At 52.5% G+C, this 57,671-nt stretch carries 54 protein-coding genes (2 of these 54 running past the window's edge); 34 read left to right on the forward strand and 20 right to left on the reverse strand.

Annotated elements, in window-relative coordinates:
• Positions 1 to 166: the 5' portion of a hypothetical protein gene (locus EYB31_RS26050; RefSeq protein WP_131016358.1), read on the reverse strand. Its footprint begins 347 nt before the window's first position; only the first 166 of its 513 coding nucleotides appear in the window; it begins with the start codon at positions 164 to 166; its stop codon lies off the left edge, out of view.
• Between the two features lie 199 nt (positions 167 to 365).
• On the opposite strand from EYB31_RS26050, the gene EYB31_RS26055 reads away from it, so the two are divergent.
• Positions 366 to 1,337: a Gfo/Idh/MocA family protein gene (locus EYB31_RS26055; protein WP_131016359.1), complete on the forward strand. Its 972-nt coding sequence runs from the start codon at positions 366 to 368 to the stop codon at positions 1,335 to 1,337.
• A gap of 359 nt (positions 1,338 to 1,696) precedes the next feature.
• Here the strand turns inward: EYB31_RS26055 and EYB31_RS26060 are convergent, their stop codons facing one another.
• Positions 1,697 to 5,098 (reverse strand): cadherin-like beta sandwich domain-containing protein, encoded by a 3,402-nt coding sequence (locus EYB31_RS26060; RefSeq protein ID WP_131016360.1) that lies wholly within the window; start codon positions 5,096 to 5,098, stop codon positions 1,697 to 1,699.
• Positions 5,099 to 5,295: 197 nt separating this feature from the next.
• Complete coding sequence (locus EYB31_RS26065) at positions 5,296 to 5,889, reverse strand: TetR/AcrR family transcriptional regulator (RefSeq protein WP_131016361.1); 594 nt, start codon at positions 5,887 to 5,889, stop codon at positions 5,296 to 5,298.
• A gap of 245 nt (positions 5,890 to 6,134) precedes the next feature.
• Between EYB31_RS26065 and EYB31_RS26070 the strand changes: the two genes are divergently transcribed.
• Positions 6,135 to 7,289: a helix-turn-helix domain-containing protein gene (locus EYB31_RS26070; protein ID WP_131016443.1), complete on the forward strand. Its 1,155-nt coding sequence runs from the start codon at positions 6,135 to 6,137 to the stop codon at positions 7,287 to 7,289.
• A gap of 220 nt (positions 7,290 to 7,509) precedes the next feature.
• Entirely contained in the window at positions 7,510 to 8,577 is a 1,068-nt protein-coding gene (locus EYB31_RS26075) for a GntR family transcriptional regulator (RefSeq protein ID WP_131016362.1), read from the forward strand.
• 256 nt (positions 8,578 to 8,833) lie between these two features.
• Here the strand turns inward: EYB31_RS26075 and EYB31_RS26080 are convergent, their stop codons facing one another.
• The 5 genes from EYB31_RS26080 to EYB31_RS26095 all read right to left on the reverse strand — a co-directional run bounded on the left by EYB31_RS26080 (position 8,834) and on the right by EYB31_RS26095 (position 13,255).
• Positions 8,834 to 9,619, reverse strand: coding sequence for a DeoR/GlpR family DNA-binding transcription regulator (locus EYB31_RS26080; protein WP_165452624.1), 786 nt, complete (start codon positions 9,617 to 9,619; stop codon positions 8,834 to 8,836).
• Between the two features lie 140 nt (positions 9,620 to 9,759).
• A complete protein-coding gene (locus tag EYB31_RS26085; protein ID WP_240762881.1) occupies positions 9,760 to 10,812 on the reverse strand; it encodes a galactitol-1-phosphate 5-dehydrogenase in 1,053 nt (350 codons plus the stop codon).
• Between the two features lie 144 nt (positions 10,813 to 10,956).
• Positions 10,957 to 11,121, reverse strand: a complete 165-nt coding sequence (locus EYB31_RS40365; protein WP_165452625.1) for a hypothetical protein — start codon at positions 11,119 to 11,121, stop codon at positions 10,957 to 10,959.
• 13 nt (positions 11,122 to 11,134) lie between these two features.
• The gene (locus EYB31_RS26090; protein WP_131016364.1) at positions 11,135 to 11,863 is read right to left on the reverse strand and encodes a glycerophosphodiester phosphodiesterase; all 729 of its coding nucleotides are present in this window, start codon (positions 11,861 to 11,863) and stop codon (positions 11,135 to 11,137) included.
• A gap of 30 nt (positions 11,864 to 11,893) precedes the next feature.
• On the reverse strand, positions 11,894 to 13,255 hold the full coding sequence (locus EYB31_RS26095; RefSeq protein WP_131016365.1) for an ABC transporter substrate-binding protein: 1,362 nt from the start codon (positions 13,253 to 13,255) through the stop codon (positions 11,894 to 11,896).
• A gap of 274 nt (positions 13,256 to 13,529) precedes the next feature.
• Between EYB31_RS26095 and EYB31_RS26100 the strand changes: the two genes are divergently transcribed.
• The 11 genes from EYB31_RS26100 to EYB31_RS26145 all read left to right on the forward strand — a co-directional run bounded on the left by EYB31_RS26100 (position 13,530) and on the right by EYB31_RS26145 (position 27,121).
• The gene (locus tag EYB31_RS26100; RefSeq protein WP_131016366.1) at positions 13,530 to 14,432 is read left to right on the forward strand and encodes a dihydrodipicolinate synthase family protein; all 903 of its coding nucleotides are present in this window, start codon (positions 13,530 to 13,532) and stop codon (positions 14,430 to 14,432) included.
• Between the two features lie 141 nt (positions 14,433 to 14,573).
• Positions 14,574 to 16,910 (forward strand): helix-turn-helix domain-containing protein, encoded by a 2,337-nt coding sequence (locus tag EYB31_RS26105; protein WP_165452626.1) that lies wholly within the window; start codon positions 14,574 to 14,576, stop codon positions 16,908 to 16,910.
• Positions 16,911 to 17,016: 106 nt separating this feature from the next.
• Positions 17,017 to 17,187, forward strand: coding sequence for a hypothetical protein (locus EYB31_RS40370; RefSeq protein WP_165452627.1), 171 nt, complete (start codon positions 17,017 to 17,019; stop codon positions 17,185 to 17,187).
• Positions 17,184 to 18,401 carry an MFS transporter gene (locus tag EYB31_RS26110; protein WP_131016368.1) on the forward strand — a complete coding sequence of 406 codons (1,218 nt, stop codon included), beginning with the start codon at positions 17,184 to 17,186 and terminating at the stop codon, positions 18,399 to 18,401. The genes EYB31_RS40370 and EYB31_RS26110 overlap by 4 nt, the downstream gene beginning before the upstream one ends.
• A 59-nt stretch (positions 18,402 to 18,460) precedes the next feature.
• Positions 18,461 to 19,390 carry a carbohydrate ABC transporter permease gene (locus EYB31_RS26115; protein ID WP_420819475.1) on the forward strand — a complete coding sequence of 310 codons (930 nt, stop codon included), beginning with the start codon at positions 18,461 to 18,463 and terminating at the stop codon, positions 19,388 to 19,390.
• 60 nt (positions 19,391 to 19,450) lie between these two features.
• Positions 19,451 to 20,239 (forward strand): carbohydrate ABC transporter permease, encoded by a 789-nt coding sequence (locus EYB31_RS26120; RefSeq protein ID WP_170318274.1) that lies wholly within the window; start codon positions 19,451 to 19,453, stop codon positions 20,237 to 20,239.
• 363 nt (positions 20,240 to 20,602) lie between these two features.
• Positions 20,603 to 21,964, forward strand: coding sequence for an ABC transporter substrate-binding protein (locus EYB31_RS26125; RefSeq protein WP_131016370.1), 1,362 nt, complete (start codon positions 20,603 to 20,605; stop codon positions 21,962 to 21,964).
• A 93-nt stretch (positions 21,965 to 22,057) separates the two neighbouring features.
• Complete coding sequence (locus EYB31_RS26130; protein ID WP_131016371.1) at positions 22,058 to 23,887, forward strand: cache domain-containing sensor histidine kinase; 1,830 nt, start codon at positions 22,058 to 22,060, stop codon at positions 23,885 to 23,887.
• Positions 23,880 to 25,502, forward strand: a complete 1,623-nt coding sequence (locus EYB31_RS26135) for a response regulator transcription factor (RefSeq protein WP_131016372.1) — start codon at positions 23,880 to 23,882, stop codon at positions 25,500 to 25,502. Before EYB31_RS26130 ends, EYB31_RS26135 begins: the two co-directional genes overlap by 8 nt.
• A gap of 122 nt (positions 25,503 to 25,624) precedes the next feature.
• A complete protein-coding gene (locus EYB31_RS26140; RefSeq protein ID WP_131016373.1) occupies positions 25,625 to 26,350 on the forward strand; it encodes an SDR family NAD(P)-dependent oxidoreductase in 726 nt (241 codons plus the stop codon).
• A 105-nt stretch (positions 26,351 to 26,455) separates the two neighbouring features.
• The gene (locus EYB31_RS26145; protein ID WP_131016374.1) at positions 26,456 to 27,121 is read left to right on the forward strand and encodes a ThuA domain-containing protein; all 666 of its coding nucleotides are present in this window, start codon (positions 26,456 to 26,458) and stop codon (positions 27,119 to 27,121) included.
• Between the two features lie 398 nt (positions 27,122 to 27,519).
• On the opposite strand, the gene EYB31_RS26150 is transcribed toward EYB31_RS26145, so the two are convergent.
• Entirely contained in the window at positions 27,520 to 29,121 is a 1,602-nt protein-coding gene (locus EYB31_RS26150; protein WP_131016375.1) for a response regulator transcription factor, read from the reverse strand.
• Positions 29,102 to 30,886, reverse strand: a complete 1,785-nt coding sequence (locus tag EYB31_RS26155) for a cache domain-containing sensor histidine kinase (protein WP_165452628.1) — start codon at positions 30,884 to 30,886, stop codon at positions 29,102 to 29,104. Before EYB31_RS26155 ends, EYB31_RS26150 begins: the two co-directional genes overlap by 20 nt.
• Positions 30,887 to 31,402: 516 nt before the next feature.
• On the opposite strand from EYB31_RS26155, the gene EYB31_RS26160 reads away from it, so the two are divergent.
• The 7 genes from EYB31_RS26160 to EYB31_RS26190 all read left to right on the forward strand — a co-directional run bounded on the left by EYB31_RS26160 (position 31,403) and on the right by EYB31_RS26190 (position 39,276).
• Complete coding sequence (locus tag EYB31_RS26160; RefSeq protein ID WP_131016377.1) at positions 31,403 to 32,788, forward strand: ABC transporter substrate-binding protein; 1,386 nt, start codon at positions 31,403 to 31,405, stop codon at positions 32,786 to 32,788.
• A gap of 90 nt (positions 32,789 to 32,878) precedes the next feature.
• Positions 32,879 to 33,823, forward strand: coding sequence for a carbohydrate ABC transporter permease (locus EYB31_RS26165; protein WP_165452629.1), 945 nt, complete (start codon positions 32,879 to 32,881; stop codon positions 33,821 to 33,823).
• Between the two features lie 213 nt (positions 33,824 to 34,036).
• Positions 34,037 to 34,876, forward strand: a complete 840-nt coding sequence (locus EYB31_RS26170) for a carbohydrate ABC transporter permease (RefSeq protein WP_131016379.1) — start codon at positions 34,037 to 34,039, stop codon at positions 34,874 to 34,876.
• Positions 34,877 to 35,009: 133 nt separating this feature from the next.
• A complete protein-coding gene (locus EYB31_RS26175; RefSeq protein WP_131016380.1) occupies positions 35,010 to 35,813 on the forward strand; it encodes an SDR family NAD(P)-dependent oxidoreductase in 804 nt (267 codons plus the stop codon).
• Between the two features lie 14 nt (positions 35,814 to 35,827).
• Positions 35,828 to 36,811, forward strand: coding sequence for a Gfo/Idh/MocA family protein (locus tag EYB31_RS26180; protein WP_165452630.1), 984 nt, complete (start codon positions 35,828 to 35,830; stop codon positions 36,809 to 36,811).
• 236 nt (positions 36,812 to 37,047) lie between these two features.
• The gene (locus tag EYB31_RS26185) at positions 37,048 to 38,040 is read left to right on the forward strand and encodes an acrylyl-CoA reductase family protein (protein ID WP_131016382.1); all 993 of its coding nucleotides are present in this window, start codon (positions 37,048 to 37,050) and stop codon (positions 38,038 to 38,040) included.
• A 108-nt stretch (positions 38,041 to 38,148) separates the two neighbouring features.
• Complete coding sequence (locus EYB31_RS26190) at positions 38,149 to 39,276, forward strand: glycoside hydrolase family 88/105 protein (protein ID WP_131016383.1); 1,128 nt, start codon at positions 38,149 to 38,151, stop codon at positions 39,274 to 39,276.
• A 257-nt stretch (positions 39,277 to 39,533) separates the two neighbouring features.
• Here the strand turns inward: EYB31_RS26190 and EYB31_RS26195 are convergent, their stop codons facing one another.
• The 3 genes from EYB31_RS26195 to EYB31_RS26205 are packed head-to-tail and all read right to left on the reverse strand — an operon-like array spanning position 39,534 to position 41,469.
• Positions 39,534 to 40,103: a ferric reductase-like transmembrane domain-containing protein gene (locus EYB31_RS26195; protein ID WP_131016384.1), complete on the reverse strand. Its 570-nt coding sequence runs from the start codon at positions 40,101 to 40,103 to the stop codon at positions 39,534 to 39,536.
• Entirely contained in the window at positions 40,100 to 41,092 is a 993-nt protein-coding gene (locus EYB31_RS26200) for an FAD:protein FMN transferase (protein ID WP_165452631.1), read from the reverse strand. The genes EYB31_RS26195 and EYB31_RS26200 overlap by 4 nt, the downstream gene beginning before the upstream one ends.
• Before the next feature lie 20 nt (positions 41,093 to 41,112).
• A complete protein-coding gene (locus EYB31_RS26205) occupies positions 41,113 to 41,469 on the reverse strand; it encodes a hypothetical protein (RefSeq protein WP_131016386.1) in 357 nt (118 codons plus the stop codon).
• Between the two features lie 237 nt (positions 41,470 to 41,706).
• Here EYB31_RS26205 and EYB31_RS26210 point away from each other — a divergent pair, with 237 nt between their 5' ends.
• Both EYB31_RS26210 and EYB31_RS26215 read left to right on the forward strand, forming a co-directional pair.
• Positions 41,707 to 42,390 carry a response regulator transcription factor gene (locus EYB31_RS26210; protein ID WP_131016387.1) on the forward strand — a complete coding sequence of 228 codons (684 nt, stop codon included), beginning with the start codon at positions 41,707 to 41,709 and terminating at the stop codon, positions 42,388 to 42,390.
• Complete coding sequence (locus EYB31_RS26215; protein ID WP_131016388.1) at positions 42,387 to 43,862, forward strand: sensor histidine kinase; 1,476 nt, start codon at positions 42,387 to 42,389, stop codon at positions 43,860 to 43,862. The genes EYB31_RS26210 and EYB31_RS26215 overlap by 4 nt, the downstream gene beginning before the upstream one ends.
• Positions 43,863 to 43,901: 39 nt before the next feature.
• Here EYB31_RS26215 and EYB31_RS26220 read toward each other — a convergent pair whose 3' ends face one another.
• Complete coding sequence (locus EYB31_RS26220) at positions 43,902 to 44,297, reverse strand: MerR family transcriptional regulator (protein ID WP_131016389.1); 396 nt, start codon at positions 44,295 to 44,297, stop codon at positions 43,902 to 43,904.
• A 67-nt stretch (positions 44,298 to 44,364) separates the two neighbouring features.
• Entirely contained in the window at positions 44,365 to 45,345 is a 981-nt protein-coding gene (locus tag EYB31_RS26225) for an aldo/keto reductase (RefSeq protein WP_131016390.1), read from the reverse strand.
• A gap of 186 nt (positions 45,346 to 45,531) precedes the next feature.
• On the opposite strand from EYB31_RS26225, the gene EYB31_RS26230 reads away from it, so the two are divergent.
• From EYB31_RS26230 to yunB, 4 genes are all read left to right on the forward strand, one after another.
• Positions 45,532 to 46,062: a TetR/AcrR family transcriptional regulator gene (locus EYB31_RS26230; protein WP_131016391.1), complete on the forward strand. Its 531-nt coding sequence runs from the start codon at positions 45,532 to 45,534 to the stop codon at positions 46,060 to 46,062.
• Positions 46,063 to 46,120: 58 nt separating this feature from the next.
• Complete coding sequence (locus EYB31_RS26235) at positions 46,121 to 47,086, forward strand: NAD-dependent epimerase/dehydratase family protein (RefSeq protein WP_131016392.1); 966 nt, start codon at positions 46,121 to 46,123, stop codon at positions 47,084 to 47,086.
• An 80-nt stretch (positions 47,087 to 47,166) separates the two neighbouring features.
• On the forward strand, positions 47,167 to 47,310 hold the full coding sequence (locus tag EYB31_RS40375; RefSeq protein ID WP_165452632.1) for a hypothetical protein: 144 nt from the start codon (positions 47,167 to 47,169) through the stop codon (positions 47,308 to 47,310).
• A 119-nt stretch (positions 47,311 to 47,429) separates the two neighbouring features.
• Entirely contained in the window at positions 47,430 to 48,188 is a 759-nt protein-coding gene (yunB, locus tag EYB31_RS26240) for a sporulation protein YunB (protein WP_131016393.1), read from the forward strand.
• A 74-nt stretch (positions 48,189 to 48,262) separates the two neighbouring features.
• Here the strand turns inward: yunB and EYB31_RS26245 are convergent, their stop codons facing one another.
• Positions 48,263 to 49,279 carry a M23 family metallopeptidase gene (locus EYB31_RS26245; protein WP_131016394.1) on the reverse strand — a complete coding sequence of 339 codons (1,017 nt, stop codon included), beginning with the start codon at positions 49,277 to 49,279 and terminating at the stop codon, positions 48,263 to 48,265.
• A gap of 282 nt (positions 49,280 to 49,561) precedes the next feature.
• Here EYB31_RS26245 and larC2 point away from each other — a divergent pair, with 282 nt between their 5' ends.
• Positions 49,562 to 50,035, forward strand: coding sequence for a nickel pincer cofactor biosynthesis protein LarC2 (gene larC2 / locus EYB31_RS26250; RefSeq protein ID WP_131016395.1), 474 nt, complete (start codon positions 49,562 to 49,564; stop codon positions 50,033 to 50,035).
• A gap of 98 nt (positions 50,036 to 50,133) precedes the next feature.
• Positions 50,134 to 50,451 (forward strand): LSm family protein, encoded by a 318-nt coding sequence (locus EYB31_RS26255; protein ID WP_131016396.1) that lies wholly within the window; start codon positions 50,134 to 50,136, stop codon positions 50,449 to 50,451.
• A gap of 147 nt (positions 50,452 to 50,598) precedes the next feature.
• Here EYB31_RS26255 and larC read toward each other — a convergent pair whose 3' ends face one another.
• On the reverse strand, positions 50,599 to 51,867 hold the full coding sequence (gene larC / locus EYB31_RS26260) for a nickel pincer cofactor biosynthesis protein LarC (protein ID WP_131016397.1): 1,269 nt from the start codon (positions 51,865 to 51,867) through the stop codon (positions 50,599 to 50,601).
• Between the two features lie 7 nt (positions 51,868 to 51,874).
• The gene (gene larB, locus EYB31_RS26265; protein WP_131016398.1) at positions 51,875 to 52,654 is read right to left on the reverse strand and encodes a nickel pincer cofactor biosynthesis protein LarB; all 780 of its coding nucleotides are present in this window, start codon (positions 52,652 to 52,654) and stop codon (positions 51,875 to 51,877) included.
• A 126-nt stretch (positions 52,655 to 52,780) separates the two neighbouring features.
• On the opposite strand from larB, the gene lipA reads away from it, so the two are divergent.
• A complete protein-coding gene (gene lipA, locus EYB31_RS26270; protein ID WP_131016399.1) occupies positions 52,781 to 53,653 on the forward strand; it encodes a lipoyl synthase in 873 nt (290 codons plus the stop codon).
• A gap of 47 nt (positions 53,654 to 53,700) precedes the next feature.
• On the forward strand, positions 53,701 to 54,024 hold the full coding sequence (locus EYB31_RS26275; RefSeq protein WP_131016400.1) for a YutD family protein: 324 nt from the start codon (positions 53,701 to 53,703) through the stop codon (positions 54,022 to 54,024).
• A 96-nt stretch (positions 54,025 to 54,120) separates the two neighbouring features.
• On the opposite strand, the gene EYB31_RS26280 is transcribed toward EYB31_RS26275, so the two are convergent.
• Positions 54,121 to 54,933, reverse strand: coding sequence for an NAD kinase (locus EYB31_RS26280; RefSeq protein WP_131016401.1), 813 nt, complete (start codon positions 54,931 to 54,933; stop codon positions 54,121 to 54,123).
• 88 nt (positions 54,934 to 55,021) lie between these two features.
• Positions 55,022 to 56,260 carry a sporulation integral membrane protein YlbJ gene (gene ylbJ / locus EYB31_RS26285; protein WP_131016402.1) on the reverse strand — a complete coding sequence of 413 codons (1,239 nt, stop codon included), beginning with the start codon at positions 56,258 to 56,260 and terminating at the stop codon, positions 55,022 to 55,024.
• 170 nt (positions 56,261 to 56,430) lie between these two features.
• Between ylbJ and EYB31_RS41310 the strand changes: the two genes are divergently transcribed.
• From EYB31_RS41310 to EYB31_RS26295, 3 genes are all read left to right on the forward strand, one after another.
• The gene (locus tag EYB31_RS41310) at positions 56,431 to 56,559 is read left to right on the forward strand and encodes a hypothetical protein (RefSeq protein ID WP_276322091.1); all 129 of its coding nucleotides are present in this window, start codon (positions 56,431 to 56,433) and stop codon (positions 56,557 to 56,559) included.
• Between the two features lie 108 nt (positions 56,560 to 56,667).
• On the forward strand, positions 56,668 to 57,057 hold the full coding sequence (locus tag EYB31_RS26290) for a globin domain-containing protein (protein WP_131016403.1): 390 nt from the start codon (positions 56,668 to 56,670) through the stop codon (positions 57,055 to 57,057).
• A gap of 13 nt (positions 57,058 to 57,070) precedes the next feature.
• On the forward strand, positions 57,071 to 57,671 hold the 5' portion of the coding sequence (locus tag EYB31_RS26295; protein WP_131016446.1) for a DUF2225 domain-containing protein. The gene runs 98 nt beyond the window's last position; the window shows 601 of its 699 coding nt (coding positions 1–601); the start codon lies at positions 57,071 to 57,073; its stop codon lies beyond the right edge, outside the window.

A 57,671-nucleotide genomic window follows, 5' to 3' on the forward strand; every position in this document is an offset into this window, starting at 1 on the left:
CGTCATCCGTAACCCGGATCAGATGCCCCTCGGTAATAAATGAGTAAAGCAGCGAAATGATATCCACTGTTGAAAGCGACGCATGGAGGTCGAGCCTGTGATCCAGCAAAAATAAGCTGATATCGGCGAATTCATCGTCTGTTGTGCAGTGCGTGTAATGCGTCATACCGCATCTCTCCTTTCCGGCTACATTTAAGATACCCGAATCGCTTTCGTATGTAAACGGCTGCCGTATACGATTGTTTATGAATTAAAAGCGATGATAAGGAAGGAATGGAGCGACGGAAAGCGAATATGTTTATGAAAGCTGTATCAGTTCAATTCATTTTCTTTGTGTTTAAAAAAATGACGAAGGCGGGCTAAACATGACGTTGAAAATCGGTTTTGTTGGAACGGGTTCTTTTTCAGATAAGCATCAGAACATCATTGGTAAAATGGAAGGCGTGGAGGTTGCGGCCATTTGCGGCAGGAGTTTGGAAAAAGCGGAGCGGGCTGCGCAGCGCTGGTCCGACGCTAAAGCGTATACAAGTGTAGAGGATATGCTGAACGACCGCAAGCTCGACGCCGTCTACATCAGCGTCATTCCCGCCGCTCACGGCGAAACGGAGCTGAGTTTGATCGAGCGGGGCATTCCTTTTTTCGTAGAGAAGCCGCTTGGCATCAGAGCGGAGGATCTGCTTCCCGTCAGGGATAAGGTTGCGGAGAAAAAGCTGATTACCTGCGTTGGTTACCATTTCCGCTACCACGATTCTACGGCCAAAGCACATGAACTGCTGAAGGAGCGCACGGTGGGCATGGCGCTTGGCTATTGGATGGGAACGACGCCACGTGTGCCTTGGTGGAGAGTGCAGGCGCAATCCGGCGGGCAATTCGTTGAGCAGGCGACGCATGCCGTCGATATGTTGCGGTATTTGTGCGGGGATGTCACCGAGGTGTATGCGGCTTTCGGCCATCGGGCGATGCACGAAACGGTGGAAGGGCTTGATGTCGCCGATGTCGGAACGGTGACTATGAAGCTGGCCAGCGGTGCGGTGGCGACGATCTCGAACACTTGCCTGCTGCCGTCGTCGCATCATATCGGGCTTGACGTATACACCGCCGAAGGCGTGCTGGAAGTCAGAGCAGGTTCGCTTAAGGACATCGGCAAATCGCAAACGGTGGAAACTAAAAATGTATCCGACCCCTATGTGCTGGAAAACGAAGCGTTCCTGCACGCCGTACGGACAGGGGATACGTCGCTGATCAGATCCGACTATCTGGACGGGTTCCGCTCGCTGCAGGTGACGTCGGCGGCCAATGAATCGGCGCTTTCAGGCCAGCCGGTGCGAATCGGATAAGGCCTGAGCAGATCACTGGGGCGATCATGCCATGTAGCGCAGGTAGGCACGGTCTTCACATGATTTAAAGCTTCGTATTTGCAAGCCAATTTGGCGGCATCGGTTGAAAACCGGTGCCTTTTTGCGTTGGGGAAAAGGTGCTTTGCCAGCTTGACATAGCAATTTGTTGCGGAGGTGTACTATACTTTCACGGAAATTGTTCTATTCGTTCAAGGTGAATTTATGATTTTCTGCGGGACTGCAAAAAGCCCCCATAATGGGGGGCTCTGGATTTTGCAAGGAACGCGCCGAGTACCGCTCGCTGCTTTTTCGGCGCCGGTCGGTCGAGGCGGATCTAATGATTCCACCATGGAGCGCCTTTATTTTTTACTCAGCAATCTGCTTATGATGACGACGGCTTGGGCGCGTGTCGCCGTATCGTCCGGAGCAAACCGGTTATTGTCCAGCCCGTTGACAAGGCCTTGATCGACCGCCTTGGCAATGTAAGGCATCACCCATGCCGGGATGCTTGCATTGTCGGCGAAAGAGGCGGATGAATTCGCTGCAGTGGCCAGGCCTAGCGTTTTGGTGACGAATACGGCCATTTCCGCTCTTGTCAGCGGCCGGTCAGGGCGAAAGCTGCCGTCTTCATAACCGTTAATGATTCCTTGTTGAACGGCTGCGGCAATTGCCGGGCGAGCCCATAACCCGATGTTGTCGAGATCGGTGTAATTAGGGACATCGGAAGCTGCTCCTTCCGTCCAGCCTAGTGCTTTCGCCAAAAGCTGAACAAACTCCGCTCTAGTCACTTCGCGTTCCGGATGAAAGGAACCGTCCGGATAACCGGAAACCCATCCGCTTGCTACAGCATTGCGTATTTCCGCTTCCGCCCAACTGCCGGCAATATCGTTGATTGTAGCTGTCTGCGGCGTCTGCGTTGTATTCTGCCCTGCAGTGCCTGCAGGCTCTATCGGCGTCGATGGAGCCGCCTCCGAACGGCGGATTGTTATGGTATAAGTTCGTGTACCCCCACTGGGATGCGCGACCTGAAGTTCGATCGTATTATCCCCGGGCTGCAAATCAATGGATGCCTGATCTTGAAGTTTATTCCCGCTGTACATCATAACGGCATCCAAGTACAGCGCCTTGGCGGCAAGTTTTATGCTCGGAGCGGTTGTTTCTGCCGAATAATCCAGGGTTGTACCGGTAAATGCCGGGCTGAGTGCGAGTATATGCTCATCGGCAAGCAAGCAGAGCGTCAACAAATCCGCCGCATTCACCGCGGGACCGGATGAAGATGAAGCAGGCATGTTGCGCCAAATATCAATCCGGTACGACCTCTGCGTGCCGTCTTGTGCGGTGATGACAAGCGATACGGTATTTGCTCCGAACTGAAGTGCGATCGGTCCGAAGGTACTTCCGCTTGCCGCTGGAACGCCGTTAACGGTAAGCGACGCATTATTGTCGGCAGCGACCGGCGTTACGCTGATGGAAGTAACAAAACTGTCCACATTTGCCGAATAAGCGGTCGTGCCGGAAGTGAAAGGCTCGTTAAGCGTTCCTTGGCTGATTGCCAGCGAGCTGAGCGTTGCGTCGGATGATCCTGCCCGCGTAACCGTGATGGCGTACGGAGTGCTCGTGACGCCGTCCTGAGCGGTAACTGTGACAGTAATCGTGTTTGGCCCGACATCAAGCGGGACGGGGCCGTATACACTGCCGCTGACGGCCGGATAGCCATTCACTTTCAGCGTTGCCGTGTTGTCCGTGACAGTGGGCGTCACACTGATAGCCGCAACGGTGTTGGCGACGCTAACTGTGTATAAAGTCGTGCCGGAAGCGAAAGGCTCATTCGGCGATCCCGGGCTGACGGTCAATCCATCCAGTGTGGCAACAATTGACGGGGCGCGTGTCACGGTGAGAATGTAGTCTTTTTTTGTCGTGTTATCTTGCGCGGTAACGGTGACAGTAATCGTGTTCGGACCGACGGAGAGCGGAATGGGACCATATACGCTGCCGCTGACGGCCGTTGCGCCGTTTACTTTCAGCGTCGCCGTGCTGTCGGTGACGGTAGGGGCCAGGCTGAAGGCCGCAACGCTGTTGGCGACGCTAACTGTGTATAAAGTCGTGCCGGAAGCGAACGGCTCACTCAGTGCCCCCGGGCTGACGGTCAGCCCATTCAGTGTGGCGACAGCCGACGCCGCCCGTGTGACGGTAATCGTGTAGTCTTTTTTCGTCACGCCGTCTTCTGCAATACCGGTGACGGTAATCGTATTCGGGCCGACCGCAAGCGGGATCGGTCCGAAAGCGCTGCTGCTTGTTGCCCCCGTATTGTTCACCTCCAGCGAGGCGCGGCTGTTATTAACCGTCGCAGTGACGGAAATTGCCGATACACTGTTGGCAACATCGGCTGTATAGGAAGTAATGATACCTGTAGGATCAAAGGTTTCGTTCAGTGTTCCGTTACTGAGCGAAAGCGCACTTAACGTCGCATCCGTATAAGGCGCCCGTGTCACGGTGATCGTATAGGTTCTTTTGGCGCCATTGATAGCGGTGACGATAACGGGAATCGCATTGTCGCCTTTTTGCAATGTAATAAGGGGAGAAGCGTTACCGTTTGTCACGCCGCTGCCGTTAACGGTCACGCTGGCCGCAGTATCGCTTAGCACCGGCGTAACCGTTGTGGCGGTGACACTGCTTGCCACGTTTGCCGTATATTGTTGCGTACCCGGTGAGAACGGGGACGGACTGAGTGCGCCTCCGCTTATCGTTAGACCGGCAAGCCGGTTGTCGGGCGATCCGAGCTGCAGCTTCCATATGGTATCGTATTCCGGATCCCAGGGCGGGCTTTGCGCATATGTGCTTAAATAAAGCGCTCCTGTACTATCGAAAGCAATGTGGGCTAATGCAATTGCAGTAGGGCTGCCGGTAAAATAGACCGAACTTTCGTTCAAGTTCGGATCGAATCGGGTTACAAGGCTGTCGCTGCTGCCGTGTACAGCAACATACAGATTACCGTCAGTATGCAAGGTGAATCCCGTAGGATAATTCAATGGTTTAATAATTGTACCGCCGCCGGTCTTTACTTTAATGATTTTCCCGTTAACACCGTTTACGTGGTTGCCGATATAGACGCCGGAGCTGTCGGCGGCTATGCCCAGGGGGGATACTAATGTCGCATCTTTATCCGGATCAGGATCCAAATCGCCCGACCATACATCCGGATTGCTTGTTGAACTGAATAGGGAAGCATCAAACTTAAGCACGCGATCGCGAAGCGTATCGGCGACGTACAGATCGTTGCCATATACGGCGATCCCTTGAGGGTAGTTCAGCGTCGTAGGCAAGATACCGCTTCCGTTCCACTTGATCATGCCGCCGAAGGAATAAGATCCGCTGGAATAACTGACGTCAAACCGGTACAAATAGCTTTTATCCGCTACATATACGTGTCCGCCGCCGTCGAATTTAACGGCCAGCGTTTCTGTGAATAGGCCGGGGGTAGGCGCAAGCGCCATCCCTGTCGGGGTTCCGTCCGTATTGAATATGTTCACAACGCCATTGTCCGAATCGGTTACAAATAAGTAGCCGTTAACGGGATCATAGTCAATCCCTAACGGCTCGAAGCCAAGAGCCGCAGGATCATCGGTGCCACCAGCACCCGCCCTCCAACTGGAGGCGGCAAATGCAGATGGGGAGTAAGCAAGAAGTAGCGTCATAAATACGGCGGCTAGAAATATCCATACCAAGTGCCGCATGCCAGTCGAACTGCATCGTAAACCCATAAAAATGGCTCGCTCCTTATACGTTCATTTGGAAATGCCGGCTGCAGCAGCATAGATGAATGGGACGTGATGGCTTCCAGATGAACTTTGAATTTAAATACCTTCCATAAGGTATATATTATTGGCCGACTGGGTATCCAGTCAAGAATATATAAGCATAATAAGGGATTTTTATGCTGCCCGAAGGAACCCGCGTTTTATGACATCAATTTAACCAGTCCTTTGATCAGCACATTCTGGTCGGTGCCTCCAAATAAAGCGGAGAAGATGGTATATCCCTCGTTAAATGCAATGACTTGCATGGCAATTTGGCGGACGTCTTTATCCGGAGCAATCCAACCCCGCTCCTGCAAGTTGCCGACTAAAACCTCAATTTCCGAAATCCACACGCCGTATTTTTGTCTTAACAAAGTTTGGAGCTCAGGCTCTTGTCTTGTCTGCTGATAGAAGTCGATCAGCACCGTAATCCAGTTGTCGACACCCAACATGTGGACCAGACGTGTCAGTGTCATCACAATAACTTCTTCCAGTGTGGCGTTTGCCGGATTATACTGCTCGGGAATGTCGTTCCAGCCTCTCACCATTTCAATTTGGTGGTCCAGCACATGGGTGAAAAATTGCTCTTTGTTTGTGAAATGTCCGTAAAACGCTCCTTTGGTTTGACCCGTTCGCGCCACGATATCGTTGAGCGTTGTTGCTGCGTAACCTTTCTCGGCAAAACATTTCATGCCGGCTTCGAGCAGCATTTGATAGGTGGTTTCTCTTTTTATTTGAAATTTATTTTTCTTCAAGTACAATCTCTCCTTAAATGTACTAATTAAGACGGCCGCAATAACGGATGAGCGGCACGACTATTATAGCATCTTTGACGGACGGTTTTTAACCTGTAAATTGTTCGGCAATGTTGAGGTAAAGACTTGTAATTGCATTTATTTATGTTATTATTAAATTACGTAATTACGTAAAATAATAAAATGAGGTGATTGGTTTGACGGAAAGAAATTTAGGGTCCGAATTGGATGAATTGAAGGCGCAGATGGCGGAACTGAGGCGGGAACTCCGCCAGTATTTCGGCGGAGCGGCGCAGAGGGATGTGCAGCACAAGGCCTTGGCAACCGGCATATCTGCAAAAGAGGATGATACAACTGGCGGGGTTTTTCAGGCGTCGGGGTCTGCCGGTATTGCCTTGGCTAACGGGGCTGCCAAGCCGATCGGATCGTTCGAGGAAGAGGAGTCGGGCGTGTTTTATTCCGGCAGCTATCGGGTGGAGCACAGGCAGATCAAGTGGGAGCCGCAGCAGCGCAAGCTAGGTCAACTGCTGGCATTGGACGGCGACAAGATGGCCAAGGTGCTTGCAGCTATCGGTCACAAGCAGCGGCTGGATATCCTCCGCACGGTGCTGCAGGGCCCGCTGACCGGGCCGGAACTGGTCGAGCGGCTGAACATGGGTACGACCGGTCAGCTGTACCATCACATCAAAGCGCTGCTTGGCGCGGATCTGCTTGTTCAGGAAGAGAGGGGCGGCCGTTATGCACTGCCCGCCCACAGGACGCTGCCGCTGCTGCTGCTGCTCGCTGCTGCCGCGGATCTGCTTGATGCCAGCGATTATATCGATATGGCGGAAGTCAGAAGCAACGCGGGGGTGTATTTGGGGAGCGCCGGCCGCGGGGGGACCTACGACCCGCTTGTTCTGCTGCGGGCCGTTGTGGAGAACAGCATTATGGAGCACCGCTCCGGAAATTGCAGTTTTGTCGCCTTGTTTTTGCACAATGACGGTTCGGTGACTGTGGCGGACAACGGGCGGGGCATTCCCGTGCATGCATTTCCCGGAAGCGATAAACCGAGGGTTCAGGTCGCGCTTACCGATTTGGGCAAAATGGCGGAGCAGGCGGCATTTGTCGCCCCGGGCAGCGAAAAGGGCATCAGTATCGCAGTTGCCAACGCGCTGTGCGCCAGGCTGTCCGTTGAGATACGCCGGGACGGCAAAGTGTTCCGCCAAGACTATAAACACGGCATTCCTCAAACCTCGCTGATGCCCGTAGGCGTAACCGAGGAGACGGGGACAAGTGTTACTTTTTTGCCTGACGGGGACATTTTTGGCCCGGCTATGGATGCGGATGCGATAAAACAGTATACAAGAGAAATATCAAAAGCTTATCCCGAACTTCTTCTCAGCATTCATACGGATTAGTGTGTTTGCTGCATATCACATCAGCCCTTGCATGGGGATATGGAACCATCGTGTTTGTTCATGTTTTGCGGCGGCTGGAAAGCGGCTTGGTACGTTTGGGCCAACTGCCTTCAGGGTCATCAGGTGTGGCCTCAGGTTCATTTGTGTTATATTGGTACGTAGCAGGCTACACCGGAAAGGATTGTGAAGCAAACTGAACGACCGACCATCCAAGCGGCTGATGTATGAAGATATTAAGCATCGTATTCTGGAGGATATCCGCCACCTTCCGGCGCATACCCGCATTCCCTCGCGAGTAGATATGATGAAGCGGTACGGCGTGACGCGGACAACGATTGAAAAAGCGATATCCGAGCTGGCCGGCAGCGGCTATTTGTACTCCGTCAACGGCAGCGGCACTTATGTGGCTGAGGAGAAGCCGTCCGAGGCCGGCAGCCCGGCCGGTTTTTCCGTCAGGACATGGGGTGTCGTGCTGCCAAGCATCATGGATGATTTATATCCGGAAATCGTGCGGGCGATTGAAGATGCCGCAAGCAGCAACGATATTCATCTCGTGTTGTGCAATACCGATCACGACGTCGATAAGCAGCATGCTTATTTGGAAAAGCTCGCCCGCTCGAACGTCCAAGGCATTGTGATCGTTCCGGCGATTACGAAACGGTCGACCGCGAATTCCTTTGAGCTGCTCAGCAGCCGGGGCATACCATTTGTGTTTTGCAATCGCGCCGTTGAAGGGGTGGAAGCGCCCAGAGTGCAGGCGAACAACTTTTACGGCTCCTATATGGCGACCAAATATTTGATCGGACTTGGCAAACGGCGTATCGGTTTTATTGCGGCTCCGATTTATACGATCTCCGAGCAGAGGTATCAAGGATTTCTCGGAGCGATGCAGGAAGCGGCACTGCCGGTTGCACCGGAGAACGTCATGCTGGTCGACAGTTTCGAGCAGGAGCAGGCCGGGGAGGCATGCGCTTTGAACATGTTAGCCGGGAAGGAACGGCCCGATGCGATCGTCTGCTTCAACGATTCGACCGCCAAAGGGGTATACCGCGCCATAGAGCAGCAAGGGCTGAAAGTCGGCAAAGACGTAGCGGTAATCGGCAACGGCGATACCTCGTTATGTGACATGCTGCCGGTGAAGCTGACCAGCATCCGGTATCCGACGTATCAGACAGGAGCGCAAGCGGCGGGTATGCTGCTGCGTATGATGAGTGGAAACAAGGAGGGCCCGGCTCCATCGGTGATTTTGCAGCCCGAGCTGATCGTCCGGCAAAGTTGCGGGGAGTGATTCACCGTGAATGGAATCCGGTGCACCGGAGCCGGATCAAATGAAAGCCGGCAAATGCGGCATGTATGAGTCCGGGAAGGAATATCGGGGGAAACGGCAAAGCGGGCAGGCGATTCGGAACGGCTGAAAACAAAAGAAGCCCCGCATGTATGCGAGGCCACTGAAAAAGCAGCTTAAGTGAGCGAAATGATGCTGGAGAAGCGCCAGCGTTCGCTTTCACTTTCTGCTGTTGTCACCGGCCGGAAAACCAGCCGCATCAAGCGATGATGACTTGGATGCCTTTCTCCCGGAGCTTCTCCAGCTCATCGGCGGGCGCCTTGCTGTCCGTTATCACGGTGTGTACCTGATGGACGTGTTCGATCCGATAAAACGCCACCTTGTTAAACTTGCTGTGGTCAACGAGCAGCACGACATGTTTGGCATTCGCCATCAGCTTGCGTACGACCCTTGCTTCATCCATGCTTGGAGTCGTTAACCCATGCTCGCTGTCAAATCCGTTAGTGCCAACAAAGGCAATTTCGCAGTAGACGCTGTCGAGCGCCTTTTCCGCCGTTTCCCCGATCAATGCGAAAGTACTGGGCCTTATATTCCCTCCGGTCAGAAAAATCTGGTGTTCATTTGACCCCATAAATGTCGTCGCTACGTTAATCGCGTTGGTAACGATCGTTAGTCCGCTTCGATCTTTTATTTTTCTGGTCAGATGGCCGATCGTTGTTCCTGTGGATAATCCTACGGTCATCCCATTGCGGATCAATTTGGCGGCTTCAGAGGCGATCGCCGATTTCTCTTCAGTTAATTGATCTTCCTTCTCCATAAAGGAAGGCTCATTAAATAAATGCTCGTTCAGCACCGCTCCGCCATGACTGCGAACCAGCAATTTGTCGCGTTCGAGTTTCTCCAAGTCTTTCCTCACAGTGACCTCGGATACGCCTAATTCGGCGCTGAGAAACGATACATCAACGCTTTTATGCACTTTTAAGTAGTCGATAATAAACTGATGCCTTTCCAGGCTCAGCATTTTTCGGCCCTGATCTTCTTCCATTTGCATACCCTCTTTAGCAGCCGGTTAATTTCGTTTGGTTCTGAATGGTTTCTTTTTTATATCATTCAGTATAGATAAGTTTTAAAGAAATGGCAATTCAGATTGCCTTTAACCGGGGGAAAGCAAGGAATGACAGGCCTTTACGAATTGTAGAGCAGTATTTTTCCTTTGGCTGCGCCTGGTTTGCGATACAAGTCAAATGCTTCGTTAATGTCCGCTAAAGCCAAGCTTCGATCGATCATATCGAGGAAGTTCAGGCGTTTCTGTTTAAGAAAATGCAGCGACAAAGCCCATTCATGGCCCGGAAAAGGAGAGCCATAAGACATCCACGAGCCTGTCAGCGTAAACTCCTTGCGGTTCATCAGTTCGAACTGCTTATGACTAAAGCTGAAGTCGCGGGAAGGCGTGCCGATCAGGCATACTTTCGCTTTGCTTGCCGCCAGCTCAAAGCTTTGTTTAATCGTAACATCGGATCCGGCTGCCTCCAGCACAACTCCAAACCCTTTCCCGGAGGTAATCTGCCGCCACAGGTCGTCCGCTCCGGCTTTGTTCGGATTCACCGTATAATCCGCGCCCAGCAGCTTGGCTTTTTCCAGCCTGGCATCGTCAATATCAAATACGGTTACTGTTTTTGCTCCCAAAATGTGGGACCATTGAAGTGCCAGCAGGCCGATATTGCCTCCGCCAAGAACGGCGACATGTTCTCCCCCTTGGAATTGAATCAGCTTTAAAGCGTGAAGAGCGACAGTTGACGGTTCGACCAGCGCCGCTTCCTCAAAGCTGATGTTAGCATCAAACGGAATCGCATTGATTTCCGGAATGGCAACATATTCAGCCCAGCTTCCATTGATTCTTGAGCCGATAAATGAATAATGTTGGCATTGCGCAAAATTGCCGCTCCGGCAATCATGACAGGCAAAACACGGCTTAAGCGGAATTCCTGCCACACGGTCGCCGGTTTTGATTCTTGTCACGCCGTCGCCTACGGCTTCTACGATACCGGAAAATTCGTGGCCAAGCACAATGGGGTAATGATGCGCCGCGTCGCCCATCACACGCGGCAAATCGGATCCGCATATGCCCGTGGCCATGACCTTCACCAGAATTTCATGCGAATGAAGCGGCGGGATTGCGGTTTCTTCTATTCTTATATCGTTTTTGGCGTAAAGCACGGCTGCTTTCATGCTGTTCATACGATTCGCCATCAATTTTGCACCATCCCAACTATAATTATTTGGCGATTTGGAAAAAAAGCAGAAACAAGAGGCTGAAGTGATTGCCTCTTGTCTCTGCCTGAACCTTAAAGGATAAGCATGACGGCGGCTGATGCGGCCAGCCTAACCCTGATGCAGCAGAGGCCACTGAAAAAGTGAACGCTGCATGAGCAAATCATGCTTACGATCGCCAATTGTTCCCGAATTTCTTGAATGTACCTGCTTGCGGCAGGTGAAATTCGGGAACAAAAGCGAACGCTGGCGCTTCTCCAGCATGATTTTGCTCACTTAAGCTGCTTTTTCAGTGGCCTCGATGCAGCTCGGAGCGGCTTTGGTAGAACTTGGACCAACGTTCAAGCTCGTTGGTTGTAATCAGAGAGGTCGGATATTGAGCTGCAATCAATTCCATATCTGCAATGGAATCTACCGGCCACGGTCCGACAATGATGCCGCGCTCCTCAATCATCTGCGAGTATTCGGCCGTCATCATACGGATCGGAACGCCCAGCAGTTCACAGCGGTTTTCCGCCATAAAGGGAAATACATACGGCATACTGCAGCTGCTCGTTAGACCGAGCCGGACATCCTGATCAAGTTTACGGGTGCGGGCAATGGAGAAATGATCAAAGCTGATTATGATGGCTTGGTCGAATGTATTTGTTTTGCGGAGCAGCTCCAGCGTCTTCTCTTCCAGACCGGGATACAAATCTCCGGCCTGCTTCAGTTCGACCATGATGTTCAGCTTGCCTTTGAGCAGCAGCAGCACTTCCTCCAAGGTGGGGACCGTTTCCTGCTCCTTGACGCGCAGCCCTTTCAGCTCCGCCAAGGTGAAATCCCGGACCATCCCCGTGCCGTCGGTCATTCGATCAACGGTGTAATCGTGCATGACCACAGGGACGCCGTCCTTGCTGAGCTGTATATCCAGCTCGACGTACGTATAGGACAAGTCGCATGCAGCTTGGAACGACGATAATGTATTTTCCGGATATTTAACCGGATAACCCCTGTGTGCGATACCTTTGATTTGCATTGTTTTTATACCTCCCACGATTTCTGTTTACTAGTTTTTCATGAGCCGTTCGGCTTCTTTTTTGAAGTTTTCAATGGAGGCGGCAATATCCGCATTGTCGTACATGATCGCCGATTGCATCTTTAGAAATTCCTGATCGATCGCCGGAAACTGAATATGATCGCTGGTATCGATCGCATACTGCAGCTGGTCGTAAGCGACTTGACGCTGCGGCTCCTTTTGCCAAAGCGCTTTCATTTCCGGGGAATCCACCATTTTCTTGGTAAACGGAAGATAACCGGAGCTCATGATGAACTGCTGCGCGCCCTTCGGATCTGTCATAGCCCAGTGAATAAATTCCCAAGCCGCATCTTTGTTTTTCGATTGCGAGAGCAGCGCAATGTTCGCTCCCCCGGTCGGAGAACCGTAGGTATCCTTCATCGGCAGAAAAGCAGTTGCATAATTAAATTTGGCGTTATTGATAAAAGAGCCGATGTTGCCGGTAGAAGAGTAAAGCATGCCGATCTGGCCGCTGATAAACATTTGGCTCGTTATCGAGCCGGAATCTTTGGCGGGAGGGTAATATAACGCTCCGGTGCTTTGCATCTCCTTGAGAAATTTGAAGGCGTTAATACCTTCCATGCCGAATCCGATGGAAGTGCCCTGCTGGTTGATGTATCTGCCCTTCTGCTGAACAATCATGGCAACCGGATGCCAGCTCTCGAACACCATGGAATAGCCGTAGCGCTTGTATTCGTTATTTTCTTTAATGACCAGCGCGTTGGCGACCTTTTTCAAATCGTCCCAGGTTTTTGGAATTTCAAGCCCTTTTTCGTCCAGCATCGTCTTGTTGACGTGCAAAATCGCGGTTGAACGATTAAATGGCAGAGCAACCAGCTTGTTATTAAAGGTAATGTTGCCCATCAGTCCAGGGACGAAATCGTCTTTGCTCATACCGGATTTTTTCAAATACGGATTGATGTCCTCAAGCACATCGGCGTCCGCAAGCAAAGGGATGAAACCACGTTCGACCATGGCGATGTCCGGTGCGGTTTTGGCCGGAATGGCTTGCTGCAGTTTGGTCAGCGTTTCGGCGTATGCGCCTTGGAACGTTCCGACAACTTCGATTTTATTTTGCGACTCGTTGAAGCTTTTGATCATCGCATCGATATATTCGCCGTTTTTGCCGCCCATGGAATGCCAGAAGTTAATCGTCACTTTGCCGCCGCCGGCTGCCGGGGAGGAAACTGCTGCAGGTTTGGAAGGCTCTGCGGTCTGCGGAGGCGGGGAACCTGTGCCAGGATTGGACTGTGTTCCGGCGCTTTGCTGCGGCTGTGCGCCTCCGGAGCAAGCGGTGAGCATGGTTGTGATCATTGCGGCCGCAAGCGCAATTCCGGTTGCCTGTTTCTTCATAATTATAACCTCCATATTTTTGAAATGTAAATATAACAATAATTTTTAGTTTCGAATACCTTCGTTTAATTTCGTTTATAGTTTTATATTATTTCGCTTTGTAATGACTGTCAATATGAAACCATGTAATGATTTTGTAAAGTTTTGCCGCTCTGAAAATGTTTCTTAAGTGATTAAAAAATCATACTTGTTAAATTAGTCGGATCGGTATATCATTTAATCAGAAACCGATCGGATCGGTTGTAAAAATACACTTACAAGAGAGGTATCCCTCATGAATGCTCAATTATCTCGCATGAACGGCATCATACCTGCATTAATTACGCCTTACACAAACGAAGGAAAGCTGAACAAACCCGTTACCCGTCAGCTTGTGCGTCATTTGCTGTCCAAAGGGGTTGCCGGCTTCTATTTAAGCGGCAGCACGGGAGAAGGTTTTATGCAGTCGATCGATGAGCGGAAAGCGTTTCTTGAGCTTGTGCTCAGCGAAGTAAAAGGGGAAGCTCCTGTAATCGCTCACATCGGCGCCATGGATACGGCAACGTGCGTGGAGCTGACCAAACATGCGGCCGAAGTGGGAGCGGATGCGGTTTCCGCCGTAGCGCCGTTTTATTACAAGCATGGCCTGGAGCAAGTAAAGCAGCATTACCTTGATATCGCCGGAGCGGCGGACATTCCGCTGATCATATACCATTTCCCGGCAATGACGGGCGTTAATGCGTCTGCGTCATTCTACAAAGAGCTGGCGCAAGTCGATAACATTGTCGGAGTTAAATTTACTTCGATGAACACGTTTGAGCTGCAGCAGCTGATTTCCGCCTGCGGCGAAGATTTCCTCGTATTTAACGGCCCGGACGAAGCGTGTCTGGCGGGTCTGACGATCGGCTGCTGCGGAGCGATCGGCAGCACTTATAACATTATGCCGGGCAAATTCGTAGAGCTGTACAACGCCTTCCATTCGGGAGACATCGCTCAAGCGAGAAAGCTGCAATATGAAGTGAACGAAGTGATCGCGGAGCTGTTGAATTATGATTTTATCGCGTTTGAACGGGAAATTCTCCGTTTGCAGGGCTTTGAAGTAGGAGAGCCGCGTAAGCCGATTCAGCAGTTGACCGACGAGCAGCGCAGAAAAATCCGCGATTTTGCCGTCAAATTTGATTTTCTGGAAGTGAAGTAACCGATCGGATCGGTTGTGATGGATGAATAGTGGCAAAACCGCAGGCGGCCAAGCGCATCCTGCGGTTTTTTAAAATATGTTGCCGAAGGGAGCTTCTCCGCCATGCCGCGCTTCAGTAAGCCATGCCGCCTTATTTCCGCTATGAGCCGTAAAAAAATCGTGCTGTGTATCATACTGATCGCGGTGTTGGCGGTGTCTGTTCCGCTGCTTGTTATGTTGACAGCAGCGTACCGAAGTATGAGCCATACGATGGAGCGGGAGGCGGGAGAAGCCGGCACGCGGCAATTGCAGCAATCGGTCAGGGGACTGGAGTCATTGTTCAGCCAGCTGAAAGAGGCGGGGACGCTCGCCGCGGTCAGCCCGTCGTTCAGCCGGTTCGAACGTTATTCCGGCGAATTAGGGTCCGCGAGGTTGTATCATACCGGCGAAACGGGATCGGAGCAGGAAACGGCGTACGCGATGGTCCGCAGCGAAGCGGCTGAACGGCTGCAATCGCTGTTTGTGGCCGGCGGTTTTGTGGAGTCGGTGTATTTTTACGATCTGAACAAAGGCATCGTGTTGGCGCTGGACCGCAAAGGAAGCCCACAGCAATATGTGTACGGCGCTTTTTACGACAAAAGCGGTTCGATTCCGGCACAAGGCGGCTCGGATCCATTGCAGCTGAATGTGCGTTCCGTTAAAGGGGAAGGCGGCAGCGAGCGGAAGCTGCTGACTTTATTGATCAAAACCGGAGTACCCGGCAATGCGCTGGCCGTTAATCTGGATCCTGCGTTATTGTACGGCAGCTTGCACGAGCAGAACGGCCAAGCCGAGCTGTATGCCGTCTCGGCTTCGGGGGCGCTTGTGCTTCAGCCGGAAGGCAGGACGGAGGCCGGCGCTTCCAACAACGGTTACGCCAGATTGCAGGAACTACTGCGGAATGAGGCAGACGGCAGCGCGGCGGCAATCGGGGCGGTCCGCATTGCAAGCCAAAGCGGTCAGCGGGTGCAGCTTGCCAGCCTGCACTCCGCGATGCTGGGCTGGACGTTTTATCGTATTTCGGAATGGAAGCCGTTTCACGAAAACGCCGGTTATCTTACCTTTGGCATTGTATATTGTGCAGTGATTGCCGCCGCCGCGCTCATAATCTGGTTCTCGCTAAAACGCACCGCTGCGGGAAGTTCCTTCCGCCCCCGAACGAACCAAGCGGAAGCCGGCGACCCCTCCTTCGCCAGCGATTGGTGTGAGCTTCACTCGGAGCAAGCGGCTTCGCTGGAGCGCGATTTTTATCAGCAGCGGTGGCTAGAACGATTGCCGGTTTACCAGGAAGCTTTCAAACGCTCGCTGATCGATTCGCGCAGCCATACACTGGATGAATTGGCGCAGCAGAAACGGCGGCTGCAGCTAAACATGGAATTGGAGCAGCTGATGCTGATGGTTGTTTCCATAGATCCGGAAATATCGGGGCAAGCTCCGGAATCCCGCCTCGCCGCCGACGAATTGCACAATCTCAAGGTGCTGGAATGCATTACTTCGGGCGGTATTTTCAAGGGGAAGCTGTTTGCCGTGGAGATGACGGAGGACCGGATTGCGGTTGTCGTCCATACGGCCGGATCGGACATCATTTATTTGCTGGGAAAAGTCCGGGACCTGCTCGACCGGCTGCATAACATGTGCACAGGCAGCTTCTCCATCGGCGTCGGCCGCTTGTGCGATACGGCCTTGGACCTGCCGCGGGCATATGAAGAAGCGCTGGAGGCGTTATGGCAACGTGTTACCGACGAGGCCAATCAAGTGATTTATATCGATGATATCGCGGCCACTCCGCAGGACCGCATGTTGCTTTCACGTGCGCAAGCCGACGCGCTGCTGAGGGCTGTGCAAACGGGGCGTGCCGCGGAAGCGGTCCGCTTGTTTCGGGAAATCGCGGAGACTATGCGGCAGCAAAGCAAAGAAGCGCCCTACGGGCATATTCAAGCCGAATGGATGACGCTGCGCGGACGTATAATGGCCGTGCTGCATCGCATAGGAGCCGCTGCCGGCGGGGCGGACGAATCCGCATCGGTTGATGCCGGGGTGTCCCGGCTGCAGACGCTATCCGAGTCTGCCGAAATGCTGGAGCGTTATATCGGGGATGCGGCGAAGCGGGCCGGAGAAGCGCTGCGGGCCAAAGACCGCCGTCTCGCGGATAAATTGATCGCCATGATCGGGACACTGCCCGATTCGGATCTATCGCTGCATGCCGTCGCCGCCCGGCTTCAGCTCAACCCGTCTTACATCGAACGGCTGTTCCGGCGTTCCACAGGCGGGACCTACGCCGACTATGTCAACGGGGTGAGGATCGCCAAAAGCAAACAGCTGCTGCTGTTCAGCCAACTGAGCGCCGAGGAAATCGGCAGGAAGGTCGGTTACGACAACATGTATTACTTTCTCAAAATATTTAAGGAACAAACCGGGATGACACCCGGGGAGTTCCGCAAATCGGCCGGGAAGCATTAATCCCCGCAGTGGCGGTTGTGCTTGCAGCCGCCGATTGGGCTTGCCGGAGAATCCATAAGAGTACTTTTGCCGCAGAATGCAGGTGCGGCGGGGTACTCTTTTTTGCATGGCTACAAAAGGTCAAAAAAGTGCGATAGAAGATCAAAATCGCGTCACTGAAACAGATGCCGTTTTTCCTATAATAAGAGAGCACCCAGGAGGATGCAGCACCACGAGAGGAGAGATTTCATTGTTTGTTTGCCTTATTTCAGCAGGAGGGGAACGTCGCACATCATGAATATGGAGCAAAAGGCTAGTCCCACGATGTATTCCGTGCTGTTTGCCGTCAGCTTGGCTCATCTCATCAACGATGCGCTGCAGGCCGTCATCCCCGCATCTTACCCCATACTGCGGGATTCGCTGGGCTTATCTTACACCCAGATCGGAATCATTACGTTTATTTTGTATTTTTCTTCATCGGTGATGCAGCCTTTTGTCGGCATGTATGCCGATGCGAAACCGTCGCCGCGGATCCTGCCGATTGGCATGGCGATCGCCCTGCTGGGCATGGTTGGCATCGCTTTGGCGCCGGGATATGCGCTGACGCTGCTCGCAGTGGCATTGATGGGTTTGGCCTCCGCGATGTTTCATCCGGAGGGGGCGCGAATCGCTTATTTGGCAGCCGGTCCGCGCAGAGGTTTGGCGCAGTCGATTTTTCAGGTTGGGGGCAACTCCGGCAGCGCTTTGGCACCACTGATGACGGCGCTGATCTTTTTCCCGTTCGGACAGAAGGGAGCGATGTGGTTTACGCTGATCGCGGCGGTTGGCATCGCTTTGCAATGGCGGGTTGCCCGCTGGTACGGAGAGCAGCTGGCGCGGAATCCGCGCAAAAAACCGCAGGCCGCCGCACCTCAGAAGGATACCGCCAGACGGGTGAAAATGGCGATCCTGATCATTATTTTGATCGCGTTTGCGCGTTCCTGGTTTGGTTCCAGCATCTCGACTTATTTTTCATTTTATCTCATCGAGCATTTTCATATGACCGTGCCGCAAGCCCAGGTCTATATATTCCTTTACATGGGAGCCGGCATTATCGGCACCTTCTTCGGCGGAGCGCTTTCCGATAAAATCGGCCGGAAAAACGTCATTTTGCTTTCCGTACTTGGTGCGGCCCCGTTCGCCATTCTTCTGCCGCACGCCGGAGAAATCATGATTTATCCGCTGCTGTTTATACTCGGACTGATCAACCACAGCAGCTTTTCCGTGACGATCGTTTACGTTCAGGAGCTGGTGCCGGGCAAGGTGGGCATGGTATCGGGCCTCATTACCGGTCTGTCGTTTGGGCTTGGCGCGATCGGCGCGGTGGCGCTGGGGGGACTGATCGACATGACGTCGCTGACACAGGTCATTACCGCCTGCTCGTTTATGCCGCTGCTCGGCGCGATCGGATTGCTGCTCCCTTCGGACAAGGTCGTCCGCAGCTGGCGGAACCGGGCAGAGATCGGGGGATAACAAGCGAGGCGAAGCTAGCCGTATAAAATTTTGATTCGAGGTGATCGCATTTGAACCCTATATCTTCGGCTGCTGCGGCGGCCAAACCGGCGGCAAGACGGCGCAGCGGCTCGCTGCAGCGAATGGAATCGCTCACAGGGCTGCTGTTCGTCAGCCCGATGCTGATCGGCGTCTCGGTGCTGACGCTGATGCCGATTATCGCCACGATTGTGCTTTGTTTTGCCGATTGGAACTTTGTTGCGGGCATTCACGGTCTGCATTGGGTAGGTTTAAAAAACTTCCAAACGCTGGCGCAGGACGAAACATTCCTGAAATCAATGAGCAACAACGGCATTTTTTTGCTGACGGTGCCGATTTATATGGCGATTTCGCTGCTGCTCGCCATTCTCATCAACAAACACGTTTATTTCAAAGGATTTTTTAAAGTCGCTTATTTCATGCCGTATATTTCAAGTGTTGTGGCCGTTGCTACCGTGTGGATGGTGTTGTTTAATCCGGCGTCCGGCCCGGTGAATCAGTTTCTGATGTCGCTTGGGGTGGCGAATCCGCCGAAATGGATCGCCGATCCGGCTTATGCGCTGCCTTCGCTGATGATGGTGTCGGTATGGATATCGATTGGCTTTAACTTGATTATTTACATCGCCGGACTGCAAAGCATACCCAACGATCTGTACGAAGCGGCGGCCATCGACGGTGCGAGCGGTTGGATGAGGTTCCGCAAAATCACGCTGCCGCTGCTGTCGCCGACTTCGTTTTTCCTGCTGATCTCGGGTATTATCGCGACATTTAAAGTATTTGATCTGATCGCCGTCCTGACCAAGGGAGGGCCGTTGAAATCAACGACGATGATGGTCTGGTATTTGTACGATACGGCGTTTGTCAATTTGAAGATCGGTTATGCTTCCTCGATGGCGATGGTGCTGTTTCTGTGCGTGCTGGCCATTACGCTGCTGCAATGGATCGGCCAAAAAAAATGGGTCAATTATTAGAAAGGAGGCAACTGCGTGCAGGCATCGTTTGATTTACGCAAAGTGATCGTTACCATAGTTATGTTTGCTGTCAGCCTGTTGTTTCTGACGCCGTTTTTTTGGATGGTGTCGGCTTCGTTTAAGCTGGAGGGCGAAGTGTTCAGCTTCCCGATTCAATGGATTCCCGAGCATTGGAACGCATGGCCCAATTACAAGGAGGTGTGGTTCGGCAAATATCCGTTCTATATTTATTATTGGAATTCGATTAAAATAAGCGTGCTGACGACGCTGCTGTCCTGTGCGATTTCCAGTCTTGCGGCGTATGGCTTCTCGAAAATACATTTTCCCGCGGGAAAATGGCTGTTTCTGGTCGTGCTCGCCACCTACATGGTGCCGGGACAAGCCATTCTCATTCCACAGTTTATTTTGTACCGCTCCATCGGTTTTTTTGACAGCCACATCGGCCTGATTTTCCTCGGCAGCTTCAGTGTGCTGGGCACGTTTATGCTGCGGCAGTTTTTCTTGGGCGTCCATCACGAATATATCGAGTCGGCCAAAATCGAAGGCGCCGGCCATTGGAAAATATTTTGGCTGATCGCGCTGCCGCTTGTCCGTCCCGCCGTAGCGACCTACGCGATTCTGCGGTTCATATGGACATGGAACGATTACCAGAATCCGCTGATCTTTCTGCGCACCGACAAGTTGTATACGATTCAGCTTGCGATGCAGAAGTTTTCGACGATCAACGGCGAGTTCTACTCCTTGATTATGGCGGCTGCGGTTTCGGCGATTTTCCCGCTTTTGATCGTGTTTATTATCGGGCAAAAAAGCGTCATCGAAGGCATCTCCTTGGGCGGAGTTAAAGGTTAGAAGTTTGTCCGACGAAAGCAACACTGAGAATATTTATTCATGACTACAGTTATTCCGGAAAAGGGATGACACTCCGCCGCTCGTGAAAACCGTGTTTTTTTGAATTTATATTTATGGTATAAACACGATTTTCAAGGCGGACGTAAACTCTCCGTGCCATTCCCTTACCCTCCATAACTACTTGAATAAATATTCACGTAAATCAAATCGTCGGACAAACTTCTAAATAATCGTTCCGCCCGGCGTCGTAGGATAAGGTCAAAATAGTCGTTAGAAAAGTCAATATTGTGTCATGGTTCCGATTAAGCGCGTTGCTATAATGAGCATGTTGTGAAAGCGCTATTACGATATGGAGGGGTTACATTGAAAAGAAACACGTTGAAGCTCATCGCTTGCGGCACGTTGTCGCTTAGCTTGCTCGCCGGCTGCTCCGGCGGAGGCGGCGGGAGCGGCGATGCGGCCGGCACCAAGGGGCCGGTGACGCTGCGTTTTTTTACACACGGCTCGGACAGCTTGTACAACTGGACGGAAACAATCCCCGCGTTCGAGAAAAAATTCCCTGACATCAAGATCGAGATGGTGCTGTTGAGCGAAAAAGGGGATACCGCGGAAGCCGGCAAAAAGCTGGATTTGGCAGCGGCATCCGGCGAAACGATGGATATCCTGATGATTCCCGATTCGGCGGGATTCGCTCAGCGCGTCGGCCTCGGCATGGCGGCTCCGATGGACGATTTTATCGCCAAGGAAGGGCTTAACGTCAAGGAGGAATACAAGGCCGACCTGCAGTTCAAGGGCAAATATTATGCGCTGCCGACCAAGCTGAACCCGTGGTATGTCGTGCTGAACAAGGATCATCTCGATCAAGCCGGACTGCCGGTGCCGAAGGATTGGACTTGGGACGAATTTATGGATTATGCCAAAAAGCTGACCAAAGGCGAAGGGCCAAACAAGCGTTACGGCGCTTTTTTCCACGGTCCGACGGGCGGCGGTTTCCTCGAATATTTGAAGCTAGCTCTGGGCAACCAGCCGAAAAATATGGAGTTTCTGAAAGCCGACGGCAGCTCCAATATGGACAATCCGCTGTTTAGAAAAACGCTGGAAATTTTCATGAAGATGGAGAAAGAAGACAAATCGCTGACGCCGTACGCGGACCGGATCTCGCAGAAGCTGGCGTACCGCCCGGCCTTCTTTAACCAGAACGCCAGCATGATTCTGATGGGCAGCTGGTTTACCGCCGAGCTTGGCGGAACCGATCAGTTCCCGCTGAACTTTAATGTCGCGGTAGCGCCGTATCCGAAGAACGCTCCGGGTGATCCAAGCGGGTATGCGCCGTTTATTACCGACTATATGGTCGTTGCCGCCAGCTCGAAGCATAAGGAAGAGGCTTACAAGTTCATTCGCTGGTACACGACGGAAGGGCAGATTGTTCAAGGCAAGCAGATTCCGGCCTGGAGCAAGGTGAAACCGGAGGAAATGGATCAAATTATCGACAAGATCATCAGCAAAACCAAAAGCCCCGAGAAAGTCGACAAAGATTCGATCAAACGTGTTATGGCCGGCTTTAAATCCGGGGAGCAGGTGCCGCCGGTTGCGTTCCAGGCGGAGCTGGCGAAGGCGATTAACGAGGAATTCGAGCAGCTTATTTTCGGCAAGCAGGATATTGATACGACGCTGAAAAAATGGCAGGAACGGGTGCAAAAACTGATTGACACGAACAAAAAATAAACGGCTATAATAGAAGCGTCAATGGGGCCGTGGGCATTGCCATGCGGATGACGGTTATGCGCCGGCCTCTTGCCATATAAGGGAGGATCGCGAATGCGCCATTTGTGGAACAACTTGCTGCGGCCCCGCACGCTTCGTTATAAATTGATGATTGCGTCGGTTGTATGTATCCTGATTCCGGCTTGTATTACGATTTCGGTGTATAACTATTTAACGCGGGACGCCGTCAAAGAGCAAGCGGTGTTAAGCGCCAACGAATCGTTAAAGCTGGTCGACGGTTACGTCACTAATATGCTGAAATACATGCTGTACATCGCGAATTACATCCAGATTGATCCGGATATCAATATGATCCTGAAAAATAACGCCGAGGGCAATCCTTACGTCGGGGACGACGCCGAGTACCGCGAGTTCACCGACACGAACAAAATTACCGGTAAAATCGGCAATATCACGATTGTCGGAGAAAAGTGTTATGTGACGATTTTGCTGAAAAACGGCAAATATTACACCAATTATCAGGCGCACGAATACAACCCGCCCGATTTGTTCAAGGAGCCCTGGTTCGGAGAGATGAACCGCTTGAACGGCGTGCAGTCGTATTGGGTGGGAACGACACCGACCTCGTTCCAGACAGAGCGGCTGGTACATAACGATTACCAGATTTCGGTCGCCCGCACGCTGCGGGGAACGGGACTGGACATCTATGGATACGTCATCGTCACCATCATGGAAAACCAGCTTAATCCGGTGCTGAAAAGTATTTCCCCCGACCAGGAGACGCTGCTGCTCGACGCGTCGGACCACATCTTGTCGCACCGCGACAGCGGCAAAATCGGCTCCTACTTCCCCTACGTGAAAGTGGCAAGCGAGGCGGGGGGCAAAGATATTATCGAGATCGGCGGCGAGAACTATTTGCTGACGACGCGGCCGCTTGGCGTGACCGACTGGAAGCTAGTTTCGTTTTCGCCGTACAAAAAAGCGATTTTTAAGGTCGATTCGATTTTTCAAAAGGTATTTACGTTTCAGCTTGTCTCATTTATCGTGTTTTTGCTGCTGCTGCTTTATTTGCTGCGGGCGTTTACGAAGCCGCTGGTCCAACTCGGCCGTGTCGCGGCTACGGTACGGCGGGGCAATCTGGAGGTGCGTTCGCGCATCCGCGGGAACGATGAGGTTGGCCTGCTTGGCATTTCGTTCGATCAGATGCTGGACCGGATTAAAGATATGATTGCGGAGATTACGTTGACCCAGGCGCGCAAGCGCAAGGCGGAGCTGGCCATGCTGCAGGCGCAGATCAACCCGCATTTTCTGTTTAACGTGCTTAACTCGATCCGCATGAAGGTGCTGGGCAGAGGGGACCGGGACAGCGCGGAGATGATCAGCTCGTTGTCGAAGCTGCTGCGCATGACGATCTCCCAGGAGAAAGACATGATTTCTTTTCACGAAGAGGTCGAAATCATCATCCACTACGTGCAGCTGATGGATATGCGGCAGAAGGAGAAAGTAACGCTTGAAGTCGACGTTTCCTCGGACGTGTTTTTGCAGAAGGTACCGCGGTTTTTCCTGCAGCCGGTGATTGAAAACGCGCTGCTGCACGGCTTAAGCCGCCGTGCGGGCACAATTAAGCTGCGCGCTTACGCAAGCGAACGGCAGTTTGTGATCGTTGTGGCCGATACCGGGCAAGGAATGGAGCCGCACCAGTTGGAGGCGCTTCACCGCCGGATGTTGACCGGCGCTGCCGGCCACGCTGTTGAAGGGGAAACGGGGCAGCATCTTTCCAGCATCGGCTTGCCCAACGTGTGCGAACGGATGCGGATGACGTTTGGTGACGCTTTTGAAATGAAGGTGGACAGCGAGATCGGACAAGGCACTACAGTGACGATGTATGTGCCTATGGAAGCGGAGGGACGAAGCGATGTATAAGGTGATGCTGGTTGACGACGACTATCCCGTGCTGGAGCTGTTATCGGGAGCGATCGATTGGCAGAAGCACGATATGCGGCTGATTGGCGTTCATGAGGACGGCGCCAGCGCGCTGGAAGCGTCGGGGGAAGAGATGCCCGACATCCTGATTACCGATATCGGCATGCCGAAGCTGAACGGCCTTGAGCTGATCAAGGAGCTGAAGGAACGCAAGCCCGGCCTGCGGGCGGCGGTATTGTCCTGCCACAATGAATTTCATTACGCGCAGCAGGCGGTCAAGCTGCACGTTCAAGATTATTTGCTGAAAGATACGTTTGATCCGGCCGATCTGGAGAAACTGCTCGTACAATTTAAGGCCAGCCTGGAGCATGAACAGAAATTGGATATGGAGCAGACGAAACTGCTGAGCATCGTAGACCGCAGCAAAGAGATGATGAAGGAGAAGTTTATCCGGCATACGATTCATGAGCCGATCTGGGACCGTTCGAAGTGGGAAGCGGAAGCCGGAGCGTTTGGGCTGTCGCTGGACGGGTCGGTATGCCTTCCGATTATGGGGTTTATTACCGATTACAAGAAAGCTGTGCTGCGGTTCGGTACGGAAGAGACGCTTGGTTTTGCCGTTACCAATGTCATTTTGGAAGTATTGGCGAAGACGGGCATAAACACGGTGCACAGCAATTACGGGACCAAGCTGAGCTTTATACTGCCTTTGTTTACCCCGACGCTGAAGGTGAACCCGTACGAGCAGACATCTGCACTGATCGGTGTGATCCAAAAAGAAATTCACCGCACTTTAAAAATATCGACGAGTTATTTGATCGGCGGCGTATGCGGCACTCCCGAGGAGCTGAAGGCCGGTCTGAAAGGGCTGCTTGACAGCAAAACGCAATGTTTCTACATGGATGAAGGCACGATCGCCAGAAAGGCGGTTTCGGCTGCCGGCAAAGGGGATATTTTTGCCAAATACGATCAAGCCAGCGAGCAGCTGCGGGAGCTGATTACCGACAAGAACGAAACAGAGCTGATGCAGGCGGTCAAGCGGTGGATGGGACACGTCAAGGAGCAGGTGTGTCCGCCGGAAATCGCCAAGGACTGGGTGCTCAAGCTGCTGCTCGATCTGAAGCTGAAGCTGCAGGCGCTGCAATATTTTCGTCCCCACTATTCGACGGATGTGCTGCACAAAGATATTTTGGAAATCGACACCCTGTTCGAACTTGAGCAGTGGCTGCTGGAATGTTTCCGCAGTATCGTTTCGTTAACCGGGGAAATTGCCGATCAAAGCAAATGCAAGCCGGTGCTTGACGCCCAGCAGTACGTTGCCGTCAACCTCGACAAGCGGATTAGTCTGGAAGAAATGGCCGAACAGCTTTATTTGAATCCGAGTTATTTCAGCCGTTTGTTTAAGCGGGAAACAGGGGAGACGTTCATTGAATACGTCACCCGGATGAAGATGGAGCGAGCCAAGGAGCTGCTTGATCTGACGCAGGAGCCGATGTGCGTTATTTGCGAAAGCCTGGGATACGACAGCCAAAGCTATTTTATAAAGATTTTTAAGACATACAACGGGGTTACCCCTGTGGAATACAGAAAAAAGAAATCGCTGATGCAAGCGTAAATACGATGATGAGCGGGGCAACCGCATGAGGGGATTATAGTTGTGAGTTGTCCTGCGATAGTCAAACAAGAAAAACAGGTATGGGCAAAGTGGTCTTAAAAAAGCATAGGGGAGGAATCGCGATGCATAAAGTCGCTTGTGTGACGGGAGCGGATAGAGGGCTTGGCTTCGAGTTGACGAAGCTGCTGCTTAAGCAAGGATATACGGTGTTTGCGGGGAGATTTCTGAGCGACTGGGATTGGCTGGACCGGGCCGTGCCGGAATATGACGGAAGATTGATTCCCGTCGAACTGGACGTGTCGGACGATGAAAGCGTGAAATTTGCAGCCAAGCTGATCGCCGGACAGACGGATAAGCTTGATCTGCTGATCAACAATGCGGGGATCGGAGGAGGCAAAGACGACGAGATTTTCGGCGATATGCATTTTGACACGATGATGAAGTTGTACAACGTTAATGCGCTCGGACCGCTGCGCATGGTGAACGCTTTAAGCGGCCTGCTGCTCGCAGGAGAAGAGAAGCTGCTCGTCAACATTTCCTCCGAGGCCGGGCAAATTAATCAGACGTGGCGGGAGGGCTGGTACGGGTACTGCATGTCCAAAGCGGCACTTAACGTGCAGTCCAATATCGTCCATAACCAGCTCAAAAGCAAAGGTGGACGGGTGCTGGTCATTCATCCGGGCTGGATGAAATCGTACATGAGCGGCAAACTGAACGAAAACGCCGACATTTCAACCGCGGAATCGGCGGGCCATATCATGAACACGATACGGCAGTATTTGAACAGCGGGGAGATTTCGCAGCACCCGGCGTTTCTCGATTACAAAGGCGAAGTTATGAGCTGGTAAGATCAATAAGCTGAACTAACGAAGGCGACCGCTTCATCCTCGAGGGCTGGGCCTTCCTTGAAGCTTCGAATATGCTTGTAAACAGTATACAGGAGGCGGAATAAAATGGCGGATATTACACGCAGCGCTTTGTTATTAGGAGACGACACGAATTCAAAATATCATCCGCTCCAGGCAGTGGAGCAAGAAATCATCGGCGTGTTTCAAGAGCATTTGCATATTCGCAGTACGGTAGACCGCACGGCGCTTGAGCCGGCGCAGCTGGATTCATACGATCTGTGCATCTCGTACACGGACAGCTGGAGAGTTCCGGTATCGCCGGAACAAACCGCTGGACTCCTCGCTTACGTAAGCGGGGGAGGCGGGCTACTTGTGATCCACAACGGCATCTCGCTGCAGGCGAGATACGAGCTGACGCAGCTGGCCGGGGCGAAATTTACCGGGCATCCGCCGTATGGTCCGCTTGCATTTACCCCCGCCGAAGGCGCGGAAGGGCATGAGATCATGCAGGGTATCGCCGCTTTTGAGATGGACGAGGAGCCATACCGGTTCGACTTCGACCCGTTCACCGAGAAAACGGTGCTGCTGGAGTATACGCACGAAGGAGCGAAGTGGCCCGCCGCTTGGGCGCAAGAGTACGGCTTGGGCCGGGTTGTTTATTTGATGCCCGGACACCATGTGCATTCGTTCCGGCATGACGTATACCGCAAGCTGATTGTCCAAAGCGGGTTGTGGGCGGCAAGGAGAAGCAGCGTTGAAGCTGCGCGGTAAACTTGTCATTGTCGCCGGCTCGGAACTGAAAATCTCCGGCGGATTGGGCGTGTAGGCCGCTGAGCGGTTCCTGCGCGCTGGAGGGGATTTTGTTGGTTTGAAATAGGCAGCAGATGAGCAGAACGGCCGGAATCCCGTGTCCATCCCCTCCAGTGCGCTAAAGCCGCTCAAAGCACAATAAGGACCCGGCGATCTGCCGAGGCCACTGAAAAAGCAGCTTAAGTGAGCGAAATCATGTTGGAGAAGCGCCAGCGTTCGCTTTTGTCCCCGAATTTCACCTGCAGCAAGCAGGTACATTCAAGAAATTCGGGAACAATTGGCGATCGTAAGCATGATTCGCTCATGCAGCTTCACTTTTTTCAGTGGCCTCCGGTCTTCCGCCGTGTCCTTTCGCGTCCTTACTGGTGGCGGAACTCCGAAGGAGTCAACCCCACTCTTTTTTTGAACAGGCGGCTGAAATACTTCTCGTCGGCGTAGCCGACTTGGTTCGCCACCTCGTATGTGCGCAGCGGCGTATCCTTCAGCAGCCGTTTGGCATGCTCCAAGCGCACTTGAATCAAATAGTCGGTCAGATTGATGCCTTCAACCTGCTTGAACAGAAAGCTTAAGTAAACGGGAGACAGCAGCGATTCCGCAGCCAGACTGTCGAGGGACAAATCCTGAGCGTAACGTTCGCCGATCAGCTCTTTTGTTTTTTCCACGACGGCGTGTTTGCCCGATTTGCGCATATCGGTCGTCAGCGTCAGCAGCTTCCCGAACAGACGGCGCAACGTAGCGCCAAGCTGCTCGATGTCCGAAGCGCCCCAGATGGAATCGATATCCTCTTGGGTCAGCACCTCATCTTGTTGAAGCTGCGGATGAAGCTCGCCGAGCGTGTGGCTGGAGGAGATGAGCGCTTGCAAGCTTTGCACCTTCGTTGTCTGCACTGGCATTTCGTGCTGCTTGAAATGTCCGATGAACTGATCGAGCCAATCGTTGAGCTGATCTTCGTTGCCAAGCTTCAACGCCATCCGCAGCGGTTCGCCCGGAACCGCGGATTCCACGAACGTTTGTAACGGCGGTTTTCCGCCAAAAGTCTCTTGTTCCCATTCCAGCTCATGAATGAAAATAATTTCGTTGGGTCCGGTATAATACTTGTATTCCAAAGCTGTTTTGGCTTTGTCCCAAGCCGCTTTTACGCCGCTGGCCGGACTGTCGTCCGAAAAGCAGGCCCCTACGGTGGCATAATAACGCAGTGTGCCGCTTAAGTTGGCGATCAGCTGGCGCAAGTCATGGCGCAGCTTCTCCATATCGGCTTTGGCCGCATTAACCATCAGCGCAAAACGCTCCTGCGATTCCCAGAACAGGCAGCGGCGCGGCCAGCTTTGCAGCGTCTCCGATGCGATATTCAGCACGGCAAAATTGATCAGCTGCTGGTCCTCGTAGCCGTAGTTTTTCGGGTAATCGGGGTGTTCCTCGATCTGCAGACACATCGTGTAAAACGTTCCGTCCACGAGCGGAATGCCGAGATAGCCGGTTTTTTCTTCGAACACCGCTTTATGAAGTTGGGCGCCGTCGAGCAGGCTGCGCAGAAAACGGTCGCGCATCAGCGGCAAATTTTCCTTCACCTGCCGCTTCAGCTTCCGTTCTTCCTCCCACTCTTTTTTGATCCGCAGCACCACCTTTTGCAACTGGTCGATATCCGGCGGTTTCAGCAAGTAGTCGGCTGCACCGAGCTGGATCGCCTGCTGGGCGTAGGTGAATTCGTCATGGCCGCTTAAGATGACCGACTTGATCGGCAGACCGCGTTGCTTGACGATCCGCAGCAGCTCCAGCCCGTCGATGATGGGCATTTTGCAATCGACAAGGATCAGTTCGGGTTGATGCTCTTCGATGGCCATGAGCGCTTCTTCGCCGTTCCCGGCAGGCGCGATCCACTCAAATCCCCAGCTTTCCCAATCGATCAGCGAGCGCAGCGCTTTCGGCACGATAGGTTCGTCGTCAATGACCATCACTTTCATACAATTCCCTCCATTGCTCTTCCGAATGAATTAACGGGATGCGCAGCGATATCGCCGTGCCTTGCCCGATGTGGCTGTGAATGACCAGCGCGTAGCGGCGTCCGAACAGCATCTGCAGCCGCTCGTTGACGTTGCGCACGCCGTAGCCGCCCCGGCTTTGTTTTGGAACCTCCAGCAGCCGCTCCACCTGATCAGGGGGCATGCCGCAGCCGTTGTCTTCGATCAAGAAGTGGATATGATCATGCTCGAGTTTTCCGCATATCCGCAGCACGCCGGGTTTATCGGGCGATTGCTTGTTGAAGGCGTGCAAAATGGCATTTTCCACAATCGGCTGCAGCACCAGTTTCAGCGTTAAGTACGGCTCGATCGCATCGTCCATGTCGAGTTCGGGCGTAAACCGGTTCGGGAAGCGGGCGTGCTGGATGCGGATATACGCTTTGATCTGCTTGAGTTCATCGCCGACCGTGTAATAATCCTGTCCTTTGTTCAGCGACAAACGGAACAACTGGCTGAGCGAATAAACGACCTCGGCGGTCTGGTTGTCTCCGTTGATTTTGGAATTGAGAAAAATAAAATCAAGCGTGTTATACAAAAAGTGCGGTTCGATCTGTGACTGCAGATTGCGCAGCTCAATCATCTTCTGGTTCGTTTGGCTGACGTACACTTTGTGAATCAAGTCGTTCAGCTCGCTTACCATCTCGTTGTATTTGTGGCCCAGCATGCCGATCTCATCGCGTGATTGGACCGTAACCTGCTGGTTAAAGTCGCCGCGTTTGAAATTGTGCATCGACCGCAGCAGCGTTTTGACCGGCTGGGTAATGCCCCGCGACAGCAAAGCGGAAATTACGGTAATGACAATCAGCAGCGATAATGAAAGCACAATCGTAATTTTCAGGAACAGCGCATGCTGCTTCGTAATTTCCTCCATTGGCGTCAGAATGACGACGGTCCAGCCAAACGTGTCGATGGAGGAGGTTGTCGTCAAATAGTTGACGTTCATCAGCTTGAAGGTGGCGGTATTTTTCAGCTGCAGCAGGCTTTTTTTCAGCTCCAGATTTTCCGCCATCTCGGTGCGCAGCTCTCGATTTTCCTGGCCCATGGACACAAGGTTGTAATTGTCGTCGAACAACAGAATGTTGGTCGATTTGCCGATCGATACCTGCTTGATCGATTCGTCGATCGCCTCGCGATTGAAACCCAGATAAAGCGCGCCTAATTTTTGATCGGGCTCGTAAATGTTGACGATCCGCCGGCCCAGCAGCATCTCATTGTACGAATGCGGGTAGGTGAAAAGCGGCGACGTGTAAAATTCCCAATGCGGCTTGCCGTCTTTGGCGGCGGTCGCCATATAGGTCGTCGAGTTTTTGAAATCGCTGTACGGAATGACTTGCCTGTAAAAATTGACGAAGTCGCGGTACATATATCCGTTCTCCCCGTACAGGATAATAAAGGTAATGTACGTCTTGGCCCGCTTTAAATTCGCCAAAAAATTGTATAGATTGGAGTCGGAGTAACTTGTCTGCTTTGGCGCGGGTTCCGACAGAATGCTTTGAATCGTTTCGTTGTTGCCGATAAAATCGCTGATGTCCTGCGCGTCGCTCAGCATCATGCCGATGTTTTTGCCGATCAGCCGGGAGATCTGGGTCTGGTTGTTCTCGGTCTGCGTCTGCAGAAAATTGGTCGCCATCAAATAAGAGAACGTACCAAGGCTGATGACCGGGATCAGAATCATGATGAAGAAGTATACGAAAATCTTGTTGTGCAATCGGCTGAATGTGAACATAGGTCGTCTGTCACCTGCTTGTGGGTGTAAGCTTTGGCATTACTGTAGCAAAATAAAGCGGCTCGTTCAATACAAAAACCGCCATTTCCGGCCTTTTCCTGACGAAGTCCACCAAATCTAGAATGAGTCACCTTGTTTGCACGCCCGTATCGAAATATGATTAACCTTGTAAACAACAACGTCGAAGATCCGGAAGGACTTGAGATGGACTTTCGAAAGTCCTTCCATATTGCTATCGACAATCAATAGGAGGTTATCCGACGATTCATTGATTTCGTGAATATTTATTCACAAATGATGGAGGGAAAAGGAATGCCCTGGAAAGTTTACGTCCGCCTTGAAAACCGCGTTTTTACCGCAAGGTAAATTAAAGAAAAAACACGGTTTTCACGAGCGGTGGAAGGGCATCCTTTTTCCCGGAATCAGCAGATGTGAATAATTATTCACCACTTCGTCGGATAAACTCCTCAACCTACAACCTATCAGGGAGGTAAACACATGAGACAAATGAAAAAGGGGTCATTGGTCGCAACCAGTTTGCTGTTGTCCTCAAGCCTGCTGTTTGCTGCTTGCAGCGAAAAACCGGCGGAAAATGCAGCGGCGCCGTCTCCGGCACCTGCAAAAAGCGGCGAAGCCGCTAAACCGGCAACACCGGCAGGCATCGATATGAAGACGGTGAAAGCGAATATCCGCTGGGTATATCCGGGTACATCGGAGTCGGAGAAAGAATTCGCCGAAGGTTTCAAACAGAAGATGAAAGAGAAATATCCGAATATCGATATCGAAATTATGTACATGTCCTGGGCCGATATGGAGAAAAAAGTGGCCGTTATGGTCAACAGCGGCGACGCACCGGACATTATGGCTTTGCAGGACGTATCCAACTGGGCGAAAATGGACGCGCTGGAAGATCTGGCGCCGTATTTGGACCGCAAGGAGTCCTCGCTGCATAAGGATACGTTTAACGAAGCAACGCTGAAATACGCTACGATCGACAACAAGGTATACGCACTGCCGGCGGCATCCAACGCCTTCTCGCTGATTGTTAACGAAAAAATGCTCGGCGATGTCGGCATGAAGCTGGAAGATCTCAAAACTTGGGATGACGTGGAAAAAGCGGCCAAGCTGATGACCAAAGACGGCAAATACGGTTTCGGATATCCTCTCGGCGCAGCGCGTTTCGCTTTCCGTGTGCCGTTTACGATGGGTTACAGCAACGACCTCGTGATCAGCGACACGTCGGATGCTTCCAAACAAAAATATATTGAACTGCTGAATCATTTGAAAAATCTTGAGCCCTACAACCCGAAAGCACATGTCACCTGGGGTTATCCGGAAATGCACAGAGCGTTCGCCAACGGCGAAGTGGGCATGATCGCTTCAGGTACGTTCTACTCGTCTAACGTATACAGCATTAATCCCGACATTATCGGCGTATCCCGCAACATCGCTTATCCGAAAGGGCCGTCGGGCTCCAAGGCGAAAGCGCCAGTTTCCAGCTCCGGTTACGGCTTGCTGAAAGGCAGCAAAAACAAAGAGGTCGCTTGGAAGCTGCTGGAGGAAATGTACACGCCGGAGCAAAACAGCATTACCGCTGCGATCGTCAACGTCACCGCGGTGAAAACGACAAGCGCTGACGAAGTTATGAAGAAAGCGGAAAAAATTTACCCGAAAGCAATCGAAGGTCATAAGCGTATTCTCGCCGACATGACAAAGATGCTTAACGATAACAGCGTGGAAATGGACAAAATTTTAGGCCAGCCGGAAATGGAGCCGATCGTACAAGACAACATCATGAAGATGCTGACGAACAAGTCCACGCCGGAAGAAGCATACAAAAATATTAAAACCGAGATCGATAAAATCAAAGCACAATATAAATAAAGTTACCGCTGTAGACTCACCGGGGGCTCATGAGCGATTCATGCGCCCCCTTGTTTGTAAGAGGGGCTTTCGGAGAGGATGATACCGGAGATGGAACATAACCTGCAGTCCGCGAAGGCGGATACGCGAACTTTACATCGGCAGGGGCCGCTGCGCCGATTTTATAAAGAGCATAGCTTCGGCTACTTTTTGCTGGCTCCTGCCGTAATCTATTTGCTGGCATTTCAATTTTATCCGTTATTTGAAACGGTCAGGCTCAGCTTTTTTAACTATTCGCTTGTACGCAAAACATACAGCTTTGCCGGTTTCGGCAACTACGTCTATTTAATGACCGAGGATAAAAATTTCTGGCTTATCGTCAAAAACAGCCTCTTATGGGTGTTCGGTTCTACGCTGCTGCAAATCGCTATCGCGATTCCGGCGGCATTGATCCTTAACAACGCAATCAGAATGAGGGGATTATGGCGCGGACTTGTCATGGTACCGTGGGTGTCTCCCGTAGTAATTATAGGCATTATCTGGAAGTGGCTGCTCGACGGTCACTTCGGACTGGTCAATTATTATTTGCAGCAGCTTGGCATCATTAAAGAAGGCATCGTATGGCTTGGCGACGAGTTTTGGGTATGGCCGTCGCTGCTGCTGTCTTCGGCGTGGAAGGGATTCCCTTATGTGACGCTGATGTTTTTGGCCGGGCTGACCGGTATATCCAAAGAGATGCTGGAGGCCGCTTCGATTGACGGAGCGAACGCTTGGCAAAGATTCGGCAAAATCGTGCTGCCGCTGCTCAAGCCGATTATTTTCGTAACGGGTATGACGCAAATCATCTCCACGTGGACGAAGTTCGAAATGATTTGGGCGCTGACCAACGGGGGTCCGGGTTTTACGACAAGTATTTTGCCGACTTATTTGTATACAAACGCTTTTGTGTTTTTCGATCTCGGCAGAGGTTCGGCGATCGCCACACTGTCGATGGTGCTTGTGCTTATTCTTGTCGTCTTGTACACCAGATTGTTCCGCGGCGGCCAAGACGCATAAGTCAAGTTTACGAAGTGAGTTTTGCTTACGCAAAACTTGGCAGATGCTTACGAAGCGAGATTTGCTTGCGTAAAACTTAGCGAGTGCTTACGAAGTGAGTTTTCCTACGGAAAGCTCTTAGGCAATGCTTACGAAGTGAGTTTTTGCTAACGCAAAAACTTGGTAGATGCTTACGAAGTGAGCTTTCCTACGGAAAGCTCTTAGGAGGTAATTATGAGGGAATCGACGGCTTTCAGAGTGTTTAAATATGTGCTTCTGTTTCTGCTGATGGCTTTTACGCTGTTTCCGTTCCTGTGGCTTGTCGATACGACGCTGAAGTCCAAGGACGATATATTCGCATCCATTCCGACCTGGAAAATATCCCATCTGACGTTTGAGCATTATGCTTACGCTTTGAGCGAGAAGGGAATGAAGCTTGGCATTTTGCTAAAAAATTCGTTGATCGCCTGCATGATGACGGCGCTGATTACAGGCATCGTCTCCTGCCTGAGCGGTTACGGTCTGGCCAGATACAAGGTGCCCGGACGGGCGCTGGTTGTGATTTTGCTGGTGCTGGCGCAAATGATTCAAGGTCCGCTGATCATGATCCCATGGTATAAATTCGCTTCCGCGGCCGGATTGCTGAATACGAAGATAGTGCTTGTGCTGATCTACAACACGATGACGATCCCCGTTGGCGTCTGGATTTTGAGCGGCTTTTTCGAGAGCATTCCGAAGGAGTTGGAAGAGTCGGCGTATATGGACGGGGCGAGCCGGCTGCGCACGCTGTTTTCCGTAATGGTTCCGCTTGTCCTGCCCGGACTTGTGTCCATCAGCTTGTATTCGTTTATTTTAAGCTGGAACGATTACCAATACGCTTTGATTTTGACAAGTTCGCTAACCGCCAAAACCGTACAGGTCGGCATCGCCGAGGTGGTGGAAAGTATGGGGGCGGCGAACTGGGGCGGCATATTGGCCAGCGGTGTGATCGTTGTGCTGCCGATTATCGTTTTGTTTGCGGTCATTCAGAAGTTCCTGATTCAAGGTTTGACGGCCGGAGGCGTCAAGGGATAACTTGTGCCCGGTTCATTGGTTGTGTTCAGGGGATAACGCAAATGAAGAGGAAATCAACCGCAGCTTGAAAAAAGCTGAAATTGTCGCGTAAATACAGCAAAACCGAGTACATTTGAAGCTGGAGGATCTGCAGATGAACATATGGGAATTGTTTGGCTTAAAAGGAAAAGTCGCTTTAATTACGGGAGGAGCCCGCAATCTGGGCTTCGATATGGCTGAAGCGCTAGCGGAAGCAGGAGCCGATGTGGCGATTACAAGCCGCAGATTGGCCGATGCGCAAACTTCCGCAGAGTCGCTCGCCGGGCGGACGGGCCGCCGCGTGCTGCCGCTGCAGGTTGACGTCGGCAGCGAGGAGCAGGTCGAGCGAATGGTTCGCGATGTACTGGCCGAATTCGGCCGGATCGACATCTTGATCAACAACGCCGGCAATGTGACAAGCACGCCGGAAACGGGACCGCTGGAGAAGCGGTCGCTGGAAGATTGGAACGAGGTCATCCTTTCCAATATGACGGGCACGTTCCTGTGCGTGAAGCATGTGAGCGCGCTGGCGATGATTCCGCAGCAATCGGGATCGATCATTAACGTCGGTTCGGTGACGGGCATTATCGGCAAGGACCGGAGGGTATATGCGGGGACATCGATGGGCGGTGCGACGATCGACTACCATGCGGCCAAAGGCGGCGTCATCAGCATGACCCGGGATATGGCCGTTTATTTGGCGCCGCAGCACATTCGCGTGAACTGCATCAGTCCGGGAGGGTTTCTGCGCGGACAACCGGAGCCGTTCGTGAAGGCGTACAGCGAGACGATCCCGATGGGCAGGATGGGACAAGACGGCAAAGAAATTAAAGGCGCCGCATTATATTTGGCTTCGGAAGCTTCATCTTATGTCACGGGCCACAATCTTGTGGTCGACGGCGGGCTTACCATATGGTAAGAGGTACCGGACCGATGAACAAAAGCTGGCAGGATCTTCGTGTGCTGATCGCCGGCTGCGGATCGATCGGCAGACGGCATGCCGAGGTGCTTCACGGTCTGGGCGTGCGCGATTTGCTGGCCTGCGATCCCGCACCCGAGCAGCTAGCGGGACTTATTTCCGGCACGCCGTCTGTCGCCGCCTGCGCTTCGTTTGAGGAAGGGTTGGAGCGGCGGCCTGATGCAGTTTACATCTTATCTCCAACCCGGCTGCACATTCCGATGGCTAAACAGGCGATGCAAGCGGGAGCCCATGTATTTATGGAGAAACCGCTGTCCGATACGATGGAAGGCGTTGACGAATTCGAGCGTTTTGCGGATGAAGCCGGCAAAGCGGTGATGGTCGGGTTGTGCTTCCGTTTTCACGCGGGGATCGTTCAGGCGAAAAAATGGGTCGAGCAAGGCCGGATCGGCCGGGTCGTTTCCGTGAGGGCCATGATGGGGGAGCATTTCCCCGACATCCGTCCCGATTACAAGTCGACGTATTACGCCAAATATTCCGGCGCCTTCGAGCTGATGCACGATTTGGACTTGGCGATTTGGTTTGCCGGCCAGTCCGTCAAACAGGTGCATGCAGTGTACGGCTCTTTCAGCGACATCGGCATTGAAGCCCCTGATGTGGCGGAGCTGCTGCTGGCTTTCGAAGACCGCTGCACGGCGACCGTGCATCTCGACTTTTTTCAAGCTCCGCGCAGGCGGCAGCTGGAGATTATCGGCACAAGCGGCACGATAATCGTGCAGTTCGGCTCTTGGGAACACTGCATCGTGTCATGTGGGACCAGAGGCAGCGATAGCTGGGAGCATGTGCAGCTGGATACCGACCGCAATGATATGTTCCGCGACGAGAGCCGGCACTTTTTGCAGGCTATTGCCGGCGGCAGCCCGGTCCAATGCGGAATTTCGGGGGCGAGAAAATCGCTTGAGGTCATTCAGGAAGCTTATTTAACACAAAAGAAATGATTTGTAACATAATTGAAATGTGTTTTTCATCTTTCCTTAATGTAAGGTGCCTATAATAAACAGTGACCCCCTTTTTAATATATAAATCCTTAAGACCCACGGCCCGTTGCCAGTGGGTCTCTTTGTGTCTTGCTTTACTTGCCCGTTCCGGGAAGAGTATAGTTGAAGCAGATATGCCGCTGCACAGTAGTATAATACCGCTCTATCGGCCCAAAAATAACGGAGGTGGATGCAGCATGCAGCAATTTCGCGCACTTGTGCTGGAACAGGAAGGCGAACGAATCGCGGCCAACATTCGGACAAGGACTTTGGCCGATTTGCCGGCGGGGGAAGTTACCATCCGCGTACAATATTCGAGCGTTAATTACAAAGACGGCCTCGCCGCCACAATAAACGGCGGAGTCGTTAAATCGTATCCGCTTGTACCGGGTATCGATCTTGCGGGAACGGTGGCCGAATCCTCCGATTCCCGTTTTCGCTCCGGCGACAAGGTTGTTGTGACCGGTTACGGAACCGGTGTTTCGCATGACGGAGGGTACAGCGAATATGCCCGCGTTCCGGCGGATTGGGTTGTGCCGCTTCCGGCAGGGTTGTCGGTCAGAGAAGCAATGGTGCTTGGCACGGCCGGCTTTACGGCTGCACTGTCGGTCCATAAGCTGGAACATAACGGGCTGCGTCCCGATAGCGGACCTGTGCTGGTGACGGGAGCGACCGGCGGCGTAGGAAGTTTGGCTGTCGGCATGCTGGCTAAGCTGGGGTACGAGGTCGTGGCCAGCACAGGCAAACAAACGGAGCGCGACTACTTGCGCAAACTTGGCGCAAGCGGCATCATCTCTCGCGAGGAACTGACCCCTGAGCGCATCCGTCCACTGGATAAGCAGCGCTGGGCGGGAGCGGTCGATCCGGTAGGCGGGAAATCGCTCGCTTATGTGTTGAGCGCCTTGCGGTATGGCGGCAGCGTCGCCGTCAGCGGTTTGACCGGAGGCACCGAGGTGCCGGCGACGGTACTGCCGTTTATTTTACGCGGAGTGAGTCTGATTGGCATCGATTCGGTCGAATGTCCGATGGATGTGCGCTTGAAGGTGTGGGAACGTTTGGCCGGCGACTTGTATCTGGGACAGTTCCTTGAAGAATCGATCGACAGGGAAATCGATCTGGATGAAGTACCGACGGCGCTCGCCGACATTATGCAAGCCAAGATGCGCGGCCGCGCTTTGGTCAAGCTATAACGGAGCTGCGGGGCGCAAGCGCCCTATGGTAAGCGAATTGGTTCCAGAATGAGCGACTGCGGTTCAGGTGAAATTTTTCTTGCAATACAACTTGTGGAGGGGATTGGGATGAAAACAATAACAGCGGCTGCTATGGCGGATTCGTTCATGGAGCAATATCCGCTAGTGTCCGATATGCCGTTTCAAAAACGAAGAAGCTGGAACTACGAAAACGGCTGCATACTGACGGCGCTGGAGCGGCTTTATGATAAAACCGGGGATGAGCGTTATTACGATTACATAGTAAAAAATATGGACTTGTTTATCCGGCCGGACGGCACGATCGATACATATCAATTAAATGAATACAATGTCGATCAGATCAATCAGGGCAAAGCGCTGTTTTTGCTGTACGAGGAAACAAAGCAGGAGAAATATTTGAAAGCAATCAAGCTGCTGGTCGCCCAACTGAAGGGACATCCGCGAACAAGCGAAGGCGGGCTGTGGCATAAGAAAATTTACCCGTTTCAAATGTGGCTCGACGGCGTGTATATGACATCCCCGTTTCTGGCTGCCTATGCGGCGCAATTCGGAGAGCACGAATGGTTCGATGACATTGCCAAAGAAATACTGCTGATGGAAAAAAGATCCCGCGACCCGCACACCGGCCTGCTTTACCACGGGTGGGACGAGAGCCGCGAGCAGCTGTGGGCTGACATGGACACCGGCTGCTCGCCGCACTTCTGGGGCCGGGCGATCGGCTGGTATGTGATGGCGGTCGTTGATGTGCTTGATTATATGCCTGTCGACCATCCGCAGCGCGGACAAATTATCGGCGTCTTCTATCGGCTTGCCGAAGCGATCATGAAGGTGCAGGATCTGGAATCGGGGTTATGGTATCAGGTGATGGACCTGGGGAACCGGGAAGGCAACTATTTGGAAGCATCCGGCTCGTCCATGTTTGTATGTGCGCTGGCGAAAGGCGCGCGTCACGGTTATTTAGGCGGAGCTGCTTTGGAAGCGGCCCGCCGCGGTTACCGCGGGCTGGTGGAACGTTGTGTTGTCAGCGATCCGGACGGCAGCCTGCATCTTGACCACATCTGCAGCGTCGCCGGGCTTGGCGGCAACCCGTACCGCGACGGCTCGTACGAATATTATATCAGCGAGCCGACACGGCGGGATGATCCAAAGGGCTTTGCGCCGTTTGTGATGGCGTGCCTGGAAATTGAAGCGGCTGACGAAGCAACGGAGCAATAACACGCCGAGAAACAGCAAGAAGAAAAAGCCCTGACGACATGTTGTGGCCACTGAACAAGTGAACGCCGCATGAGCGAATCATGCTTCCGATCGCCAATTGTCCCCGAATTTCTTGAATTTATCTGCTTACGGCAGGTGAAATTCGGGGACAAAAGCGAACGCTGGCGCTTCTCCAGCATGATTTCGCTCACTTAAGCTACTTTTTTCAGTGGCCTCCCACATGCTTGCCAGGGCTTTTTCACCTTAATTTCCACGCATCAGCCTTCCGCCGCGCCGGCAGCCCTGCCGGAATTCATCTGTCCCTGCATCAAGCGGTATGCGGTCAGCAGCAGCACGGCTGCGGCGCAAAGCAAATACATCCAACGGACGCTCGCGCTTGTTGTATCGGTGCCTAGAAAATAACCGTGCACCCATGCAAGCGCAAATATCGGATAAGACAGCATATGAATTGCGTGCCAAAGCGTCTTTTTCAGTTTATTTCGCAAATCGGTCGTCAGGATGACGATCAGCATGCCGAATAAGGCCAATGTCCCCAAACCGTTTAAAATAGGGTTGTTTGCAGCTGTAAACGGGATGAACACCTCGCTCCAGGCAAACGGCATATAAGGGTCGATCACCGTGATAATGCCATGCACAAAGCCAATGCCCGTTCCGGCAATTGTAGCGTACATATGCAGCTTGTACATGTTTGCTTTTGTTATGCCTTTCCAGAAGGGAAAGCTGTATAGAATGCCCAGGCATACCCCGGCTGTCAACAAGATAAACGAAACGATGCCAAAGCTGCGGATGATTTGCCATAACGGCAGCTGCAATATGAATTGAATCATGGGTGTTCACTCTCCGGTCTATAGGTTTCATGATGAATATGTTCCGTATCATATACATGATCCGGTTTCATATCGCGCCAGCGTGTGCCAAGCGATGACTTTTCCCCGCAAAAATAAGTTTCCCTATCCAGCGTAAAAGCAAGCGACTCAAATCGTCCCGCCGTTTTACGGGAGAAAAGCGGAAACCCTTCGCGCACCCCCAAAATGCAAATGGTTTTGGCCCAAATTTCGCATTCCACGGCATCCGGTCCGGTCACTGTACATTGTGCCGCATCACTTGAGCTTGGGAGCATCGTACGCGGATCAATCAGGTGATGCATGGTGCCGCGGCTTGTCATCCAACGCCTGCCCAGCGTGCTGGAAGTGGCTGCGGAGCCGTTAACAAGCTCCAGGAAGCCGAAGTCCGCCTCCACTCGCCAAGGATTCTCGATCCCGACGGTCCAAGTTTGCGCCGCGGCGTCCGGACCGCTCCAAACAGTTAGGTCGCCGCCGGCGTTGATGTACCCTCGGTTAACGTCGGCGGTTTCCCGCAAAAAGGCGGCAAGCCGCTTGGCGGTCCAGCTTTTGACGATACCGCCTAAATCGATTTCGGTTTGCGGCGGAAGCACAACCGATTTCATCGCCGGATCGAGGACATAAGAGTCCGCGATGGGCTGCAATTCCGCATCCGCGCGATTGCTAGTATGGATGCCGGCCATTTGGTCAAAAGTATCCATATAACCGGCTTCCCGCAAAGCAGGGAGAATCAGCGGCTCGAATGCGCCGCCCGTGAGGCTGCGGTACGACTGCGAAAGCAGCAGCACCTCCAGCATCGCTTCGGAAATGAAACAGCGTTTACCGGCCATCCGGTTAAGCCGGGCAAGCTCGCTATTCGGCATAAAGCGGCTGAATTTGGACTCCGCATAACGGAACCAGGCTTCGGCCTGAGCTGCGATCCGGTCTGCTTCTTCCTCGCGGCAGAGGAAACAGCAGTCTATGACGGTATTCATCGCCCGAAATTGAAATGTAATCATGAACGTCCCGTTCTTGTTTGTGTTTTTTGACCGGGAGCCGCATTGGACTGTGCCGATGACGAATCGCCGGAAATCGATCCGCCCCCGCGGCGCCCGTTACCGGTGCTGCCGACATTACTTCTTCGCGAATGCCTTTGGGTTCCGGCATCAAAGGAGCCGGATTGTTTGTGCCATTCGTCCATGACCGGATCCTTAGCCGAAGCTTGTGCGCTGGTTGTATGTTTGGCCGACGCAGTTGCGTCGGCATATGCCATGGCGAATGCGGGGCTGTCTTTTACTTGCTGCAACAAGACGGCGAGTCCAACTGCACCGACCGCGCCGATTTGCCATTTAAGCCATTTTGAAGTTTTCATGCGGGTATGCCCCTCTGTTCACGTTTTTTTGATTTCAGTTTTATTATGCGGCCCATAAATTAAATCGTTCTTAAGCTCCGCTGAATCTTTACTGAAGTCCGAAATATGGCCTGAAAACCCCCATTTTGCGATATTCAGCCAACGTTCAGCTTGCATTCAGACGCAATTAAGCGACAACGCGGATAATGGAAGTAATCGATAAACAATTGGTGTAAAATGGTATGGGGGGCTGGTACGATGCGTCAATTAAAAGGAATCAAAATACTGCTTGTGGACGACGAACCGAATATACTGCAATTTCTGGAGCTGGGACTTCAGAATGAGGGGTTCGAGGTGTGGACGGCTCAGGACGGCATGACGGCGATTACGCTGGCGAAGCAGCATCAGCCTCATGTTGTGATCTTGGACGTGATGATGCCGGGAATGGACGGATTCGAAGTGTGCCGGATGCTCAAAAAAACGGAAAATGTCGCAGTCATCATGCTGACCGCAAAAGAAGAGGTCGAGGATCGGGTCAAGGGGCTCACCTTGGGCGCGGACGACTACATGAGCAAGCCGTTCAGCTTTGAGGAGCTGCTGGCGCGCATTCATGCCAGAATCCGCAACCATTTTCCGAATTTGCTCGGCGAAGTGGTGAACGGTCCGTTCCGGATCGACGACCGGCGCAAGGAAATCAGCTACAGCAACCGGGTGCTTGAGCTGTCGCCGACCGAATACGAGCTGCTGAAGTTTATCGTCATCAATCATGGCCTGGTGCTGAGCAAAACGATGATTTTGGATAAAGTGTGGGGTTATGATTTTGGCGGGGAAGAAAATATCGTTGAGGTATACATCCGCTCGCTGCGCGAGAAACTGGGCGACCGTGAACATAAATTAATCCGCACCGTCCGCGGTGCCGGTTACCGGGTAGATATCACATGACAGCGGCGATCAAGCGCATCAAGCGGTTTTTCTTCCCCGAGTCGCTGCGCTACCAGCTGCTGTCGCGTTCGCTGTTTATCATAGCGGCGCTGCTTCTGCTGATCGGACTTTTTCAATATTTTCTTATGCATCAGTTTTTATTCAGAAGTAAAGCTCAAACTCTGCAAAATCAGATTTTGGCGATTCCCGGGGAGGCGTGGCTGTTTTCAAGCAATATGCCTCGCAGGGAGGGACCGGGTCAAGGCCCCGGCCCTGGCCGCGGGTTGTTTATTCCGGAAACGCAGATTGCGTTTATCGATCCGCAGTTTAATTTAACCGAAGTGTCACAGCCGGCGGATAGCGGATCTATTCCGAGATTGCCGGAACAAACTTATTCGGAAGCGCTGCAGCAGAAAAAAATGATTCAGCAAGTCGTTAAAGACGAGGCCGGGCAGGAGCAACTGGTCGTGCTTCAGAGCGTTGGGAGCCGCGGCAAGACGGTTGGCGTTGTGCAGGTCGGCACGCCGACCAAACCGCTGATCGATGTGCTGATCAGCCAACTGCTCACCTTTCTGCTGCTTGCGGTTCTCGCTCTTGTCGCCGGGCTGCTCGGATTTCTGCCGGTGCTGAAGCGGACACTGGTGCCGCTGTCGAATATAGTCAGTACGGTCAGACAGATCGATGCCGGCAATTTGACGGAGCGGCTGCCGACCAAGCAAGGGCAGACGGAGATCGACAGGCTTTCCGTGTCCTTTAACGGCATGCTGGAGCGGATTGAATCTTCTTTTGAAGCGGAGAAAGAAGCGAAGGAGCAGATGCGCCGTTTTATCGCCGACGCGTCGCATGAGCTGCGTACCCCGCTCACGTCGATCCACGGATTTCTTGAGGTGCTGCTGCGCGGCGCGGTTCATCAACCCGAGCAGCTGCATAAAGCGTTGACGAGCATGTACAGCGAATCGGAGCGGATCAACAAGCTGGTTCAGGATTTGCTGCTGCTCGCCCGGCTGGACCGGACGCCTACGTTTGAGAAAACACCGGGAGATTTGGGCGACGTCGTCAAGGAGATGGAAACACAACTGAAGCTGCTGGCGGGCGAACGCAAGGTCAGCTTTTCTATTGCAGAGGATGCATACTGTGTGTTTGACCCGGATAAAATGAAGCAGGTGATCCTGAATCTGTTTCATAACGCAGTGCAACACACGGATGCTGCGAAAGGCCATATTCATATCTCGTTGGACCATTGGGAAGGCGGAATCCGGCTTACGGTGAAAGATAACGGCCCGGGAATCGCACAGGAGCATCTGACCTATTTATTCGACCGCTTCTACCGGATCGATACGTCACGGGCGAGAAAATACGGCGGAGCCGGCCTGGGGTTGTCGATCACCAAATCGATCGTCGATTTGCACGAAGGGACCATTGAAGTGGAAAGCGCAGAAGGAGCGGGTTGCGCCTTCCGCGTATGGCTGCCGGAACTGAGAGCAATTGAATAACGAGATGTCCCCCTGTGAACCAGGGGGATTTTCATGCTGTCACTTTTCTGGAATTTGCGTTCGGGTAAGTGTTTTTTCTTTTTTCACAATAGTTTGCTCGTATCTGGAAATTTTGTCTTCCAGACGTTCCAGCACTTTTTTCATATCCTCCATTTTCGTTGCGAGCTGGCTGTGTTGATCGACCAGGAGTTCTTTTCTAGTCTCCAATGTGGCATCGCCCTGCTGAAAAAGATCGACATATTCAATCAATACTTCAACCGGAAGACCTGCTCCCCGCATGCATTTGATAAAATCCACCCACTTGCAATCCTCAGCTGTATAATCTCTGATTCCGCTTTTATTGCGGTTCACTCGTGGAATAAGTCCGATTCTTTCATAATAACGGAGAGTATCATGGGACAAATTAAATTTTTCGCTTACTTCTGCTATCAGCATGCAGCCGCAGCCTCCTCATTCGGATCAAGATCGTCCATAAGCGGATAGGGCGTTCTTGCCGTTTATGTCAAATGGCCCCGATAACCCGATGAGGAACATAAGGTTCTTCCAGTGAGGCGATTTCTTCGGGCGTCAGCTTGATCGAAAGTGCGGCTGCCGCATCCTCGACATGAGACACTTTGGTAGCTCCGATTATGGGGGCCGTAACCGGCGTTTTCTGAAGCAGCCACGCAAGTGCGATGTGGCCTCGGGGAACGCCATGTTTTTCGGCGATGGCTGCGACGCGCTCCACGATCAGCTTGTCTGTATTTGCAGTCGCATCGTATTTGGTTTTCTGGACCTGATCCGTTTCGGAACGGAGTGTCGTTTCCGACCAGTCACGCGTTAATCTGCCTGAGGCAAGAGGGCTGTACGGAATTACGCCGATTTTTTCTTCTCTGCAAAGCGGCAGCATCTCCCGCTCCTCTTCCCGGTATATGAGGTTTAAATGATTCTGCATGGAGATAAACCGGGTCCAGCCTCGTTTTTCAGCCGTATGCTGCGCCTTGAGAAACTGCCATGCGTACATAGCGGAAGCACCGATGTATCGTGCTTTCCCTGCTTTCACGACATCGTGCAAAGCTTCCATCGTTTCTTCAATCGGCGTATTGTAGTCCCAGCGGTGAATCTGATACAAGTCTACATAATCGGTGCCCAAACGCTTCAGACTTTTGTCTATTTCGCTCATGATTGCTTTCCGGGAAAGGCCGGCGCCATTCGGGCCTTGATGCATGCGGAAATGAACCTTGGTGGCCAGAACAATTTCATCGCGGTTGGCATACTCCTTAAGCAGCCGCCCGACAATTTCTTCGCTTGTTCCATCCGAGTACACATTTGCCGTATCGAAAAAATTGATGCCAAGCTCCAATGCTTTTTTTATAATCGGGCGGCTGTTTTCCTCATCGAGCACCCATGGGTGCACCCACCGCTCCGCCACCCCAAAGCTCATGCAGCCGAGACAAAGCCGGGATACGTCCAAGCCGCTATTTCCAAGCTTTACATAGTCCATTGATCTTTCCTCGCTTTCGGTTAATTATCTATATTGCCTTCATAAGTAGTCTACTGTCTGGAGTTAACTCCAAGTCAAGAGGCCCTATTTAATTTTTTGAAAAAGAGATTGCTTTTCATACAAACTGCGACTATGATATTAGTAATTGGTCAATCAATAACTAGAAAACGAAAGGAGCGCGACAACATGGCAAAAGGCGCTTCGACCTCAGCTAACCGCCGGACGGACATTGTTTCCGCGGCAATCGAAGTATTCGCCGAAATCGGCTATTACCGGGCCACAACGGCGCAGGTTGCGGAACGGGCGGCGATTTCCCAACCTTACGTTTATCGCTTTTTCGCCTCCAAAGAGTTGTTGTTGCTTGAAGCGCTGGAAGTGTCTTGGCAGCGTGTTTTGCAGGCATTTACACAGGTGAGACAGTCAGTGGCCCCCGAGCGCCTGGAGGAAGGTTTTATTATGGCTTATGAAGAAATCGCCCGGTCCCACCAAAATGAAATTTTGCTGCAGATGCAAGCCCAGACAATCCAAGAGGAGCCGATCCGCGAAGCGATGCGGCAGGGGATATCGCAGGTAAAACAGCTGGTTCTGGAAGCTTTTAAGCAAGCGGGCATGGAGGAACCGGAGGCAAGAACATCCGATTTTTTGGCAAGAGGCATGTTGTGTAACGTATCTATGGCGCTGGGGATGGATGACTTGATCGTAAAAAGAAAGCAATAAATTTTTTTCAGCATTTGTAATTGATCAATCAATAAATAAATAAAAAGGAGATGGCAACATGCAAAAAGCAATTGTTTTAGGTGCGACCGGCGGGGTAGGAAGTCCTTTGACTGAAGAATTGATTCGGCGCGGGATCGAGACGGTGGCATTTGGCCGATCGATGGCGAAGTTGGAGAAACTCGCCCAACAATTGGGGAATCCGCCGCTGCTGCGGCTTGAGGCGGGGGATGCTTTTGATGAGGAGCGACTTGTTCGCGCGGCTGCCGGGGCCGACGTTATTTTTCACAGTGCCAATATGCCGTATCACGAAATGGAGACCCGTCTTCTGCCGCTTGGCGAAGCGGTGATGGGAGCGGCGGAGCGTCTGGAAGCCAAGGTGGTTGTTGTGGACGGGATCTATCCGTACGGAAGAAGGACAACCGCCAAGGCTAATGAGGAGCATCCGAAATTTCCCCACACGAGGAAAGGAAAGGTCCGGCTTGCCTATGAAAAGCTGATTTTTGACCCGCGCTGGCGCAAAGCCAAACCGCTGATTGTAAGGCTTCCCGATTATTACGGGCCTTCGGCTCAAGCGTCCTATCTATCCCCAACATTCGAAGCGATTGCCGCCGGTAAACCGGCTCCTTTTATCGGAACGATGAGCATTCCCCGCGAGTACGTTTATTTGCCCGATGCGGCACGTATGATCGTAACGATTGCCGAACGTACTGATTCCTACGGCCAAAATTGGCACATCCCCGGTCCGGACGTTATCTCCGGGCATGAGCTGGTACGATATGCCAGGAAAGCAAGCGGAAAAAGCAAACCTGTCATTTCGCTCGGACGTTTGGCATTGTCGTTGGCGGGTCTGTTTCATCCGGTCATGAAAGAAGTCGTGGAGATGCTTTATTTGACCGAAGAGCCTTTCGTATTAAGCGGCGAGAAGTATGAACGGACATTTGGCGCGATCGGCTGGACACCGCACGAACAGGCCGTGTCGGATACGATACACAGCTTGATGCGGCGAAATGAACTCCCGTTTTGAAAGGCCGGGACAACGGTGCCGACACGCAGCGGACTTTTCTGCCGTAAACTGCTATAAAGCAAGTAGGAGGAGGCGGCGGTATGAAAGGGATGTGGAAGGAAGGTTTTAATGTAATTACCGGGAATAAAGATTTGCAGAAGATGTTCAAGGATATGGAGAAGCTGGCCAAAGAGATGGATACGCTTATGAAGAAGTCCGAAGAGCTGGGCAAAAAGAAGAAATGACCGGATTCCGTCTCCGGCCAAGAGAAGTACCACGGGCAGCAAACAAGCTGCTCTTCTTTTTTTGTACGGGTCCGCATAAGCTGTACCATATGTCTGTTAACGAGGATCAGGAGGTTGCCATGTTCAGACGGCGATGGAAAAGCAAGCCGACCGGCGCAAAACATATCAAGCGTAATGTGTTTTTGGCGCTGCTGATTATGATGCTCTTTTCGCTGCAGTCGTTTATTTACATAGAAAAAAATCTGAAGCCGCCGCTCATGAATTTGGCAAAAATCCGCATCAAACAGATTGCCACGGAATCGATCAACCAGGCCATTATGGAGCGGATGACGGAGGCAGCGCATTATGATAAGCTGATCGATTGGCGGACCGACAGCAACGGGAAAGTGACCGGCTTTTCGCTCAACTATGCGGAACATATGAAAATTACCGCGGAGACGATCTCTACCGTGGAGAAGCTGCTGAAGGGACTTAAAGATATGCCTGAGCATATTCCGCTTGGTCAGGCTATGAACAGCGCCATTCTCGCATCGTTTGGCCCGGACATCCCGATCCGGCTTGTTCCCGCCGGAGCAGCCAAGGTTGACGTCAGCACCAGGCAGCAAAACGCCGGAATCAACATGGTGCAAGTTGAAGTTTACTTGCGTATTATCGCCGAGGTGACGATTATCATTCCGTTTGACACCGAATCGGAGATTGTGGAAACGGAAGTGCCGATTTCGTATTCGCTTGTTGTCGGAGATGTGCCGACCTATTATTTTGACGGCAAAGGCAACCCTGTCGGAGGTACAGGAGGCATGCTCCCTCCGAATGTGTCGCTGCCGAATACTAACACTACGGCTCCCGCCAAGCCGGGAGATGCCGTGAAGAAGCCGTAGGATTGACATAGTAAATAAAAAGAGTCTTGACCGCCCTCAAGCAAACGGTTAAGGCTCTTTTTTCAGTTAACCGATTACGATTTGCCGCGGCGCCGCTCCTCGCGTTCCCATTTTTTTAAATGGGGATAGGGGTCAAACGACCAGTCGGACAATCCGTTGTCCCGGTACAGTCCGTAATGCAGGTGGGGCGGAAATTTGCCCGAGGTGCCCGGTTTGCCGTAACCGGAGCTGCCGACCCGTCCGATAATTTGACCCGGTTTGACGATATCTCCTTCTTTTAAACCTTTGCTGAATCCCGAGAGATGAGCGAAGTAATGGTATACATTGTTCAGGTCGCGAATGCCGACCCGCCACCCCCCGTACGGATTCCAGCCCATGACCTCGACGACGCCAAAAGCAGCGCTGCGCACTGGGACGCCGTACCCCGCAAAAATATCGGTACCCTCGTGGATCCGGTAACCTCCCCAGCCCCGGCTTGCCCCCCATGTGCTGCGATAGGTATAGTCGCTTTTCAGCGGCATGACAAACGTATGCTCATGCAGTTCCAGTGTATCGAATTGGGAATACAGTTTGGCAAACTGCTCGACCCGCTGCACACTTCTCGTATTTTGGTAGTAGTTCCATAAGCCGATTCGCAAGTCCTCGTTCACGGAACCGTTTTTCAGCAGCAGAGAAGCCATTGAATACAAAATATCCTCGTCGTTGTTCCGATCGGCCAGCCCGTCCCCCGAGCCGTCCCTCCCCAGTCCGTTAAATAACGAGATGGAGGTGACGTTCTGGTCTGCATGGTCCGGATTCATCATGCCGCACCATTGCAGCTCGCTGAAATAAATCGAAACGTTTTTGCCGCCGATCGGTCTTTTTTTCGCTAGCCCGATCGTACGCTCATATTGGTCGATAGCGGCTAAATAATACCAGGGAATTCCGGTTAAAGTTCCTACTTTATCGAACAATACTTTACGCTCGGCAAACGTTTTTTTCATATCGGCCGCGGCTCCTTGCGCATGGGCGGCGGGAGCGGGCAGCAGCGAAAGCGGCAGCAGGCCGCATAACATCATGGCGGTAAGGGAGCGCAGCCATCCGACTCTCATTAACGGTGACCTCCTTCATCCTTGCTTCTATCCCGCAAATTCGCGGAATTTGCGGTTATTCCGTGACGACCGCACGGATATAAGCGTCTTGTTTTAGGATGTATTGCGCCGCGTTTTTTTATCCAATAGTTAGGCGGGCCGGCTTTAAGATTTCGCCGGAACTTCCGCCGCGGCGGCATGCTGATCTTGCTTCCGGATGATTAGCCGGATTATGGTATAATATTGGCATTATTGGCGAAACCGGTTTCCGTGTGGAAAGCCTTAAAGGAGGGAGGGTTTCAGATGAGCTTTGACCATCGGGACGAGCATATAGACGATGACATGCTTGTCATTCAAGCAAATATTGACGATATGAACCCGGAGTTTTGCTCGCCGGTCAGCGACAGGTTGTTCGCGGCAGGGGCAAACGACGTGTATTGGATTCCCATTATTATGAAAAAGGGCCGTCCCGGCATTATGCTGAACGTCTTGGTGCAAGCGGATAAGCTGGAAGCGATGGAACAGGTTATTTTTACCGAAACGACGACATTGGGATTGCGGTATATGAGGGCGTCATGCCATCGGCTGGGCAGAGCATTTTATAACGTGGAGACACCATGGGGACCCATCTCGGTTAAGGCCGGATTTTATAAAGGGGAGCTGGTTCAGTACGCTCCGGAATTCAAGGACTGCGAGCGGGCCGCTCAACAGCATGGGATCCCGCTAAAAAGGGTGTATGAGGAAGTGAGGGCGCAATTTTTGCAGCAGCGGTCATAGCTATTCCTTAACCTGCGGTAGGGCTTCAAAATTCATCCAGCACCAAATCTGGGCGCCTGCATATGCTGAAGTATAATTTAGGGAGGTGCCCATAAATCATGATGAATAATCCGTATATGACAGCCGGCCAACCGGTTTATCAACTCGAACCCGAAAAGGCTGACTGGCTTAAACAACTGCACGGAGAAGCTTTTGACAGCTGCTCGAAGCATATCGGCAAATATGTGCGTGTCTTAACGATTACCGGCATGCAGGTCGAAGGCACAATTGTTCATGTCGATCCGACACATGTGTATATCCAGGTTAGCCAAGGGCAAGGATATCCGCAAATGAACCGGGCGTTTAATCCGTTTTTTTACAACGATATTATTTTGCCGTTGGTGCTTTACAACCTGCTTGTCATCTCGCTGCTTTAAAGCAGGGGAAACCCAAATAGCAACGACCCCGTTCCTTAAGATAAGGACTTCGTTTCCGAAGCGCTTATCCAAGGGGCGGGGTCGTTTTTGCAGCCTAGACAACGGCCGGGTTCTGTTTGTTTTTCTTCCCGGCTCGGGACATTCGGATCAATGAGGATGAGAATGTCCGTGCAGGTGTGGAAGGTCTTCGTTGGCAGCTTGTGATTTAAGCGTGTCGCTGTCGTGCAAATGCGGCTTGTGGCCGTCATGATCGTGCGCATGATGGTCGTGCTGATGCCCGTGATCGTGGCCGTGCGCATGATGGTCATGCTCGTGCTCGTGATGATCGTGGCTGTGCGCATGATGGTCATGCTCATGCCCGTGATCGTGGCTGTGCGCATGATGGTCATGCTCATGCCCGTGATCGTGGCTGTGCGCATGATGGTCATGCTCATGCCCGTGATCGTGGCTGTGCGTATGGTGGTCGTGCTCATGCCCGTGATCGTGGCTGTGCGTATGATGGTCATGCTCATGCCCGTGATCGTGGCTGTGTTCATGATGGTCATGGTCGTGCCCGTGGTGATCGTGGCTGTGTGCATGATGGTCATGCTCATGTCCATGGTGATGGTGATGATTGTCATGGGCATGGTGATGATCGTGCGCATGAAGCAAGTTGTCCTGCTGTACTTGCCATTTGCTCATCAGCGGATCGGATTGCCCGACGACGATGCGAAGCACATTCGGCTGGGTGGGCAGGTCGCGCGTGCCGGCCCCGTAGCCGATCGTCTCGACGATCATCGGCGGGATGCCACGCGAGAATTCATCGACCAGCCCGGCAATGATGCCCGCCCCGGTCGGTGTCGTCATCTCCAGCGTATACGGAGTTGGTGCGATCGGCAATCCTCTCATCATCTCCAGCGTTGCCGGAGCCGGGACCGGATATAATCCGTGATCGCACTTCACCGTGCCGGAGCCAAGCGGAACCGGTGAGGCGATAATTTTCTCGACATTCAAGGAATCGATCGCAAGGGCGACGCCGATAACGTCAACGATGGAATCGATGGCGCCAACCTCATGAAAATGCACCTTATCGATGGGGATATTATGAATCTTAGCTTCGGCTACGGCAATCTTATCGAAAATCGCCAAGGAGAGCGCAATGACGCGTTCGTTAAATCCGGACTCATTGATGTATTTGACAATTTCGCTATAATGGCGGTGAAGTGTCGGCGTCGCTCCGGGTTCTTGCAGCACGTCCATTTTCAATGCGGAGATGCCGCGTTTGTTGACCCGTTTCCAGCCCAGCGAAAAGGGCTCGACTTTGATTTTGGCAAGCTCGGACTCGACGTAATCCCGGTCCGCACCGGCATCGACCAAAGCGGCGAGTGTCATATCGCCGCTGATGCCGGAAAAGCAGTCCATGTACAGAACTCTCATGTTATCCCTACTTTACCGCTTTATTTTTGTGAATCGTGGCTGCGCTATATCCTGCACCGAAGCCGTTGTCGATATTAACGACCGAGACACCCGGAGCGCAGGAATTCAGCATCGCCAGCAGAGCGGCAATGCCGCCCAGACTTGCGCCGTAACCGATGCTTGTCGGCACGGCGATAATCGGCTTGGATACAAGGCCGCCTACGACACTTGCCAAAGCGCCTTCCATCCCTGCTGCGACGACGATAGCGTCCGCTTCGCGGATGAGGGGCAGACGGCGAAAAAGCCTATGTACGCCGGCAACGCCGACGTCGTAAATCCGTTCGACCCGGCAGCCCATCATTTCCGCGGTAATGGCCGCTTCTTCGGCAACCGGAAGGTCGCTTGTTCCGGCGCACGCTACGGCGATATAACCTTCCCGTTCGGGAACAAGCGGATTTTTCGTCCAAGTGAGGCAGCGCGCGCTTTCATGGTACACGGCTTCGGCAACCGCCGAAATAACCGCTTCGGCTTTATCAGCGCTGACTCTGGTAGCCAGCACGCGATCGGAATGCTGCATCAGCTTTTGAAATATCGATGTGATCTGCTCCGCCGTCTTGCCTTCGCCGAAGATGACTTCGGGAAATCCGGTACGCTTATGACGGTCGATATCCAGTTGGGCGAAACCCAAGTCTTCCACGCGGCTGGCTTCCCGGGCTTGCTTGATTTGTTCTTCAATCTGCTGCTTGGCTTCATCCGGATCGAGGTTCCCGTTACGGACAAGCTTTAATATGTCATCCAGTTGAAACATGGCTATTCACCTTCATAAGTTCGATTTTGGACATGCGGTCCCATACACTTACATAGTTTAGCATTTGTGTTATAATGTTAACAAGAGTATGGGCGTTTTACTTATGATTGAAAAGGGGTACAGAAGATGGCGATCGGCACCGAGAGAAAACCGGATTGGTTAAAAATAAAGCTTTCCGCAAACGAAAACTTCAAAGAATTGAAGAGTATGATGCGCACGAAGACGCTTCATACGGTATGCGAAGAAGCCAAATGCCCGAATATTTCCGAATGCTGGGCCAATCGGACGGCAACGTTTATGATTCTGGGCGACATTTGTACCCGCGCCTGCCGTTTTTGCGCGGTGAAAACCGGCTTGCCGACGGAGCTTGATCTGCAAGAACCGGAGCGTGTGGCCGATGCGTCGGTGCAGATGGGACTCCGCCATGTCGTGGTCACATCGGTGGCCAGAGACGATCTTGCCGACGGCGGCGCGTCGATTTTTGCCGAGACCATTCTGGCGATCAGACGGAAGTTGCCCTTGGCCGGCGTAGAGGTGCTTATTCCCGATTTTATGGGCAATGAGCAGTCGTTGCAAATCGTCATGGACGCGAATCCGGACATATTGAACCACAATATAGAAACAGTGGAGCGCTTGTCCGACCGGGTCCGCTCCAAAGCGAAGTACCGCCGTTCGCTGGAGCTGCTTGCCCGCTCCAAAGCGATGAAACCTTCCATTCCTACGAAATCGAGCATTATGATCGGAGTCGGGGAGGAATGGGATGAGATTTTGCAAGCTATGGACGACTTGAGGGCGGTGGGCTGCAACATTCTCACGATCGGACAGTATTTGCAGCCGACGCCGAATCATTTGACGGTCAAACAATATTACACACCTGAGCAGTTTGCGCAATTGAAGGAAGAGGGCATTAAGCGCGGCTTCGACCACGTAGAATCGGGTCCGCTTGTACGCAGCTCTTACCATGCGCATGAACAGGTGAAATCGGCGCGGCAAAGCTAGAAGGAGCTTTAAGACCGCTTGAGAGATCAGACAGGGGGATTTGAACCGTGATTCATATCGCAGGCCGTAACTATGAAGTCATCATCGATCATAAAAACGGCTGGAAACCCGAAGCGTTCAAGGAACGTTACAGCGAGGTGCTGGAGCGCTACGATTACATCGTCGGCGATTGGGGCTATAACCAGCTCCGCCTTCGCGGCTACTTCAAGGATACCCATCCGAAAGCAACAAAAGAATCATCGATATCCAGCGTTCAAGACTACTTAAACGAGTATTGCAATTTTGGCTGCGCCTACTTTATTATCGAAAAGACGGCTGCCGGAAAACAGCCGCAGCCGCAGCCGCAAGCGCAAGCTGCTGCGGAAGAATAAATGACGCAAGCGGCGAGGGAGGTCTTCGGCCCCCGCGAAAACAGCAACCACAAAAACCCGATTCCTTGGCGGATCGGGTTTTATTTGTGCTTTGAGTTACTTCAGATCGTAGCCGATAAACCCTTCGCGCACACGGCTCCAGAAAGGGAACGGGCGGAAGCGGGCGAACCGCACTTTACGTCCGGCTGCGACCATACAGCGGATGGACACGATATCGTTGCGCTGTACGTTCAGGTGGTCGATGGCCACCAGCACATTTTGCTTCGACTTCGGATAGATGTCGCAATGATGATGTTTCGGCAAAATGACCGGCGAACCAAGCGTCCGGTACACCCGGTTGTTGATCGATGCGATTTCGGCGATTTGAATGGCGTCAAGCGACGGATGAACGATGGCTCCGCCGAGACTTTTATTGTACGCGGTGCTTCCGCATGGGGAAGAGACGCAGATGCCGTCGCCGCGGAACGTTTCGAACGGTTCGTCGTTGATGTGAAGTTCGGCGACCAGCGTGATCTCGACGCCTTTAAGCGTAAATTCATTTAACGCCAGATGGGTTTCGACACCTGTTTCCGTAATGATCTGAACTTCCACAACCGGATATTTGACAACCTGCAAATTGCCGCTTACGGCGCTCTCGTGCATAAGCCGGGCGAGATGTTCGACTTCGTCGGGTTTCCAATCGGCAAAAAAACCAAGCCGCCCGGTATGAATACCGACAAAGGCGATATTGTCGAGCTGATCGCTGTATTGGTGGAACGCATGCAGCAGCGTGCCGTCGCCTCCAATGGACAGCACAATTTCAGGGGATTGCTCGTCAAGCAGCAAGCCGGAATCGGCGGCCAATTCGTGGAACCGCTGCATCAATTCGAAGGAGACGTCGTCTCCGCGATGTATGACGTTATATTTCATGGGGCCTCCTAAGCCATCAAGAATCTCCCTCCATCATAATCAATATTGCTTCATTAGACAATGCCGGCGCAAAAGTGCGGGATTTTTCTCATTTCAACATGGCGCCGAACGTTTTTTTCCATATCTTAAAAATGAGGAACAGCACGATGAGGACGGCGATGGAGGCGGCGAACGCGATTCCCGTCGAGGGGACGATCCAGCGGACCATATTCGACCACGGAGTAACGGGATCGATCAGCGGCAGAAAAACGGCCGAATCTTTGCGTAATCCCGCCAAAGGCTCCCATAACGCATAGACGGCTGCCGTGGCAAGCAAGCCATGGGCCAACCGGGACAGCAGAAAAGGCATATATCTAAGATTGGTGTGATGCAGCAGGCTGACGATTTGCGCATGCACGGACAGACCGCTCCAGGACAGCACAAATGCGGCGATCGCCGCTTTATGTACCAATGCGAGGCCTTCGCCCGCCTCGCCTGCCGCTTTCGCGCCTAACGTCACTTCAAACAGCCCGTTGATCACGGCTTCGGACAATGGCTGCGGAATCTGCAGCAAACGAAGCACAGAATCGCTCAGCATATAAAGCAAGCTCATGATCCGGCCGGCGGTCATGATTTCCATAATCACCGAGAAAAAAACGACAAGTCCGCCGATCACCATAATCAGCTGCAAGGACGAACGAACGGCCTGCTGCAGCATGGCGCCCAGCGGCCGGCCGTCCGCAAGCCGGGCCGCATGCATCGCTTTCAGCGCACGGAGCCCGATCCATTCGTTTTTGTTGGGCAGCGGCGGCATTTCGGTCGGTAGTTCTTTTGCGCCGTGAAACCGCAGAAACAGACCAAGCAGCGCGGCTGTCCCGTAATGAGCGATGGCGAGGATCGGGGCTAAGCTGACATCATGGAAAAATCCGACGGATACCGCTCCGATCAGAAAAATCGGATCGGATGTCGTTGCAAATCCGACCAGCCGCTCGCCTTCAGCGCGAGTCACCAGCTTCTGTTCCCAGAGCTGCGAGGTCAGCTTGGCGGCAACGGGATAACCCGAAGCAAAACCCATCGCCATCACGAACCCGCCGATGCCCGGTACGCGGTACAGCGGCCTCATGAGCGGATCCAGCAGCGTGCCGAAGAAATGAACGATTCCAAGTCCCAGCATCAGCTCGGCAATGACCAGAAAAGGAAGCAGTGCGGGAAACAGCACGTCCCACCATATGGAAACGCCCTTCAAGGCGGCATTTAACGACTCGTGCGGAAAAACGATCATAAGACAAATGGACGGCAAAGCGACAATGGCAACCAGATGAACCGCTGTGAAACGTTTGGTGGTCATGGGTCTCCTCCTTAAAGGCCAAGGCTTGCCGGCAGGCGCCGCGATGCGCTTGCCGATCGCTGATGTATATGCTGTGGTGTGGACAAACATGCGCAAGCCAATTTGAAGCGGAAGCATAAAGTTTGCGGGTTTACATAATATTACTGATATCGCGAATTTTATATGGTACAATGGAACTAATATGGGGATGGGGAGTGATCCAGATGATGGGTATTGTTGCCGGAATTCTCGTATGCGCGTTTGTTTATGTCATTAAGGAGACACTGATTGGCTCTGGAGAGGAAGATTTCGAAAGCTAGGTCCCCAAGGATGACATGACGACAACCGATGCTAATTGGCTCAATTAGCATCTTTTTTTCGCGCGATCTCCCCGAATCATTGGATTTTCGGAAAGGAACATATAACTTATGGAACGGCAATATGAGACGATTTATGAAGCCATAGGCGGAGCCCCGGTGCTGCGTAAGCTGGTCGAAGCTTTTTATCCCAAGGTCCAAGCGCATCCGCTATTGGGACCGTTATTTCCCGATAACATCATGCCGGTTATGGAGAAGCAATATATGTTTTTGACGCAGTTTTTCGGCGGTCCTTCGCTGTATTCCGATCAGTACGGGCATCCGATGATGCGGGCCAGGCATATGCCTTTCCCGATTACGCCGGAACGGGCGGAGGCATGGCTTTCCTGCATGTCGAAAGCGCTGGAGGAAGTAGGACTGGAGCCGCAGCTGCGGCAATTTGTGTTGGAGAGGCTGAAGGGTCCGGCGCATCATTTTGTCAATACGGAGAATTCGAATTAAAGGGGTGAGCGTCATCGAGCCGTTATTTCAAGTTAAGGTGCTCTGTTCGAATTGTGAAGCCGAATTTAAGTCTTCCCGGGTCCGCCCCAGTTTCAAAAAGTCGTCCGGGTCCGATACTGATTTTTGCCTGTATTATAAAGAAATCAATCCGGACTACTACGTCGTAAGGGTGTGCCCGTTTTGCGGATTTGCCAGCACGGAAAGTTTTTCGCCTAACATGAACTCAGCCCAGAAAAAGCTGTTTCAAGAAAAGCTGGGCCACAACTGGTCGCTGCGCGATTACGGCGGCGAACGCTCCTGGGACGAAGCGCTTCAGGTTTTTAAGCTGGCTTTGCTTTGCGCGCAAATTAAAAATGAGAAGGAACGGCTCATTGCCGGGATCCTGCACCATATTGCCTGGCTGTACCGGCACAAAAACGACGGGGAGCAGGAAAAACGGTTTCTTCAGTTTGCGTTAGAGTCGTACACGCGTTTTTTCGAAACGGAAGGCAACGAGGTGAACGACGCCCGTCTAATGTATCTGATCGGCGAGTTGAACAGGCGCCTGGGGAATTACGGACCGGCCGTTCGCTGGTTCTCCCGTGTCGTCAATGACCGGCGCATTATGGATTCGG

The organism is Paenibacillus thalictri (assembly GCF_004307995.1).
Taxonomy (GTDB): Bacteria; Bacillota; Bacilli; order Paenibacillales; family NBRC-103111; genus Paenibacillus_AF; species Paenibacillus_AF thalictri.

Bases quoted from the DNA above. Each gene is read 5' to 3' on its own strand.
- EYB31_RS26055 (WP_131016359.1), top strand. From the start codon at position 366: ATGACGTTGAAAATCGGTTTTGTTGGAACGGGTTCTTTTTCAGATAAG.
- EYB31_RS26060 (WP_131016360.1), bottom strand. From the start codon at position 5,098: ATGGGTTTACGATGCAGTTCGACTGGCATGCGGCACTTGGTATGGATA.
- EYB31_RS26070 (WP_131016443.1), top strand. From the start codon at position 6,135: ATGGCGGAACTGAGGCGGGAACTCCGCCAGTATTTCGGCGGAGCGGCG.
- EYB31_RS26075 (WP_131016362.1), top strand. From the start codon at position 7,510: ATGTATGAAGATATTAAGCATCGTATTCTGGAGGATATCCGCCACCTT.
- EYB31_RS26080 (WP_165452624.1), bottom strand. From the start codon at position 9,619: ATGGAAGAAGATCAGGGCCGAAAAATGCTGAGCCTGGAAAGGCATCAG.
- EYB31_RS26085 (WP_240762881.1), bottom strand. From the start codon at position 10,812: ATGAACAGCATGAAAGCAGCCGTGCTTTACGCCAAAAACGATATAAGA.
- EYB31_RS26090 (WP_131016364.1), bottom strand. From the start codon at position 11,863: ATGCAAATCAAAGGTATCGCACACAGGGGTTATCCGGTTAAATATCCG.
- EYB31_RS26095 (WP_131016365.1), bottom strand. From the start codon at position 13,255: ATGAAGAAACAGGCAACCGGAATTGCGCTTGCGGCCGCAATGATCACA.
- EYB31_RS26100 (WP_131016366.1), top strand. From the start codon at position 13,530: ATGAATGCTCAATTATCTCGCATGAACGGCATCATACCTGCATTAATT.
- EYB31_RS26105 (WP_165452626.1), top strand. From the start codon at position 14,574: ATGAGCCGTAAAAAAATCGTGCTGTGTATCATACTGATCGCGGTGTTG.
- EYB31_RS40370 (WP_165452627.1), top strand. From the start codon at position 17,017: ATGGCTACAAAAGGTCAAAAAAGTGCGATAGAAGATCAAAATCGCGTC.
- EYB31_RS26110 (WP_131016368.1), top strand. From the start codon at position 17,184: ATGAATATGGAGCAAAAGGCTAGTCCCACGATGTATTCCGTGCTGTTT.
- EYB31_RS26120 (WP_170318274.1), top strand. From the start codon at position 19,451: ATGTTTGCTGTCAGCCTGTTGTTTCTGACGCCGTTTTTTTGGATGGTG.
- EYB31_RS26130 (WP_131016371.1), top strand. From the start codon at position 22,058: ATGCGCCATTTGTGGAACAACTTGCTGCGGCCCCGCACGCTTCGTTAT.
- EYB31_RS26135 (WP_131016372.1), top strand. From the start codon at position 23,880: ATGTATAAGGTGATGCTGGTTGACGACGACTATCCCGTGCTGGAGCTG.
- EYB31_RS26140 (WP_131016373.1), top strand. From the start codon at position 25,625: ATGCATAAAGTCGCTTGTGTGACGGGAGCGGATAGAGGGCTTGGCTTC.
- EYB31_RS26145 (WP_131016374.1), top strand. From the start codon at position 26,456: ATGGCGGATATTACACGCAGCGCTTTGTTATTAGGAGACGACACGAAT.
- EYB31_RS26150 (WP_131016375.1), bottom strand. From the start codon at position 29,121: ATGAAAGTGATGGTCATTGACGACGAACCTATCGTGCCGAAAGCGCTG.
- EYB31_RS26160 (WP_131016377.1), top strand. From the start codon at position 31,403: ATGAGACAAATGAAAAAGGGGTCATTGGTCGCAACCAGTTTGCTGTTG.
- EYB31_RS26165 (WP_165452629.1), top strand. From the start codon at position 32,879: ATGGAACATAACCTGCAGTCCGCGAAGGCGGATACGCGAACTTTACAT.
- EYB31_RS26170 (WP_131016379.1), top strand. From the start codon at position 34,037: ATGAGGGAATCGACGGCTTTCAGAGTGTTTAAATATGTGCTTCTGTTT.
- EYB31_RS26175 (WP_131016380.1), top strand. From the start codon at position 35,010: ATGAACATATGGGAATTGTTTGGCTTAAAAGGAAAAGTCGCTTTAATT.
- EYB31_RS26180 (WP_165452630.1), top strand. From the start codon at position 35,828: ATGAACAAAAGCTGGCAGGATCTTCGTGTGCTGATCGCCGGCTGCGGA.
- EYB31_RS26185 (WP_131016382.1), top strand. From the start codon at position 37,048: ATGCAGCAATTTCGCGCACTTGTGCTGGAACAGGAAGGCGAACGAATC.
- EYB31_RS26190 (WP_131016383.1), top strand. From the start codon at position 38,149: ATGAAAACAATAACAGCGGCTGCTATGGCGGATTCGTTCATGGAGCAA.
- EYB31_RS26195 (WP_131016384.1), bottom strand. From the start codon at position 40,103: ATGATTCAATTCATATTGCAGCTGCCGTTATGGCAAATCATCCGCAGC.
- EYB31_RS26200 (WP_165452631.1), bottom strand. From the start codon at position 41,092: ATGAATACCGTCATAGACTGCTGTTTCCTCTGCCGCGAGGAAGAAGCA.
- EYB31_RS26205 (WP_131016386.1), bottom strand. From the start codon at position 41,469: ATGAAAACTTCAAAATGGCTTAAATGGCAAATCGGCGCGGTCGGTGCA.
- EYB31_RS26210 (WP_131016387.1), top strand. From the start codon at position 41,707: ATGCGTCAATTAAAAGGAATCAAAATACTGCTTGTGGACGACGAACCG.
- EYB31_RS26215 (WP_131016388.1), top strand. From the start codon at position 42,387: ATGACAGCGGCGATCAAGCGCATCAAGCGGTTTTTCTTCCCCGAGTCG.
- EYB31_RS26220 (WP_131016389.1), bottom strand. From the start codon at position 44,297: ATGCTGATAGCAGAAGTAAGCGAAAAATTTAATTTGTCCCATGATACT.
- EYB31_RS26225 (WP_131016390.1), bottom strand. From the start codon at position 45,345: ATGGACTATGTAAAGCTTGGAAATAGCGGCTTGGACGTATCCCGGCTT.
- EYB31_RS26230 (WP_131016391.1), top strand. From the start codon at position 45,532: ATGGCAAAAGGCGCTTCGACCTCAGCTAACCGCCGGACGGACATTGTT.
- EYB31_RS26235 (WP_131016392.1), top strand. From the start codon at position 46,121: ATGCAAAAAGCAATTGTTTTAGGTGCGACCGGCGGGGTAGGAAGTCCT.
- EYB31_RS40375 (WP_165452632.1), top strand. From the start codon at position 47,167: ATGAAAGGGATGTGGAAGGAAGGTTTTAATGTAATTACCGGGAATAAA.
- yunB (WP_131016393.1), top strand. From the start codon at position 47,430: ATGTTCAGACGGCGATGGAAAAGCAAGCCGACCGGCGCAAAACATATC.
- EYB31_RS26245 (WP_131016394.1), bottom strand. From the start codon at position 49,279: ATGAGAGTCGGATGGCTGCGCTCCCTTACCGCCATGATGTTATGCGGC.
- larC2 (WP_131016395.1), top strand. From the start codon at position 49,562: ATGAGCTTTGACCATCGGGACGAGCATATAGACGATGACATGCTTGTC.
- EYB31_RS26255 (WP_131016396.1), top strand. From the start codon at position 50,134: ATGATGAATAATCCGTATATGACAGCCGGCCAACCGGTTTATCAACTC.
- larC (WP_131016397.1), bottom strand. From the start codon at position 51,867: ATGAGAGTTCTGTACATGGACTGCTTTTCCGGCATCAGCGGCGATATG.
- larB (WP_131016398.1), bottom strand. From the start codon at position 52,654: ATGTTTCAACTGGATGACATATTAAAGCTTGTCCGTAACGGGAACCTC.
- lipA (WP_131016399.1), top strand. From the start codon at position 52,781: ATGGCGATCGGCACCGAGAGAAAACCGGATTGGTTAAAAATAAAGCTT.
- EYB31_RS26280 (WP_131016401.1), bottom strand. From the start codon at position 54,933: ATGAAATATAACGTCATACATCGCGGAGACGACGTCTCCTTCGAATTG.
- ylbJ (WP_131016402.1), bottom strand. From the start codon at position 56,260: ATGACCACCAAACGTTTCACAGCGGTTCATCTGGTTGCCATTGTCGCT.
- EYB31_RS41310 (WP_276322091.1), top strand. From the start codon at position 56,431: ATGGAACTAATATGGGGATGGGGAGTGATCCAGATGATGGGTATTGTT.
- EYB31_RS26290 (WP_131016403.1), top strand. From the start codon at position 56,668: ATGGAACGGCAATATGAGACGATTTATGAAGCCATAGGCGGAGCCCCG.